Below are 57,671 nucleotides of genomic sequence, written 5' to 3'. Positions count from 1 at the left end.
GCCGCGCGCGTCGGTGATGCCCACCTGGGCGGCCACCGCTTCCGCGGTCTTGCGGTTGTCGCCGGTAAGCATCACCGGCTCTACGCCCAACTGCTTGAGCGCCGCTACCGCACGCTTGCTGCTGTCCCGGACCGTGTCGGCAACTGCCAGGACACCCAGTGCCTGCTTATCGGTGGCAAGCACCACTGCTGTCTTGGCCTGCGCTTCCAGGCTCTCCAGCAGCTTGCGGACCTGCTCGCTGGCCACGCCAAGCTCATTTGCCAGGCGGTGGTTGCCGACGTAGTAGGTCTGGCCGTCGATGTCGCCCTTGACGCCACGGCCAGCCAGAGCCTCGAAGCGTTGCACTGAGGCGTGCGGCTTGTCGCCGTAGGCGTTGACGATAGCTGTGGCCACTGGATGTTCGGACAACGCATCCAGGCTGGCGGCAATGCGCAGCACTTCCGTCTCCGAGAGCGCGCCCGTCGGTACCGTATCGGTCAGCGCCGGGCGGCCGTGCGTAAGGGTGCCAGTCTTGTCCAGTGCCACCGCGCGCAGCAGACGCCCTTGCTCCAGGTACAGGCCACCCTTGACGAGGATGCCACGCCGCGCGGCCGCAGCCAGGCCGCTGACGACCGTCACCGGTGTCGAGATCACCAGGGCGCAGGGACAAGCAATCACCAGCATCACCAGCGCCTTGTAGACCCATTCGAACCAAGGCGCCCCAAAGAACAGCGGCGGGATCACGGCAATGGCGATCGCCAGCGCAAAGACAGAGGGGGTATAGACGCTCGCGAAACGATCAACGAAACGCTGCGTCGGCGCGCGCTGGCCTTGGGCTTCCTGGACCGAGCGCGCGATACGGTCGAGCGTGGTCTCTCCCTTGCGCGAGTGCACTTCGAATTCCAATGTGCCGCGCTCATTGATCGTGCCCGCGAACACCGTGTCGCCGGGGTTCTTTTCCACGGGCATGCTTTCGCCGGTGATGGGCGCCTGGTTGATGGCTGATGCGCCCGACACCACGACCCCATCCAAGGCGATACGTTCGCCGGGACGAACGCGCACGACGGCTCCAAGCGGCACTGTCTCGGCCTTGACCTCTTGCCAGCGACCGTCGTCCTGGCGGACGAGTGCGGTTTCCGGCGCCAGGTCCATCAGCTTGCGAATCGCGTTGCGCGCCCGGTCCAGGCTTAGCGCTTCGATCATCTCCGCGATGGCGAACAGCCAGATCACCACGGCGGCTTCCGGCCACTGGCCGATCAAAGCGGCACCGATGACGGCAATCGTCATCAGGAGGTTCATGTTCAGTGACAGCGTGCGCAGCGCGATCCAGCCTTTCTTCAGGGTCTCGATACCGCCCAACGCAATGGCCGCCAGCGACGCGGCCACCACCGGCCATGCCGATTCACCCATCCCGGCGAATGTGAGGACTTCCGCGCCAACCGCCAGCACGCCGGCGGCCCCCATGCGCAGCCACTCCGCCTTCGAAATGCCGGTGCCAAAGTCCCTCGTGACTGCGGGGGCAGGCCGACTATGGTCGCGCAGCACCGGCTGCATGCCAAGTCGCTCAATGGCCGCTGTGATTGGCACCTCGTCCTTCAGCGAATGGCTGACGGTCAGGGTCCGGCTCATCAGGTTGAACTGCAGGCTGCTGACACCCGGCATGCCTTCCAACGCCTTGCGCAGCAGCGCCTCTTCGGTCGGGCAGTCCATCTTTTCGATCAAGTAGGTGGCTCGTCCCTTGGAACTTGCCCCTGCCTCGCGCTCGACCGTGGCATGCATGCCGATCTCGCGCAGTGCGCCGAGGACCGGTGCCGGATCGGGCAGGCGGTGTTGCACCTCCAGTCGGCGATTCATCAGGTCGAAGTCGAGGCGTTCGATGCCCTCCACCTTGCCTAGGCGCTTGCGGATCAAAGCTTCCTCGGTGGGGCAGTCCATGTTTGTGATCAGGAACTGCGTGGTATTGCCCGTGGCTGCAGGGACGAAGGAGACGGGGGGCGTGCCGCAGGGACCGCAGGCAGTCTCCGTTGTCGCTGCGCAATTCGCGCCCGGAGGAGTTGTGTCTTCGCCCAGCCTTGCCTGCATGCCGATCGATTGCAACGCCGTCAGCAGGGGTTCCACCGAGGACAAGGTGTGGACGACAGACAGCTGGCGTGCGGGTAGGTCGAACTCGAGCGACCGGACGCCGGCCAACGGCTCCAGCCGCGCGCGGATCGCCGCCTCTTCGGAGCGGCAATCCATGTTTGGAATCGTGAATGTGTCTTTTGACTCTTCTAACGCAGCGCTCTGGCTGCCGGCGCAGGATCCAGCGCACGCGGATCCGCAAGCGGCGTTGCCCGCGGCTTCGCCGTCGTCCTCCATCGATGCTTGCATGCCGATCTCATGGAGGGCCTCCAGCAACGGCCCCGGGTTCGGTAGCCCATGCCGGACGGTGAGGCGGCGCTGGGGAAGGTCGAACGAAAGGGACTCTACCGCTGGCAATTTGGCAAGCCGTGCACGGATTGCCGCTTCTTCGTTGCGGCAATCCATGTTGGGAATGCGGAAGACGGATGTCGCGCCGTTCAGGTCCTCCGCCTTCTTCCTTTCTTGAGTTGATCTCGCATCACTTTCGGCATGGGCTTGGTCGAGTTTCATCATTCGCCTCTTTCTGTATATGTCAGAATTTCACACCCTAAAGTAGATACAGAGTCAAGGGCTCTGCCTCCTGGTCGGAGGTTAAGTTGCCTCGGAACGGGCCTTTTCCTCATGTTCTGTCGCGTCAACCAGGATTTCACGACCTCCGTTAGCGGCGATCGCAGATACCACCAGACCCAGAACCAGGTCTGGCAGGTTGGAGCCCGACCACATCACGAGCGCTCCGGACAACACAATGGCCAGATTCACAATCGAGTCGTTGCTGGTGAATATGGCGGAAGCCTTGAAGTTGACGTCTTCCCCGCGGTGGCGTTTCAGTAAGCGCAAGCAAATAATGTTCAGCGCCGCATTGATCGCTGCCATGACCATCATCGCCGGCCCCAATGGCGCCTCGCCGCCAAAGAACCGGCGCAGGACTTCCACGCATAGCATCAGGGCCAGCCCAATCAAAAGCCACCCCGATAGCCGCGCTGCCCGCACCTTGATGGCTCGCGATCGGCCGACGGCGTACAGGCTGACGCCATACACCAACGCGTCGGCAAGGTTGTCCAGAGCCGCACCAAGCACCGCCGTGGACGCCGCCCAAAGGCCCACGCCCATACCTGCCAGACATTGGCTGACATTAATCAGTAGTACCAGCCACAGAATCCGGCGGTCGGCCGCCTGACTCGCGTCGAGGTCAAGGCGTTCTTTGTCGGGGAAGTGGTCGTTCATGCAACTCCTTTGTTAACCCGCCTGTTTCCACAGAAGATCTGAGTAATTTCACACCCCGTACCTGCTATAGAGTCAAGACGTCGCCCGCACACAGCATGTTTATTCAAGCTAGCTGTCTGTCGCTTGGAGAAACTGGAGGAAATTGAACTCTGGAGTCGCAATGACAGCGCGTTCTGTGGTGCGGTACGGCGCCTATCCGACCATCATGGCCCTGGTAATCACAGGGGTTTCGGTCGCCCCATCCCACGGCACGCCGCTGGCTTGGCTGGCGTTGTGGGCCGCCGCCGGGCTATTTCTTGTTGCTTGGCTGGAGCGCATTGTCCCGTTCGATGCACGGTGGCAAAAGCGGGATCTCGACTTTCCGGCGGATGTCGCCCATGCCGTTGTGAATTTGGCCGTGATGCACGGTGCCGTGCTGGGGTTCGTGGTGCTGCGGGAAGGAACGGGTTGGCCCAAGCTATGGTGGCCTGCGGAATGGCCATACTTGTTGCAGGTATTACTCGCAGGGGCGCCACTGGACCTGTCGCTGTATGCCGTCCATCGGCTCAGCCACCACTACGGCTTTCTGTGGCGGCTGCACAGCATTCATCATTCGTCGCGGCGGCTCTACTGGCTAAACGGGGAACGCCGCCACCCGCTGCATGCAGCCCTGATGGCGGGTCCGGGCTTACTGGTCCTGGGCATACTAGGCGCGCCGGCCGAGGTAGTGGCCGGCTGGTTCGCAATCCTGGCGGTCCATCTGGCATTCCAGCATGCCAACCTGGACTATAGCCTGGGGCCGGTGCGGTATATGTTAGGCGTGGCAGAACTCCATCGCTGGCACCATCGGGAGCGCTTCGCGGACGCGCAGGTCAATTTCGGGGAGTTCTGGCTGGTATGGGACCACCTCTTCGGTACCTTCTATCAACCGCAGGCGCCACTGGGCGCAATCGGCATCGAAGGCGACCCGGTGCCGCACCGCTACGGCGAGCAACTGATTTATCCGTTTGAACGACCGGATCCGCAAGTTCGTCTGGCCACCGAAGACGTCTCGCAGGGCCGCGATGCTGATGTCTAAAGCCGCTCTCGTTGGTGAAACCGGCTCGCAAGCTGCATCCAGCATGAATGCTCAGGTGGGATCTGACAGGACTATTTGCGCCGTCTTGAAGTTATGCGACGTCGCGTGGACGAACCTGATCTGTCATTCTCGAGGCCGCGCTTGATGCGCATCTGGCGACGAAAATGCCAGGCAAGCGAACCTGTAGCACACACCGTGAACGCCACGGCAAACACGATGACAACGATGACTTCACGTGGCAGGTCGAAGGGTGGGCGGCTCACTGTGGCCGAACGTTCATGGAAAGCGGTTTCGATCCCGACGACGCCATTCGGAGGTCTACCGAAGCGGCGTGACGGAGGATTTTGGCCATGGCAGGCGGCACACTGCCCCGATGCGAGCGGTGGTGCCGCCTGAGTTTTACTTGCGCTGCATGTCCACGACTGTCGGCTTGCCGTCGACCGTGTCGAATACGGCGGTAACCGCATCACCTTCCTTGAAGTCCTTCAACGAAGCGCGATCCTTGACCGGGAACGCCATGGTCATGGCGGACATGCCGAGATTTTCGATCGGGCCGTGCTTGAGGGTAACTTTCCCTGCCTTCGCATCGATCTTCTTTACCTCTGCCGCAACCGGGTGGGGGGCCTGCTTCGTTTCGGCTGACGGCTTCATGTCCATGCCCTTCATATCCATGCCGTCCATCGACCCTGCCGCGAACGCAGCCGGTGTGGCAGCGAGAGCAGCCATGATGGCAAGAGTTTTGACGTATTTCATTGTGATTCCTCCGGGAGTGAGGGGTGGGTGGAAAGTGAGACAGATTCGGCCTGCCGTCTGCGTATCAGCAAGTACACCGCCGGCACAACAAACAGGGAAAGCAATGGCGCGGTGACCATGCCGCCAACCATCGGAGCCGCAATGCGCTGCATGACCTCCGAGCCGGTGCCATGCGACCACATGATGGGAATCAGGCCGGCAAGAATGACAGCGACGGTCATGGCCTTGGGGCGGACCCGCAGCACTGCCCCTTCCTGAATGGCGTCCAGCAATGCGGACACGCTGGTTTCGCCTCGGCCCTCGCGTTCGCTCCAGGCTTGCTTCAGGTAGAGCAGCATGATGACGCCGAACTCGGCTGCCACGCCGGCAAGGGCGATAAAGCCGACAACCCCCGCTACCGAAAGGTTGTAGCCCAGCAAGTAAAGCAGCCAGAATCCGCCGATGAGCGCCAGCGGCAGCGTGCCCATGATCAGTAGCGCTTCATCGAGACGGCCGAACACCAGGTACAGCAACACGAAGATGATCAGCAGCGTGAACGGCACCACCACCTTCAGCTTCGCGGTGGCCCGCTCCAGATACTCGAACTGACCCGACCAACTGAGGGAATAGCCCGCTGGCATCGGGACCGCCTTGGCCACGGCGGCCTGCATGTCCTGGACGGCCGAACGCAGGTCACGTCCGCGAATATCGACGTACACCCAGCCCGACAGGCGGGCGTTTTCGCTGCGCAGCATCGGCGGTCCTTGCACCATCTGGAGGCGCGCCACGTCGGACAGCGTGATATGCTGGCCACGGTCGGTGACAATGGGCAGGCTGCGCAGTTGTTCCACCGAGTCGCGGTAGTCCCGTGGATAACGCACATTGATCGGAAAGCGCGCCAGCCCGTCGACCACTTCCCCGACGTTGTCGCCACCGATGGCCGAGGACACGATGCTCTGGACATCCTCGATGTTGAGCCCATATCGCCCGGCGGCCATCCGGTCTATGTCGACATCGACGTAGCGCCCGCCGGACAGGCGTTCGGCGAGTGCAGAGGTGACGCCCGGCACCGCCTTGACAGCATCCTCGATCCTCGTGGCCAGTCGGTCAATTTCCTTCAGGTCGGTGCCCGCCACCTTAATGCCGACCGGGCTCTTGATGCCGGTGGCGAGCATGTCGATGCGGTTGCGGATCGGCGGCACCCAGATATTGGACAGGCCGGGCACCTTCACCACGCGGTCGAGCTCCTCCACCAGCTTGTCCGTCGTCATGCCGGAACGCCACTGGTCGCGCGGCTTGAACTGGATGGTGGTTTCGAACATCTCGATGGGCGCCGGGTCGGTCGCCGTGTCGGCGCGGCCGGCCTTGCCAAACACGGTGGCTACCTCGGGAACGGTCTTGATTAGGCGGTCGGTCTGCTGCAGCAACTGCGCTGCCTTGCCGGTGGACAGCCCCGGGAGCGCCGACGGCATGTAGAGTAGGTCACCCTCATCGAGAGGCGGCATGAACTCGCCGCCAATTCGCATGATCGGCCAGGCGGTCGCGACGAGCAGAATTGCCGCGATCGCTACAGTGGTCTTCGGGTAGGTGAGCACCTTGGCCAACACTGGCTGATAGGCGCGAATCAGCCACCGACTGAGGGGATTGGACTGCTCCGTGGGGATCCTGCCACGGATCATGTAGCCCATCAGGACCGGCACCAGGGTGACGGAGAGGCCCGCCGCCGCGGCCATGGAGTAGGTCTTGGTAAAGGCCAGCGGCGAAAACAGTCGGCCCTCCTGCGCCTCCAGCGTGAACACCGGAATGAATGACAGCGTGATGATCAGCAGCGAGAAGAACAGCGCCGGTCCAACCTCAGCCGCCGACTCGCCGATCACGCTCCAGCGTTCATGGCCGGTGAGATCCAGGCCGGGCTTATCCGCATGCCAATGCTCGAGATGCTTGTGCGCGTTCTCGATCATGACGACCGCGGCATCGACCATGGCGCCGATGGCAATGGCGATGCCGCCCAGCGACATGATGTTGGCATTGACACCCTGGTATCGCATGACCAGAAACGCGGCCAGCACACCCAGCGGCAATGAAACGATGGCAACCAGCGCGGAGCGCAGGTGGAACAGGAAAACCAGGCAGACCACCGCGACGACGATAAACTCTTCGATCAGCTTGTGGGTCAGGTTTTCCACCGCCCGGTTGATCAGGGCGGAGCGATCGTACGTGGTGACGATCTGGACGCCTGCCGGCAGGCTCTTCTGCAGCGTGGCGAGTTTGGCTTTGACCGCTTCGATGGTTTCCAGCGCGTTCTTGCCCGAGCGCATCACGATGACACCGCCGGCGACCTCTCCCTGGCCGTCGAGCTCGGCGATGCCGCGCCGCATCTCGGGACCAAGCTGGACGGTGGCGACATCGCCCAGCCGCACCGGGATGCCGGCGTCGCTGGTCACCAGCGGGATCTGCCGGAAATCATCGAGCGTCTTCAGGTAGCCGCTGGCCCGGACCATGTACTCCGCCTCGCCCAATTCCAGCACCGAGCCGCCGGTTTCCTGGTTGGCGCCCTTGAGCGCCGTAAGCACCTTGCCCTGCGACAGGTTGTAGGCGCGTAGCCGGTCCGGCATCAGGACGACCTGGAACTGCTTCACCATGCCGCCGAGGGACGCGACCTCGGCAACATTGGGCAGCGATTTCAGCTCGAAGCGCAAGAACCAGTCCTGGAGCGCACGCAGTTGACTGAGGTCGTGCTGGCCGGTCTTGTCCACCAGCGTGTACTCGTAGATCCAGCCGACGCCGGTGGCGTCCGGCCCCAGCGCCGGCTTGGCGGCGCCGGGCAGGCGGGATTGCACCTGGTTCAGATATTCCAGCACGCGGGAGCGCGCCCAATACAGGTCGGTGCCGTCCTCGAATAGCACATAGACAAACGAGTCACCGAAGAACGAGTAGCCGCGTACGGTCTTGGCGCCCGGGACCGACAGCATGGTCGTGGTCAGTGGATAGGTGACCTGGTTCTCGACAATCTGTGGCGCCTGGCCGGGAAACGGCGTGCGGATGATCACTTGCACATCGGACAAGTCCGGCAACGCGTCGAGCGGCGTGCTGCGCACGGCCCACAGTCCCCAGGCGGTCAGCATGACCGTGACCAGCAGGACCAGGAAACGGTTGCGGATGGAAGCAAGAATGAGCCGGGCGATCATGGCTTGGCCCCCTGGGTGGTGCCGGCCGGCTCGACTGCGGACAGGATCGCCAGGCCATCCTTGTCCAGGTGGAAGCGGAACCGGATGCGGTCGCCGGTCTTGAGCCCCTTCGGCAGGCCGGCAGGCGGCGCGGCGAAATCCATGGTCATCGCGCCCCACTGTGCCGAGGGAATCGGCCCGTGCGAGATGGTCAGGCCTTCGCGCGTCACGGCCTCGATGGGCCCGACGCCCTCGTGCTCGGGCGCAGCCGCAGCCGGCGCGGAAGCCGCTGTCGTGGCGCTCATGCGTTCGGCCGTGCCACGCAAGCTGGCTTCCGAATCGATGAGGAACTGCCCGGAGGTGACCACTTTCTGCCCCGCTTTCAGCCCGTCCAGCACCTCGACCATGCCGGCGGCCTCGCGCCCGGTCTTGACTTCGGTTGCCACAAAGCCGGCCTTGCCCGCATCGACCATGACGATGCTGCGCTGGCCGGTGCGGATGACGGACTCCAGCGGAATCATCAGCAATTCCTTCTGATCACCGCTGTCAAACCGGACCGTCACGAACATCCCCGGCAACAGGTGCCTGCCCTTGTTGGGCAGGACAATGCGCACCTTGATGGTTCGCGTGGCCGGATTGACATCGGGCAGGACGGTATCGACCTTGCCAACGATTGACTCGGTTGCGCCGGTCGGCGACACCTTGACCGCCCGGCCCGGAGCGATGGCGTGGGCTTGTCCCTCCGGTACCTCGGCAATCACCCAGACCTGGCTCAGGTCGGCCAGGCGAAACAGGGTCATGCCAGGAGACACAGTCATGCCCTCCCGGACCGCAACCTCTGTCACAAGGCCGTCGACGGGGCTCACAATGCCAAGAGTAGGCTGGAGCTTGCCGGATGATTCGACGGTGCTGACCTGGCCGGGGGTCATGCCAGCCTGCAGCATGCGGGCCTTGGCCGCGCTGCGCAGGTCGGATTGGCCACCCGCGGCCATGCGGGACACGGCAAGATATTCCTCTTGCGCGGCCACCCAATCGGGCGAGTACAGCGTCACCAGTGCTTGGCCGCGCCGGACCGGGTCGAGGGTCGCTTTGACCGCTACGTGCTGGACGAAGGCATTCGTCCGCGCCTGGATCACCTGGACACTGCGCTCGTCAATGGCGACATTGCCAGGTGCCTCGAGCACGGCGCTCATCCGGCTCGCCTTGACCTCAGTCGTGCGGATGCCCAAATTCTGCGCGACACGGCTGTCGACCGTGACGCCGCTGCCTCCGCTGCCTCCGGCATCCCCATCCGCATAAACGGGCACGAGCTGCATGTCCATGAAAGGGGACTTGCCTGGCTTGTCGAAACGCTGGCCGGGTACCATCGGATCGTGCCAGTACAGGATCTTCTTGCCAGTGTTCGGATCGGTGTCGCCTGCTTTGAGCGCAGACGCCGCGCCTGGCGCGGCCGTCTGCGCAGATTGTGTGCCGCGCATGACGCCGAGGTGGTAGGCGCCATAGAGGGCGGCACCGATGACAACGACGCCGGCGACCGCGGCAATGACTGGTTTCTTCATTTGCGTTCCTTGGTGGCTGGCTCGGTCTGCGCGGTAGGCAGCGGGATCAGGAAGGTCAAGTCGGCCCACAGCTTTGCCGTCCTGGCCTCCAGCGTCAGCCGCTCCACCGCTGTGTCGATGGCGCGATGGTTGGCCTCGGCGACGGCAAGCAGCGATCCGGTATTGGCCCGGTATGCCGTGAGCGCTGCCTCCGCCTGCTGATTGGCGAGCGGTAAGGTCTTCTCGTCGTAGCGTTGGAGCCGCTCAAGGTTGCGCTGCAGCTCGGCAAGTTTGGCGCCTACCATGGCCTGGGTATTGCGCCGGATGATTTCGGACTTGGCACGCGCTTCATTGGCCTGTGCCAGCCGGGCAGCGACGTCGCGGTCTTGGCGATTGCCCCGGTCCCAGGGCACCGGGAAGCTGACGTTGATCGACCCCATGTTGGAGAAGGCTGGGCCGCGCTGGCTGTACATCAGCTCGACCGTCACATCTGGTGTCCTGGCCTCCGTTGCCACCTGGATCTCCGACTCGGCCAGGGCCACGTCGCGCCGTGCCGCCGCGATCTCGGGAACCGCGTCGAATTCGTCTTTCGCCAGTTGCTGAATGCTCTGGGGTACGTCGAGCGGCGGGCGCTGCGACAGTGTGCGGTTAGCCGCAGGCCCGACCCAGCGCTGCAGATTAAGCATGGCGGTGGCTACGGCGGCCCGGTTTTCGTCGAGGCGGTCATGCAGCTTCTGGACTTCCAGCTCCATCGCCAAGACATCCGCACGCGTGCCACGCCCGCTGCGATAGGCGGCGGTCGCCGCCTGGAGCGCCAGGTCCAGGGGATGGCCGTGATGGCCTAGCAGGACACCGGTCTGCTCGGCATACCACCGATCGAGCCAGGCACCGACGGCATTCCGTTGCACGTTGGCCAGTCCGACCGCGCGCTGCGCCTCGGCGGCAGTCGCCTCGGCTTCAAAGCGCGCCGCCTTGGCGCGGCGCTTGTCCGAGCGCGTGAATTCCTGCATCACGCTGATGGACCGCATGGTCATGAAATCCCGCGTGAGCGAGAACTGGTCCGGCCCGGTCACGGGGACGTTGTTGAGTCCAAGTTTGAGCACCGGGTCCGGCAATTGGCCGGCGGAAACCGCCATTTGCACGGCTGCCTCGACGGCGCCTCGCGAGGATTCGGCATCGCCGGCGTGAGTGGTCGCGAGCGCGACGGTCTCCTCGAGGGAAAGAGAAGGGGCAGATTGCGCAGCCGCGGCATGCGACACCGCCATGCTGAAGGCAGGCGCGCAAAGCAGCGCCAGCGTCAGGCGACGAGGAAAAAGCATAAAGCCTCCGTGAACGACGACAGCTACCCGAGTCTAGCTGGGCAGCACCGAATGGGCGTCGATCTGGAGGCTACGTTTGAAAACTGCAGTGAAGGATGTTCAGGGGCGGCGGGCCGCGCGCCTCGACCTCGGCGCGCAGCGCGATGCGAACCTCGGCCGTGACCACGCGCGTGGGTTCCACGACGCTCTTCAGCACTGGCAGGAAGGCCGGAAGCTGCGGTGAAACATGGTCCGCGCTCTTGGAATCTGCCTGGCAGTGCGCCAGGCAGAGCGCACTCTGGTCAGTGCCTTGGTCGCTACCGCCAGCCGCCATATCGGCACAGGATTCGGTCATTGCCGCCGTCGTGCCGCTGCCTTCCACCTGATAGCGGCTACCGGTACAGGCGTACGCGGCCGCTGCCAGTTGGACTGTCAGAAACACAACGAGAAGGAGGCCGGCGAACCAGGGATGCCGGCGGACCGAGTGACGCAAGAGTTCTTTGCGGTGGGCGTGATAGTCGCAAGGATACTGTCTTTTGCGGGTAATGCAACCGGACCTTTCGCCCCGGGTCTTCTCGCAACGTGGCCCAAGTTTCCGAAGGATCGTGTCCTTGACCTTCCCACCGGGGCAAGGTCTATCGTTGAGTCATCGAACCCTGGATGCCATCCACCCCGCAGCTTGCTCAAGTTGCGTGTCCGAGACAACAGGGATTGAAGGTAAGGAGCACATCATGAATATTGGACAAGCCGCCGGCGCATCCGGCGTCTCGGCCAAGATGATCCGCTACTACGAAAGCGTTGGTCTTGTGACTTCAGCCGCACGCAGCGCGGGGAACTACCGGGTGTATGGTCAAGCTGACATTCATACCCTGCGCTTCATTGGGCGAGCGCGGGCGATGGGCTTCTCGATGGCCCAGATCCGCGAGTTGCTCGGGTTGTGGCAAAACAAACGGCGCGCGAGTGCAACGGTAAAGGCGATTGCGGAACAGCGAATCCAGGAGCTGGACGCCCGCATTGCCTCACTGTCCAGCATGCGTGACACGCTCCTGTACTTGTCGCGACATTGCGAAGGCGATGACCGCCCCGAATGCCCGATCCTGGATGAGTTCAGCGGCGAACCGCCGAAACATCGAGCGGCAGTACGTGCAACCAGGCAGTGAGCGCGATGACCACGAGCGATCGACAACGGCAATCTCTCGACCCTGCCTCACATCACGCGATGGCAGCAGCGCGAGACGATGAGCACGTAGGGCACGGCAGCGGAAATGCGCCGAATCGACGAGACCATGATTCCACCAGTCACGGCGCTGCCGTCTGTGGGGCCAGTGCACGCGATCCTGTGTGTGGAATGACGGTCATGCGGGATGTGCCATACCAGGCAAGCTATGCCGGGGCACAATACTTCTTCTGCAGTGCCGGCTGCCAGAAGCGGTTCGAGGCCGAGCCGACGCGCTATGTCGAGACACCAAGCGTTTCGGCGCCCGATGAAGGCGAGACGGCGCCGGGCACGACCTATACGTGCCCGATGCACCCCGAAATCCGCGAGGACCATCCCGGGACGTGCCCAAAGTGCGGCATGGCACTCGAGCCGCTCATGCCAAGCCTCGACGACGACCAGAATCCCGAACTCGCGGCGTTTCGCCATCGCTTCTGGTGGACCTTGCCGCTGACGATCGCCGTCGTGTCGCTGGTGATGCTTGGGGACCGCCTCGGGGTGCTGGAGCCCGCGACGCAAAGCTGGGTGGAACTCGTCTTGTCCGCACCGGTGGTCCTCTGGGCAGGCTGGCCCATCTACGTCCGCTGCCTCCAGTCGTTCCGAAACCGCAGCCCGAACATGTGGACGCTGATCGGTCTGGGTACGGGTACGGCGTTCGTCTACAGCGTCGCCGCCACCGTTGCCCCAGAGCTGTTTCCCCGCGCCTTTCTCATGCACGGCCGGATCGCGGTCTACTTCGAAGCCGCGGCCGTCATCATTTCGCTGACGTTGCTCGGCCAGATCTTCGAGTTGCGGGCGCGCTCGCAGACCTCGGCAGCCATCAAGTCGCTGCTCGGCCTGGCCCCCAAGACGGCACGCCGCCTCAATCCGGACGGCAGCGAGGCCGATATTCCGCTCACGCACGTGCATGTCGGCGATCTCCTGAGGGTCCGGCCCGACGAAAAGGTGCCCACGGATGGCGTCGTGAACGAAGGGGCCAGCGCCATCGACGAATCGATGATCACCGGTGAGCCTCTGCCCGTCTCCAAGCGCGTCGGCGACCACGTGATCGGCGCCACCATCAACACCTCGGGCAGCCTGGTGATGCGCTCAGAAAAGGTCGGCGCCCAGACGGTGCTGTCGCAGATCGTGCAGATGGTGGCCCAGGCACAGCGCTCCAAGGCGCCGATGCAGCGGATGGCGGACCGGGTCGCCGGCGTGTTCGTGGTGGTGGTCGTAACCATCGCCTTGCTCACGTTCTTCGCCTGGGGCGTCTTCGGCCCCGAGCCGAGCTGGGTCTTTGGCCTGGTCAATGCGGTGGCTGTACTGATCATTGCCTGTCCCTGCGCGCTGGGATTGGCCACCCCATCCATCATGGTGGCCAGCGGGAATGGCGCGACCAAGGGCATTCTGTTCCGGGACGCGGCGGCCATCGAGCAATTCCGCAAGGTCGACACCCTGATCGTGGACAAGACCGGCACGCTGACAGAAGGCCGTCCGAGTTTTGAACGGGCCTATCGTGTCGATCCGTTCACGGAAACCGAGGTGCTTCGTTTGGCCGCGAGCCTCGACCAGGGCAGCGAACATCCGCTAGCCGCGACCCTCGTCACCGCCGCGCGTGAGCGCGGCCTGGCCCTGGCGAAGGCGGAGGATTTCGCCTCGGACACGGGCATGGGGGTACGCGGCCGCGTCGGTGGCCACCAGCTCGTGCTGGGCAACACCGCCCTGATGCAGCAGGAACAGGTCGACGTTGCACCACTGGCGTCTCAGGCGGATACCCTGCGGCAGCAAGGCGCCAGTGTCATGTATCTGGCGGCAGATCGAACATTGGCCGGTCTGCTTGCCGTCTCCGACCCCGTCAAGGCCAGCACGCCCGAGGCTCTGATGACGCTCAGGCAAGCCGGGGTCCGCGTGGTGATGGCGACAGGTGACGGCGCTGTCACGGCGAAGGCGGTAGCCGGTCGCCTGGGCATCGACGAGTTTCATGGCGAAGTGAAGCCGGCCGACAAGCTGGCGCTCGTCGAGAAGCTGCAAGGGGAAGGCCGCGTGGTTGCGATGGCGGGCGACGGCATCAACGACGCGCCGGCATTGGCAAAGGCCGATGTGGGCGTTGCGATGGGAACCGGCACAGATGTGGCGATGCACAGCGCCCAGATGACCCTCGTCAAGGGCGATCTGCGCGGTATCGCCCGAGCACGCGAACTCTCCGAGGCCACTATCGCCAACATGCGGCAGAACCTGGGCTTCGCCTTTATCTATAACGCGCTGGGTATCCCGCTGGCGGCGGGGTTGCTGTACCCGTTCACCGGCTGGTTGCTGTCGCCGATGATCGCGGCATTGGCCATGAGCCTGAGTTCCGTTTCAGTGATCTCCAATGCGCTACGACTCAGACGCCGCGTGGCGTAGCTATTGTCATGTGTGAATTCGACTCTACCAACCCGTGTCTCCTTGCCTTGCTGCCCAGATCGGGGGGCTAGACTAGGACAAATGCTGGCGTGATTCATGAAGCATAGCCGCAGCCCCTTCACTCGCTTGCTTGCGCTGCTGTTGTTGGCCTTGTGCGCTGACCATCAACAGGACGGTCGGCACTGGGCCGACAGCAACGGTCACGGGCCCGATCTCGGTGTCTTGCCGACTATGGCTGGGCTTGAACACGTTCTGCCGCCCACGCCATACACCTTCCGCATCTTCCACACGGCTGACAGCGCGAACAACTCGCCTGGTCCGGTCTATCTCGCAACGGCCCGCTTGCGCATCTGATCTATCCCTACGCGTGGCCCACTTCGGCCACGTGCTTGACTTTGGTGGCTCTACCCGAGCGTGGGTGCTCTGACCCGTTGCGGTTGAGCCAGACAAAACCGAATACTGGGGAAGATCATCATGCATTCCACTCTCAAGACTCTCGTTCTCATTTCACTCGCCGTCGCGACCGCGCAGGCGCTCGCGGGTCCCGACTGGGACGTCATCAATCGCGCGCGCACTGCAGCGCAACACCCTGCGGCGACCTCCAGTACATCAGCCTCTCAGGCATCGATGTTGGCGCGCTGCAATGCAATGATGAAACAAATGGATTCCCAGTCGACCGGCGGCGGCAGCCCGATGGGGCCTTCCGAGTCCAAGTGACTGAGGGTGCTTCGGCCGACCAGGCAAAGCATGCATCCGTGCAATCCGGCCTCTGGCATCCGCCCTGAGGGAGCCGGACTGACTGTCTGCCCGCCCACTTGTCTGGTACTGGATTGGCGCGTGGTCATTGAATCGCGATCGATAAGGAGATCGCCATGAATACGAAATCACTAGTAGCCGCAACCCTAGCCGTGGTGATGCTTGGCGCCAGCGGCTGGTCCGCAGCGGCCGGTGCAACCCGTGGCGCCGAAAGCGCCAAGACGGGTGCACAGGACAAGGGGCACGACATGATGATGGACCACATGATGGGCGGCGGCATGATGGGAAGCTGCCCGATGATGGGCCTGCCACCTGGCAACGAGAAGCTTTCGATGCAGATGCATGCGGACATGATGCAGGCGATGGGCGAGATCATGCGCAAGTACGCGGACAAGATCCAGACGCCACCGACGAAGTAAGGACGCTGTCCAGATCCGAACCATTTGAAAAGGAGTACCACCACCATGAAATGCAATCCGAAAGCAATGATCACCGCAGGCATCGCTCTGGCGGCAATGCTGGCAGCCGCCTATGCCCTATTGCCGCCGGTCCGAGCGCTTGTCCTGGGTATTGGGCCGTATCTCCTGCTCTTGATCTGCCCATTGTCGATGTGGCTGATGATGAAGAGCATGAGCGCGCAGGACGATCAAGTGGGCGGAATGACCGAGCAAGCGCCAAAGCAGAAGCCCCATCCATTTCGAATCAAGGAGTGACAGGACGGCAGAGCAATTGGCACGCATGGCGGACGCGTACCCGGGCCGCCAACGAAGAGAGAGGTAACACGTGAACAAATCGTTGATATGGAGAGTCCTCTTGATCGTGTTCGCCATCATCGGCGTGCTGCATCCTTTGGCGCGGTAGGCATGCTCGTGATGCATCAACGCATGATGGGCGGGTTCAGTCTTTGCTAGCCCGGGTGCAAGCTGGGGAGCAGCGCCTGAAGTAGACGGGCAAGTGCGTGCCCTCCTGCCATGGCGAAGCAAGGGGACTCGGCAACCTTGTGGGAAATTGATGCTTGCAAGGCAGGAAGAGCAAGACCTGGCCCACCGCTTCGCGGCGGACTATGAGGCGTATCGCAAGCGGGTGCCCGTGTTCTTGCCGGGCCGCTGCCAATGGGCGCAGCTATTGGGCAAGCTCTGGGAGTGAGCGGTTGGGCAGCCAGTCACGTTGCTGGCCACATGCCCCCCCGGGATTGGAGTAAATCGCCATGAACAATCCGACGGCAGACACACAGAGCGCACGCCAGCGCCGATTGCTTCTGCTGGCCACCGGCGCCATGGGAGGCGTAGGCCTGGTCGGCGCCATGGTGCCATTCGTGGCCAGCATGGCGCCAAGCGACGCCGCAAGGTCGCGGGGCGCGCCCGTCGATGTGAGGCTCGGCGCCGTGGAGCCAGGGGGACTCGTCACCGTCGCCTGGCGCGGCAAGCCCGTCTGGATACTGCACCGGACCCGCGACATGCTGGCGCGTCTGGGCAGGCACGATCGCCTGTTGAGCGATCCCCTGTCCCAGAAGGACCAGCAGCCCGCGTATGCGAGTAATGCGACACGCTCGCTCCGCCCGGACTTCTTTGTGGCGGTAGGCATCTGTACCCATCTGGGATGCGTACCGACCTATCGCCCGGACGTCGGCGCGGCGGACTTGGGGGATGACTGGCCTGGTGGCTTTTTTTGCCCTTGCCATGGTTCCAAGTTTGACCTGGCCGGCCGCGTGTTCCGCAACGTCCCAGCGCCGCTCAATCTGGAGATCCCACCGCACGCGTATCAAGGCGAAACCCGTCTGGTGATCGGCCAGGATCGCAATGGAACCGGATGATGACTTACCCCGACAGTGCACTGCTGATCGTCCAACCCTGCGTTGTCAAGGAGGCGCCCATGAGTACCATATGTGTTATTGCCATCGTGCCCTCTGAGCTTTTGGAGAAGCTGGAGAAGCGCCTCGCAACCGTCCACGCGCCCGGATTGACCGCAACGAAAGTCAAGGGGTACGGCGAGTATCGGAATTTCTTCTCGAGCGATCTGACCACCCGTGCACACCAAGATCGAGATCTTCGCGGAGGAAAGCGACGTCGAGGCCATCACCAAAGCGATCATCGAGGTAGGACAATCCACCGTGCCAGGCGCCGGGATTGTGGCGGTAATCGCCGTCGAGAGGTTCTTGCATCTACACGTTCCCCCGGGAGCGTCAGTGGATACAGCCGAATGACCCGAATCGGCTGGTGCGTTGGGTGCCGGCGGGGATGAGCGCCCATGAATGCGGCGAGGCACAGATCGGCCGCAGGGCCAGATAACGATGCCCGTTGAACGGAGTTGCGGCGGCACGTGGCACCGGTCGGAATGCAAGTGGCACGAGCCGCGGCATTGCGTGGCCGGTAATTCAGTTCCAGAGGTGGGCTATGCAAACTGGCATGGCAGTGGCGCGTACGGGCGACACCGGGCGAGTATGGCGCTTGGCTCCGGGGCAATTCCTCCTGGGGCTGCTCCTCGTCACGTGGCTCTGTATCGCGGGCGCCGCTGGCGTTTCCCGCGCCGTGGGCGAGGAAGATCTTCTGCCGCCTGAGCGGGCCTTGCGCTTTGCGGCCCGGCAACTCGACGAACACGCCATCGAGGTGCACTTCGACATCGCGGACGGCTATCACCTCTACCGTGAGCGATTCGCCTTTGCTGCCCGGCCGGCAGGGGTGAAGCTCGGTACACCTGTGCTTCCACCAGGGCAGGTTAAGTACGACGAGGCGTTTGGCAAGGAGATGGAGATCTACCATGGTGGCGTCAAGATTCGCGTGCCAGTGGAGGTCACTCCTGCGGATGGCGAATGGACGCTGGTCGTGACATCGCAAGGCTGCGCCGACAAGGGAATCTGTTATCCACCGATGGAGAGCGTATACAAGGTGGGCGGCAGCCCGCTCGGCGGGCCTATTTGATAAGCGCGAGGGTGGCACGCCAATGGCGATGCTTGTGCCACCGACTGCAGTAACCTCTCCCGGAGCGGGCGAATACCAGGGCGGGCATGCGATACCGGAGATCGTGCCACATGGCGATGACGGCGACCGCATCATTCGCGCGCTGACCAGCCACCAGCTTGGGGCAATCGCGCTGCTCTTCCTCGGCTTCGGCCTGCTGCTGACGGTCACGTCGAGCGTGCTGCCGATGGTGCCGATCCTTTGGTCCATCGTCGTGGGCGAGCACGTGACACGCAGCCGTGCGCTGATCATCTCGCTAGACTACGTGCTCGGCTCGGCGGTAGCCTATGCCGGCGTCGGCATGGCCACCGGGTGGCTCGGTGAGAGGGTCTTGACAGGGCTGCTGACGCCCTGGGCGCTCGGGGCCTTCGCCACGTTGCTCGTGGCCCTGGCGCTATCGATGTTCGGGCTCCGCGCGCTGCTGCGGCAGCCCCGATCGACGACATCCGCACAGCAGCTGGATCGTCGGGCTGCCGCAGCACTGGGGGCGATGTCCGCGTTGGCCGTCGCGCGCATCATGCCGGCGCCGCTATCGAGCACGCTCGCCTATCTCGCACGAACCGGTGATGCCATGACCGGAGGCGGTGCGTTATTCGCATTGGCGATCGGCATGGGGTTGTCGCTGGTGCTGGCCGGCGTCGCCGCCGGCAATCTCCCGCCGCGCGCCGGGCACTGGCTGGAGGTGACCAAGCGTTGCCTTGGCTTTCTGCTGCTGGGCGAGGCGAACTTGGGTGATCACCCCGCTATTGCCACCCTGGGCCGTGATGGCAACGTGGGCCGCTCTGCTGCTGATCGCCGCAGTTTTCCTGGGCGCCTTCGATTCGCTTGGCCCCAAACCGCATGGCGTGGCCCGGCTGGGCAAGGGCCTGGGCCTGATCGCCGCGCTGGCGGGAACCATCCTGTTGGTCGGGCTGGCGTCGGGCGGGCGGGATCTGCTGCAGCCTCTGTCGCACCTGCGCACTCGCCAGTCGTCGCCAGCCACCGCCGCCGACCACGCGGTGGTGCACTTCGCGCGGATCCGCTCGGTGGCCGAGCTCGACGCACGTCTGGCGCAGGCCGTTGCGGCCCGCAAGCCGGTACTGCTCGATTTCTATGCCGACTGGTGTGTCAGCTGTAAGGAGATGGAGACGACTTTCAGCGATCCCGGAGTTCAGACGCAGTTGGCCGGGGTTGTCGTACTTCGAGCTGATGTGACACAAAACAACGCCGACGACAAGGCGTTGCTAAAGCGCTTCGGCCTATTCGGGCCGCCCGGCATCATCTTGTTCGGCGCCGATGGGCGAGAGAGCCCGGTGCGGGTCATCGGCTATCAATCCGCATCGCGTTTCCTTGATAGCCTCGAGCGCGCCTTCGGTAAGGAAGGCAGGCCCTAAGGATGACATCACCGACTCCAACCCGCGAGGATAACGGCACAATCCGAAAAAAAATGGGCTATGCAGTGCGCCACTGCGATGGTGAGTCCGGCGTGCTCGTCGCACTCGGCAGCAGCCGATGGGCGTAACGTGCAATCGGAAAATCGAAAGTACCACGCAAATTGATGCCTTCCAGACGAGTCGGCGCAATCTGGCGCAAATCCTCGGCACGCATGGATTCGCCGCCGATGGCCTCAATCGCGTCCAGCGCGCGCTGCATGTGCAGCGTGTTCCAGGCCATCACGGCATTGGACAACAAGGTCAGAGCCGACGACACCGCCGCCAGCGACGCATCGTGCCGGGTCAATTCCAACGGAATCTTGCCATAGTGGATGGCCCGCTGCACCGTGTGGACCGCCTCGCCGCGGTTCAAGGCATGCTGCATCTCATGGCGGAACGCGGGATTGGTGAAATAGTCGATGAGGAAGATCGTGCGAAACAGCCGCCCGAGATGCACGCCAGCCTCATAGATGGGTTGACCTTTCGCCGCTGCACCGAAACGCATCAGGGCCTGCACTGCCGTACATTGCCCCGCTTTGCACCGATGCCGCGATCCGGACCAGTTCGTCCCAGGCACGTTCGATCAAGACCAGCCGGACATCCGCGTCCGCCACCGCAGCCAATTCCGCCGGTATCTCGTGATCCCTGGGCACATGCAGGCGGCGATCGCGCAGGTGGGCAAGCCGCGGGCAGAGATCGAAGCCAAGTAGCCGGGACAGGCTCATGGCGAAATCGGTGTAGCCATGGGTATCGACCGCTAGTTGTGCCACGTCTTCCGATCCGCTCTGGCGGATGACGCCCTCAATGGCGACACCGGCCTGCCGCTCGTTCAGTAGGATCGGCTGGTCATAGAAGATGCCCCAGCGGTCCCGGACATGCGTGTACATACCGATCGATGCCGTGCGCCGGCGCGGATCAGCCCGTGCCCGCCAGACTGTGCGCGTGGTCTCCAGCGACATCATGTCCGACGACGCCAGATCGGCGCGCCCCCAGTGCTGGGCGATCGGGTGCTGATGCATGAAGATCAGGACGGCATCGGCGGCCTGGCGCAGTTTGCGCTCGTCCGCGATGCGATGCATCATTTGCCGGATCGCGCTGGGCGACAACTCCGGCACCATCCGTGCGAGGTCCGCCGCCGACATTGAGGTGCCGTGCGCCAGCACTGCAGCGTAGATCATCAGCAGCTCGCTGCGCGAATGCGGTTCCCGACCCAGCAGGAGCCAGCTGAAGTGGGTGCTGCTGTCAATCTCCAGCAGGATTTCGGGCAATTGTCCACCGGGGTGCCGCTCGAACAGCGCGCGTCGCAGCGCCTCCACAGAGGCTTCCGGTTTCTTTGCCGTGAGCGGATCGATATGGATGGCGCTATCAATGTTCAGCTCCCCACGCTGGACTGCATCGCGCAACCTGGCGAGCCCCGCGTCCAGGTGCGCCACCACAGGATCGAGGAACGCCTTGGCGTCCTGCGGCAGCTTGAGATGACCGTAGAAATGGTTACGCCGGGCTTGCCAATCCTCTTTGGAGATGAGTAGGGCCGCCTGACTGCGGAAGGCGAAGCTGTGGTCCAGGAAGACCGAGCCATTGCGCAGCGCCACCCGCAGGGCAAACAGCGTCCCCCACTCGAAGGCGGCCAGGGCCCGCTTGCGATCCAAGCCCTCTAGTGCTGGCTGCCAGGCGCGTCCCAATCGAACCATCACCCGATCAGGGAGCCAGTCGGCCCTGCGCGCATAGAGCTTGCGCAGTACCTCCATTGCCTCGATCACCGGGTGGGCCGACTGTGCCGCAAATGGCAGATGAACCAGTCTGCCCAGCAAGGCACGGGATAGCCTGTGTCGCGACAGGAGTTGCGCGCGGATGAGGCTGGCACGGCTCGCTAGATGCTGACCAGCTGCCTCGTCAGCCAGATTGCTCAGTTGCTGACAGAGGGCATCCCTTGTCTGCGTCTCGTCTGCGACCAGCGCTTTGACGGCGGCAGCGAATTCCCCCAACTTGGTACCTGGGTCCGGTCGGCCCGCGTCAATTAGGCGTCCGGCATCGTTGACGCATTTGCGAATCCAGTGCCGCAGCATGGACGACAATTGATCCGTGGCCGCGCATAAGGCATAGCGTAAAAAGCAAGCCGATTCCAGGCGGCGGGACTGTTGCGCGACCCGCTTGCTGACCGACGCCGGGCGGTTGGCACAGCGCCGCGCATAGTGCCGCACCACCGCCTCATTGCAGGCTGCCGGCCAACCGCTGTGGATGCCCAGCTTGTACAGGCGGTCGATCTTGTCGAACAACTCGCCCATCTGATGGGTCGAATTGCGTAGCGGGACAGCCCACAGCCATTGTTGTAGGCTCGGCCGGTCGTTTTCTGGCCGCGGTAGCAGGGCACCCCACGCATCGAGGGAAACCTCGCCGTAGGCCTGCACCAGCGCGTCAGCCAGGGCCGACTCGAATGCCTCTCCGGCCTGGCTGATCAGCCGCTTCAGCGCTCGGTCATGCGGAATCAGGATGCGATGCTCGTAGAGCCAGCGCTTCAACTCGTGCAGCAGGTCACTGCGGCTCGGTTGCCCTGCCAGCCGCTCCTTGAGCCAGCGCGTCACGTAACGTCGCTGATGCTCTGCCATCGGGCTGAACCCCAGGGCTTGGTAGGCCAGCATCTGATGGTCCACCAAGGTATCGGTGCGCCCGTCATACAGCGCGCTCAGCGTGCCCATGTCCGGCGGCGTGATGCCGAGTTGCGCGCCCACAAAGGCCCAGAGGAATTTTGGCACCTGCTTGTAGGCATCGAGGGTGCGCCCCGTCATGCGGACAAAGCCAATGTGAACGGCACAGGCCAAGCGGTACAAATGGCTGCGCCGCGCATGGATCAGGGCCCGCTCTTTGGCGGAGAAGGTGAAGAACGTGGTAAGCTCAAACTCGCTGAGTTCGCGCGGAATCTGCCGCATGCCCAGATACGCCAGTTGCCAGTGATCCATCGCGCTCTCCCAAGCGTAAGACGGACCGCTGAGGTTATCGGCAATGAGACCGGGACGCAACGTTTCGACACAATAAGTGCGCTATGAGGCAATCGCGCCCAACTGGCGACAGTAGACAGCAACTTATTGATTTACTGGGGTATTTTCCCGGACGCCGCCCGGAAACCCGCGTGAATGCTAAGGGTGGCTACCCCGGTAAATTGCACCGAAATCAAGGGGACGCCGATCACCGCCGTCATGCCGAGCAGGACCATCCCCACGGCGCGGGTCGCTAGTCCCAGCAACAGCAGAGCTGGGGCGGTCAGCTCGATTGACACCGCCAGGTAGGCCGCAGACTTCGAGGGCACCAGCGGCACCCGGTAGTCCCCGCGGAACAGTTCGAGGGCGGTATTCCAGTTGGCCAGCTTGGCCATCGCCGAGTTCCAGACGGTTGGCTTTTTCTCAACCCGCACAGCAAGACAGTTGCGTGACGTCCTTGGCAAAGGTCTGCGCCGCGAGCTTCAGCCCCTCGACCATCGTCAGGTATGGGAACAAGTGGTCGGCCAGCTCTTGCACGGTCATCCGCGCCCGGATCGCCAGCGCCGCCGTCTGGATCAGCTCACCCGCTTCAGGCGCCACCGCCTGCACGCCGATCAGGCGGTCCGATCCTGCCTCGGCAACCAGCTTGATGAAGCCGCGCGTGTCGAAGTTGGCCAACGCGCGCGGCACATTGTCGAGCGTGAGCAGGCGGCTATCGGTCTCGATGCCGTCGTGGTGCGCTTCCGCCTCGCTGTAGCCCACGGTGGCGACCTGCGGGTCGGTGAACACGACCGCCGGCACGGCGCTCAGATCAAGCGCGGCATCGCCTCCGGTCATATTAATCGCCGCGCGGGTGCCGGCCGCCGCGGCCACGTAAACGAACTGCGGCTGGTCGGTGCAGTCGCCGGCGGCGTAGATGTGTTGCGCGGTGGTTCGCATGCCGTTGTCGATGACGATGGCGCCCTGCGCGTTGACCGTCACCCCCGCCGCCTCCAGTGCCAGCTCACGCGTGTTCGGCGCGCGGCCGGTGGCGATCAGCAACTGGTCGGCGCGGATTTCGCCGTGCCCGGTAGTGAGCACGAATTCGCCGTTCGCGTAGGCCACTTGGCTGGCCTGCGTGTGTTCCAGCACCGTGATGTCCTCGACACGGAAGGCGGCCGTGACGGCCTCGCCGATGGCCGGATCCTCGCGGAAGAACAGCGTGCTGCGGGCCAGGATCGTGACCTGACTGCCGAGCCGGGCGAAGGCCTGCGCCAGCTCCACGGCCACCACCGACGAGCCGATCACGGCCAGCCGCTTAGGAAGGATGTTGCTGGCCAGCGCCTCGTTCGAGGTCCAGTACGGGGTGTCCTTCAGACCGGGGATCGGCGGCACAGCCGGACTGGCACCAGTAGCGATCAGGCAGCGGTCAAACGCCACCTCGCGCTCGCCGCCTTCGGCCAGGCGCACGCTCAAGGTGTGTCCGTTCTGGAAGCAGGCCTCGCCGCGCAGCACCGTGATGGCCGGCGTGCTCGCGAGGATGCCCTCGTACTTGGCGTGGCGCAGCTCATCGACACGCCCCTGCTGCTGGGCGAGCAGGCGCTCGCGCAGGATCGCCGGTGGCGTGGCCTGGATGCCCCCGTCGAACGGGCTTGCGCGGCGTAGATGGGCAATGTGGGCCGCGCGGATCATGATCTTGGACGGCACACAGCCAACGTTGACGCAGGTGCCGCCGATGGTGCCGCGCTCGATCAGGGTCACCTCGGCGCCTTGCTCGACGGCCTTGAGGGCCGCCGCCATCGCGGCGCCGCCGCTGCCGATGACGGCGATGCGAAGCCCGCAGCCTTCGCCTGCGGATTTCTCACCGCGGCCCAGCCAGCCGAACGCCTTGTCGAGCAGGCTGCCGCGCTTTTCCGCCGGCGGGGCCTCGGCGAGCATGGCCCGGTAGCCGAGTCCGGCCACGGCGCCAGTCAGCGCATCTGGCGACGTGCCGGGTTCGGCGGCGATTTGCGCCGTCCCCTTCGGGTAGGACACGACCGCAGACCGCACGCCCGGCACCTTCTCCAAGGCATCCTTGACGTGGACGGCGCACGAGTCGCAGGTCATTCCAGTAATCTTCAAGTGGGTCATACCACAGTTCCAATGTTCACTTCGGCAGCGGCCAATGCGGTCAGCCGCGCTTGACCGGGGGTTCACAGGCGTTCGGTGCCCCGCAGCGCTTTGCCGGCGAGATGAAGTCCCAGATCGATACGCCGACCATGAAACTCAGGCCGACATAGAGCAGCGCCTCGCTGCGCCGGCCAACCGTCAAATACACCGCCGTCAGTACCAGGAGTGGGCCGATCACGCCGAGTGCGGTCCGTTGCCACTGCCGATGGCTAAACCAGGCAGTCGCATTGGCGAGTAGCGCGATACCAGCGAACACCCGCAGCAGAACGCTAATGAACAGCCCTTCGTACTGGCTCAGGAAGCCTAGGCCAATAGCCGCGCCCAAGCCGGCGATGGCGGGAAAGCAACTCGCGCAACCCATCGCCGAGACGATACCGCCGAGCGCCCCTGCCTTGTTGGTCACGCGCGTGATCCGTCCCATGCGGTCACTCCCATGTTCGATCCGGGGCTTACCGCTTGACGCTGGACGGATAGCCCGCGTCCTCGGTCGCCTTGGTCAGTTTCTGCACGCTGGTCTTGGCATCGTCGAAGGTGACGACGGCCTGGCGCTTCTCGAAGCTCACTTCGGTCTTGGTCACGCCGTCGACCTTGGAGAGCGCCTTTTTGACCGTGATCGGGCAGGTTTCGCAAGTCATGCCCGGCACGGACAGCGTGACGGCTTGCATGGCGGCCCACGCCGGAGCAACGGCGGCGAGAGCGAGGGCGGCAAACAGCTTCTTCATGGCGAACTCCTGATCAGTAGAACCATGGCATCACGTAGGGAAAGCCGAGCGCAACCAGAACCAGCAGGGCGACGACCCAGAAAATGAGCTTGTAGGTGGCGCGTACCCGCGGGATAGCGCAGGCCTCGCCCGGCTTGCAGACTTGCGCCGGGCGTAAAACGCGCCGCCAGGCGACGAACAGAGCCAGCACTGCGGTGCCGAGAAACAGCGGCCGATATGGCTCCAGCGCCGTTAAATTCCCGATCCAGGCCCCGCTGAAACCGAGCGCGATCAGGAGCAGCGGCCCCAAGCAGCAGGTGGAGGCGAGGATTGCGGCGATGCCACCGGCAAAGAGCGCACGGCGCCCGGCTTGCAGTCGTGACATGCGTTTTTCCTTTCTTAGTAGGTAGGGATAGCGTAACCTTACTTCCGTACTTATGTACGGAGTCAAGCGATATGCGGAGCGGATTGGAGAGCCTGACCATCGGCGCCTTCGCCAAGGCGGCTGGTGTCAACGTGGAAACGATCCGGTTCTACCAGCGCAAGGGGCTGCTGCCAGAGCCAGATAAGCCCGCCGGCGGGATTCGTCGCTATGGCGAAACGGATGTGGTCCGGGTGCGCTTCATGAAATCGGCGCAGCGGCTGGGATTCAGTCTGGAAGAAATCGGTGAACTGCTTCGCCTGGAGGACGGCACCCATTGCGAGGAAGCGAGCAGCCTAGCCGAGCGCAAGCTCAATGACGTGCGCGCAAAGCTGGCCGACCTGAGACGCATGGAGGCCGTGCTGTCCGAACTGGTGGGCGCCTGTCATGCCAGCCAGGGTAACGTATCCTGCCCGCTGATCGCAGCGCTGCAAGCGGGATAAGTGCGCCAAAGGACGTAGTGGACGCGGGCTACGCTGCCCCAGTTCGTTCCGGCTTCTTTTGTACGGCTTCGGCGCAGCCAGCCTCATATGCCCCGTATCGAGGGGCAAGCGACCTAGTCGAGTCAGACATCGTCGGGGGGACAAAGCGGCACCAGCGGGCGCAGCGCTTGCAAGGCGCGCTTGTGCTGTAAGATCCAGTCGTACATTCCTCTACGACGCCCTCGGCTTGGCCAACGAGGGGCGGCCCAGTGGTTGGATACGACAATGTGGCGCCGTGTAAGTGCCATGCCGGTGTTGGCCCTGCCCGAGAACGGTCGTGAAGTCGTAACGCCGGTGAATTGCGGGTTCAGGCAGCGCTAGGCCAACGCACCTCCGGAAGCGATCGCAGCGGGCGGAATTTTCCATCTTGGAGCTTTTGGCTCTGACGCCACACGTAGTCGCCGGTCAGGTTGATGTGTTCCCAGCCGAGCGGCGACAGGTACGAAAACAGGGACGGATCGATGGGCATGCCGCGCTCCACCAGCGCCTGCACGGCACGTTCAAGGTAGACCGTGTTCCACAGGACGATGGCCGCGGTGACCAGGTTCAGTCCGCTGGCACGGTAGCGCTGCTGTTCGAAGTTGCGATCGCGGATCTCGCCAAGCCGGTAGAAGAACACGGACCGTGCCAAGGCGTTGCGCGCTTCCCCCTTGTTGAGCCCCGCATGGGAGCGCCGACGCAGTTCCAGGTCCTGCAGCCAGTCCAAGGTGAATATCGTCCGCTCGATGCGGCCGAGCTCGCGGAGGGCGACCGCCAGTCCGTTCTGTCGCGGGTAGCTGCCGAGCTTGCGCAGCATCAGCGAGGCGGTGACCGTGCCCTGCCGGATCGACGTCGCGAGGCGCAGCACCTCGTCCCAGTGCGTGCGAATCAGTCTCTCTTTGTACGCGCCGCCGATCATAGGGGCCAATGCCGGATAGTCGTCAGGATTGCCGGGGATGTACAGCCTTGAGTCCGCGAGGTCGCGAATGCGCGGGGAGAACCGGAACCCGAGCAGATGCATCAGGGCGAAGACGTGGTCCGTGAAGCCGTTGGTGTCCGTGTAGTGCTCCTGGACCCGCAGGTCCGACTCGTGGTACAGCAGGCCGTCGAGCACATAGGTGGAGTCACGGACGCCGACGTTCACCAGCTTGGAGTGATACGGCGCGTACTGATCCGAGATGTGCGTGTAGATCATCCGGCCGGGCTCCGAGCCATACTTTGGGTTGACGTGGCCGGTGCTTTCGGCACGGCCGCCCGCCTTGAATCGCTGGCCATCCGACGATGAGGTGCTGCCATCGCCCCAATGGGCAGCGAACGCATGGGCGGACTGCGCGTTGACCAGATCCGCCAGGCCCTGAGCATAGGTCTCGTCCCGAATATGCCAGGCCTGCAGCCAGGAGAGCTTGGCGTAACTGGTGCCCGGGCAGGATTCCGCCATCTTCGTTAGCCCGAGGTTAATGGCGTCGGCAAGAATGGTCGTGAGCAGCAGCGTCTTGTCGGCGGCAGGCTCACTGGTCTTCAGGTGCGTGAAATGCCGGGTAAAGCCGGTCCAGCCGTCGACTTCCATCAGCAGTTCCGTAATCTTGACGCGCGGCAGCATGAGCGCGGTCTGATCGATCAGGGTCTGCGCTTCCATCGGGACGGCCGCATCGAGCGGCGAGATCTTCAGGCCCGACTGAGTGATGATCGCGTCCGGCAGCTTGTTGGCGGCGGCCAACCGGTTGGCGGTGGCCAGCTTCAGTTCAAGCAGCCCGCGCCGCTCGCTCAAGTAGCGCTCGCAATCGGTGGCGATGGGCAGGGGCAGCAAGCGGCTCTGTCTGAGTGCGACGAATTTCTCGGCGGGCAGCAGGTACTCATCGAAATCCTTGAACTGGCGCGAGCCCTGGACCCAGATGTCGCCGGAGCGCAGGCGGTTTCTGAGTTCGGACAGCGCGCACAGCTCATAGTAGCGACGATCGATGCCGTTCTTGGTGCGTACCAGTGGGGGTCGTCTCAGAAAACGGAAAAAATCGTACGCTAAGCACCGCAAAGAAACTCGTGATGGACAGGCACGCTACGGTCGCGGGTCGTGCCTGCCCATTGCTCAGTTGCCCTTGACGCGCAACAGTGTCAGCGTACCGGCAGCCATCAACACGGCCGCCAGCCCGAAACCGACCACAGGCGAGACCGCCGTCCACACCACGCCGACCGAGGCGCTGGAAATGAACTTGGCAGCGCCATTGACGGTGCCCAGCGCGCCATAGCTCATCGCCAGCGTGTCCGGCTGCACCATCTCGGCCGTCACGGTGGACTCCAGCGCTTCCTGGACCGCCACGTACAGACCGGCAATGAAGAACACCCCGGCCAGCAGCGGCACGCTGGCTATGCCCAGCCAGAATGCGAGCGCCGTCAGCACCGCCGTCAGTGTGCCCAGCACATAACCGGCAATCAGCACCGGCAAGTGGCCGACACGATCCGCCAGCACGCCCACTGGGTAGGAAACAGCGACCTGCACGAGGTTGCGCCACACATAGAGAAGGCCAGCCACCTGTGCCGCCTGGATAACGCCCAGCGAGGGGGTCAGCAAGGTCGTGGCCGCCAGGATCAACAGGCTGTGCGAGAAATCACCGATGCCAAAGATGCCGACCGCGCCGAGATAGCGTTTGAACCGGGCGGGCAGGCCACGCAGCGAGCTGAAGAACTTCAGGGCCGGGTTGGGCGAATGCTCCGGGTCTTTGACCAGCGTGAGAAACGCCAGCACGGCTAAGACACCCGGAATCACCGACAGCCATAATACGAGCCGGAAGGGTCCAGCCGCGTCGCTCCAATGAATGCCTTGCGCCCAACCCAGCAGCGCGACGCCCAGCAAGGGGCCGATCACCGCACCCACGGTGTCGGCAGCCCGGTGAAAGCCGAAGGCGCGGCCACGCGTTTCCGGCGACACGGCCTGGATAACGATGGCATCACGCAGCGGGCCGCGCAGCCCTTTGCCGAACCAGGACACGATGCGCCCCAGCAGCAGGAGGGGCCAGCCAGCCGCCAGCGCGATCAGCACCTGCCCCAACGGGGTCAGTCCGTAGCCGACCATCACAAAGAGCTTGCGGTGTCCCAGCTTGTCGGCGATGTAGCCAGACACCATCTTGGTGAATGCGGCGATGGCGTCGGCAATGCCTTCGATGAGGCCAAGCACGGCGGCGGGAATGCCGAGTACGGCCAGAAAGCCAGGCAGGATGACCGTGGTGGTTTCGTAGCAGAAATCCCCCAATGAGCTCGTGATCCCCGCACCTGCGACGGTGCGGTTGAGCCAGCGTTTCGGCGGATCATCCGTTGACGTCGTCATTGTGGTTGTCCTTTTCTGCATGTTGCCAGAAGGTCCAACTCTGGCGTGTAGGCAGCGGTTTTCACGTCGAACATCCCGAGCAAGGTGTGAAACAGGTGATCGTGACTTACCGGTGCCCGAGAGGCATGAGTTTGCATACAGGCTTGGTCGGCATAAACCTGACTCGACTGCCACCAGATCATCGGCACCTTGATCTGCTCATCCGGCGCGATGACGTAAGGTATGCCATGGAGATACAGGCCTTTCTCGCCGAGCGATTCCCCATGATCGGAAACGTACAGCAGCGCCGTGTCGTGTGAGCGGATGCCGGACAGCAGGTCAATGGTACGGGCAAGCACATGATCGGTGTAAAGCACGGCGTTGTCGTAGGTGTTCACCAAGGCTTCATGCGAACAGCTGGCCAGATCGGTGGTGTCGCAGGTTGGCGACCAGCGTCGGTAGCTTGCGGGATAGCGCTGGAAATACGCTGGGCCGTGATTGCCCAGCATATGCAGAACGATCAGCATATCGCTGCGGCTTGTTGTTATCTTCTCGGCCAACCCTTCGAGCAGAATTTCATCCAGGCAGCGCTCGCCATGGCACAGTGTGGGATGGCCTGCCGAAGACAGGTTTTCAAAGGGCAGTCCATCACAGACGCCTTTACAGCCCGACTGGTTATCGCGCCAGAGAATGTTGACGTCACTACGGTTTAAAACGTGCAGCACGGACTCGCGCCGACGAATCTGGCGTTCGTCGTAGTCGCGCCGACCATTGAGGGAAAACATGCAGGGAAGGGATGTAGCCGTATCCGTCCCGCAACTGGTGACATCGGAAAAATTGATCACGTCGCGTGCGGCCAACTCAGGGGTGGTTTGTCGTTCATAGCCGCTCAACCCCCAATTAGCCGCCCTGACGGTTTCCCCGACAACCAGTACGAGAGCACGAGGACGGCGGCCTTGTTCTTGAGGCCCTCGATGCGCATCGGCTGCAACGACTTCCCTTGCTTCGTCTGCTGACGATGACGCCTGTTCAGTCAAAACCCGAATGCCCGAGATGACGTAGTTTGCAGGAGTGATCAAATAGCGAAGCGGCTTGTTTTCACGAAGCGTGGGTATCAGCACATCCATGACTGGCCACAGACCCATGGAAATCATGGCGAGAGCGCCAGCCAGACAAGCGCTGCGCATCATTACCGCTTGTTTCCAGCCCGTTCGTAAAACCCTGACTCTCGCAATCCACCACACGGATACGGCTGCAACCAACAAGTAGGGCAGCATTCTCCATTGCAACAGCTCACTGGCTTCCCTGACGTCCGTCTCCATCAGATTCCGCAGCATGGCCTTGTCGAGATAAACCCCGTAGTTGCGCATGAAATAAACGGCGGCGGGCGTCATGACAGCAAGCAGAATCAGTAGTGGCTTGACACTCCAGCGCGTGGCCACCAGAAGGAGCAACAACCATTGCAGCCCGGTGATCAGCAACCCAGTGCAAAGGAGCATTAGCCATGTTCCAGAAGTTAGGGAGTCGCGTCCAGCAAGAAGGGCATTCCAAAACACGCCATTGCACAGCAGGGTGAACACAAGGCTGATGAACAGAGTCAAAAATTCAGTGCGCACTTGCGGGCGCATTTTCAAGAAAGTGATAAATGCAGACAACCGCATGAAATATGTCCTCTTCTTTCAACGGTTTTCATCGTGAGCGTCGAACACCCGTTGCGCGTAGGCGTCCAGCAAGGCTTCGCAGCCTTTGAGCCGTTCGGCTGCCTCTGCGGCCAGCGTGGCACCGTAGAAGTCGAGCTTGGCGATTTTTTCCAGCCAGGACTGGAGCTTCTTCAGATCGACATCGTTTTCTTCCAACTCGGCGTAGGTGAAGTGCTGAACTTCGGTTTCGTGGGCGATCTCGGCCTCGAAGTCGGCGCACTTGCCAAGGAGTTCTTTGTATTCCTCGTCGCGGTCTGCCTTGAAGCGGGCAATGACTTTGTCTTCCTGAGCACGATCAAGCGCAACCGTTTCCAGCAGGACGGAATCGCCCGCCATTTCGTTGATCTCGTTCTCGATGATCTTGAGTCGCCGGGTGTGATCGTCGGTCTTGGGCAGCAAGCAGACGCCGTTTTGTAGATAGACAGCGCCCATGCCTTTGAGCTTGCGCCACAGCGCGATGCGCTTCTTGGCCGGTTCGGGTGGCACCTTGTAGGTGAGCAATAACCAGTTTTGTGCGTTCATTCAAACATCTTCATGCATTAGATGTGAACAACTATAACGTAACGGCCGTTTCATTTCAATAGAAACATAAAGCAAAGCACCCTACGCGCTGGCCAATGCCGTCCGGTTGAGGCATACCCTAACTTGGCGTCAACCCATCCAAGCCATAAGCGTCAGAATAGAGTCGCCTTGCCAATTGTTTGACATAAGCCGGCAAAGGTCATAGAGTTATTCCTGACACATCCAATCAGGAAAACACCTTGCACGGTCAACGCATCGGTTACATCCGCGTCAGCAGCTTCGATCAGAACCCGGAACGGCAGCTTGAACACGTCCAGGTGGACAAGGTGTTCACCGACAAGGCGTCAGGCAAGGACACCCAACGTCCCGAGCTGGACCGTCTGCTCGCCTTCGTGCGTGAGGGCGACACCGTAGTGGTGCACAGCATGGATCGTCTTGCACGCAACCTGGACGATCTGCGCCGCTTGGTGCAGGGCCTCACCCAGCGCGGCGTGCGCATCGCGTTCGCGAAGGAACACTTGACCTTCACCGGGGAAGACTCGCCGATGGCAAACCTTATGCTGTCAGTGATGGGTGCATTCGCCGAGTTCGAACGCGCCTTGATCCGTGAGCGTCAGCGTGAAGGCATCGCGCTCGCCAAGAAACGCGGAGCGTACCGAGGCCGCAAAAAGGCGCTTTCGCCGGATAGGGTGGCCGAGTTGCGGCAGCGTGCAGCCGCTGGCGAGAAAAAGGCCCACCTCGCCCGCGAGTTCGGCATCAGCCGCGAGACCTTGTACCAATACTTAAGAACGGACGACTGACCATGCCCCGCCGCTCCATCCTGTCCGTCGCTGAGCGGGCCAGCCTGTTGGCCTTACCCGATACCGAAGATGAGTTGATCCGGCTCTACACCTTCAGCGAGGCCGACCTGTCGTTGATTCGCCAGCGGCGCGGCGACGCGAACCGGCTCGGTGTAGGGGTGCAGTTGTGCTTGCTGCGCTTTCCTGGTCAGGGACTGCTTCCCGATGCCACAGTGCCTGTGTCCTTGCTGCAATGGATCGGACGGCAACTGCGCACTGATCCCGCATGCTGGCCGCTGTACGCCGAGCGCGATGAAACCCGGCGCGAACACCTGCTCGAACTGCGGGCATACCTGGGCATGGTGCCGTTCGGTTTGGCCCATTACCGCCAGGCCGTCAAAGCAACGACCGAGCTGGCCTTGCAGACGGATAAGGGCATCGTGTTGGCTGCCAGCGTCCTTGACGCGCTGCGCCACCGGCACATCATCTTGCCGACGCTGGATGTCGTCGAGCGCGTCTGCGCCGAGGCCATCACCCGCGCCAACCGGCGCATCTATGAAGCCCTGTCCGAGCTGCTGTCGAGCGGGCACCGGCATCGCCTCGACGATCTGCTGAAACGTCGTGACAACGGCAAGACGACTTGGCTGGCCTGGCTGCGCCAGTCGCCTGTCAAACCGAACTCCCGTCACATGCTCGAACACATTGAGCGGCTCAAGGCGTGGCAGGCGCTCGACCTGCCTTCCGGCATCGAGCGGTCAGTACACCAGAACCGCCTGCTCAAGATCGCCCGCGAGGGTGGCCAGATGACGCCCGCCGACCTGGCCAAGTTCGAGCCGCAGCGTCGTTACGCGACCCTGGTGGCGCTCGCCATCGAGGGCATGGCCACCGTCACCGACGAGATCATTGACCTGCACGACCGCATCCTGGGCAAGCTGTTCAACGCCGCCAAGAACAAGCATCAGCAGCAGTTCCAAGCGTCCGGCAAGGCGATCAATGCCAAGGTGCGATTGTTCGGCCGCATCGGTCAGGCGCTGATCGAGGCCAAGCAAGCTGGCCGCGATCCGTTCGCCGCCATCGAGGCCGTCATGTCCTGGGACGCCTTCGCCGAGAGCGTCACCGAAGCTCAGAAGCTCGCGCAGCCCGAGGACTTCGATTTCCTGCACCGCATCGGCGAGAGCTACGCCACGTTGCGCCGCTACGCGCCAGAATTCCTTGCCGTGCTCAAGCTGCGGGCCGCGCCCGCCGCCAAGGACGTGCTCGATGCCATCGACGTGCTGCGCGGCATGAACAGCGATAACGCTCGCAAGGTGCCCGCTGATGCGCCGACCGGCTTCATCAAGCCGCGCTGGCAGAAGTTGGTGATGGCCGACGCCAGTATCGACCGGCGCTACTACGAGCTGTGCGCACTGTCAGAACTCAAGAACTCGCTGCGCTCGGGCGACATCTGGGTACAGGGGTCGCGCCAGTTCAAGGACTTCGAGGACTACCTAGTGCCGCCCGCGAAGTTCGCCAGCCTCAAGCTGGCCAGCGAATTGCCGCTGGCCGTGGCTACCGATTGCGACCAGTACCTGAATGAGCGGCTGACGTTACTGGAAACACAGCTTGCCACGGTCAACCGCATGGCGGCAGCCAACGACCTGCCGGATGCCATCATCACCGAGTCGGGCCTGAAGATCACGCCGCTGGATGCGGCAGTGCCCGACACCGCGCAGGCACTGATTGACCAGACAGCGATGATCCTGCCGCACGTCAAGATCACCGAACTGCTGCTTGAAGTCGATGAATGGACGGGCTTCACCCGGCACTTCACGCACCTGAAATCCGGCGACTTGGCCAAGGACAAGAATCTGCTGTTGACCACCATCCTTGCCGATGCAATCAACCTTGGCCTGACCAAGATGGCCGAGTCCTGTCCCGGCACGACCTACGCCAAGCTGGCGTGGCTGCAAGCCTGGCATACCCGCGACGAAACCTACTCGACGGCGCTGGCTGAACTGGTCAACGCCCAATTACGGCATCCCTTCGCTGGGCATTGGGGTGACGGCACTACATCATCATCGGACGGCCAGAACTTCCGAACCGGGAGCAAGGCCGAGAGCACCGGGCATATCAACCCGAAGTACGGCAGCAGCCCTGGGCGGACTTTCTACACCCACATCTCCGACCAGTACGCGCCGTTTCACACCAAGGTGGTCAACGTCGGCGTGCGCGACTCGACCTATGTGCTCGACGGCCTGCTGTACCACGAATCCGACCTGCGTATCGAGGAACACTACACCGATACGGCGGGCTTCACCGATCACGTCTTCGCCCTGATGCACCTCTTGGGCTTCCGCTTCGCGCCGCGCATCCGCGACCTGGGCGACACCAAGCTCTACATTCCGAAGGGCGAAGCCGCCTATGACGCGCTGAAGCCGATGATCGGCGGCACGCTCAACATCAAGCACGTCCGCGCCCATTGGGAAGAAATCCTGCGGCTGGCTACCTCGATCAAGCAGGGCACGGTGACGGCCTCGCTGATGTTGCGCAAGCTCGGCAGCTATCCGCGCCAGAACGGCTTGGCCGTCGCCTTGCGCGAGCTGGGACGCATCGAGCGCACGCTGTTCATTCTGGACTGGCTACAAAGCGTGGAACTGCGTCGCCGCGTGCATGCCGGGTTGAACAAGGGCGAAGCCCGCAACGCGCTGGCCCGTGCCGTGTTCTTCAACCGCCTGGGCGAAATCCGCGACCGCAGTTTCGAGCAGCAGCGCTACCGGGCCAGCGGCCTCAACCTAGTAACGGCGGCCATCGTATTGTGGAACACGGTCTATCTGGAGCGGGCGGCGAACGCCCTGCGCGGCCACGGTCAAGCCGTCGATGACGGCCTGTTGCAGTACCTGTCGCCACTCGGCTGGGAACACATCAACCTGACCGGCGATTACCTCTGGCGTAGCAGCGCCAAGATCGGCGCGGGGAAGTTCAGGCCGCTACGTCCGCTCTCCGGGTCTTAGCGTACGATTTTTTCCGTTTTCTGAGACGACCCCATAATGATCGCTTGCCAGGCATCGCAGTTCCGGGTCAGAGGCGTCACCGACATTTCGCGCATGCTGGCAGCGTGAGTAAAGGCGCGCCCCGACGCCGGCCTGCGGCCGCATCGCTTCGCCCGGGCCATCCAGTGCGTGCAAAATTGCTGCCCGCAGTTGCCTTGGTGTCACTGCCTCCTCCTCGGCAAGCACTAACGACAACTTGCAAGGCAACTGGCCGCGCGCTGCGACAGCGTGCGCGACCGCCGCTGCCGCGTCATCGACGTGCAGGAACACATGGGCGGTGTCCGGATGTGCGTCGGCCCGGGCGACAAGGCTGGACTCGTAGCTTGCCGCGATCTGCTGCACCAGGAAAGCGTTATGACCGAGATCGTCGTAGAGCGGCGCGAGCCGCAGCATCAACCGCGGTACGGCGCCGAGTTCGTGCTGGAGCAGGTGCTCCGCCCTGATCATCATCGCCCGCAATGGCGATTTGGGATCGATGGGCGAGGCTTCATTGATCGGATTGCCGGGTTGCGACGGGGCATGGACTAGCAAGGTGCCGGCCAGCACGAATTGACCCACCGCGCACCGCAGCAATTCAACAATGATGCGTTGCAGGTTGCCGACAAGGTCGAGTTCCGCCGCGATCCGCTGCACGCTGCCGTCCGCATTGGGCGCGTCTTCCATCTCGCTGACCACATAGACGACCGACGTTATAAGCTCGCCGTGACCGGCTATCACCGCATCGAATGCCTGCGCCATATCTTTTTCACGTGTCGCGTCGATGCGAAGCGCTAGCGCACTGGGGAACGCTGCGGCAAGGTCTTCGCCATCGAGCGCGACCACACGGTATTGCTGCAACAGGCGCGCCACTACGGCGCGGCCGAGCAGCGATCCTGCCCCCACTACCAAAATCGTGTCCGTGCTATGTGCCAACGCCGACTCCTTGCCGGGGTGTTATCTGACTATCATGAAGAGACCGAGCAGGCCAGCCACGGCGGCCACACCGATCGCTGCGGACACTTGCCAGCGATGCACGCAGATCCACCACTGCGCACTGGTTGACTTCGCTTGATTGTCAAAGCGGCCATGTGCTGCAAACAAGCCCACGACCGGTACAAACAGGTTATCGGCCCGATCGGGGTGGGCGGGTTCCTGGGTCTGCTGTGCCTCATAGGCCTGTCTGGCCGCCACACGATCACCCAGGCCTGGGAAAAATCGACTGGACAGAATGGTTTTGGCGGCTGGCCAGCCCACCCATACCTCGCGAGGGCCGTGCGTGGCTGCCCAGACAATGGCCTCGCCGGCGATTTCCGGCTGGAATATTGGCGGCACTGGTTGGGCACGGCGTGGCAACTTGCTGCGGCACCAATCGAATTGCGGCGTATTGAACGCCGATAAATGCACCATCGTCAGTCTCACCGACGAATGATCGTGAACGAGTTCCGAACGCAGGGAATCGGTAAAGCCACGGATCGCCGCCTTCGCCCCACAGTATGCTGACTGTAGCGGGATGGACCGATAGGCCAGCGCCGAGCCGGTCTGCACAATACAGCCATGATTGCGCGCCGACATGCGTTTCAGCGCGGCCAACGTGCCATGCACCGCGCCCAGATAGACCACTTCCGTGACGCGGCGATACTCGGCCGCCGTTGTTTCGGCGACCGGCGCAAACACGGTCGTCGAGACATTGTTCACCCAAATCGTGATCAGTCCCAGTTCGAGCTCAATGCGCGACGCTGCTGCCTCCACCTGCTGGGCATCGGCGACATCGACGGGGATGCCCAGCGCCAGGATCCCCAGGTCGCGCAATTCGCTACAGACCCGGGCCAGGCGATCCGGCTCTCTTGCCAGGATTGCGATCCAGTCCCCGCGCTGCGCAAAGGCCCGCACGGCAGCGAGCCCCACGCCTGCGGTGCCACCGGTGACGACAACAACGTTGGGCGGATGCATTCAGGCCTCCCCGCGTTGCTGCGCTTGCTGAATGTCCAGCGCAGCCTGGATCAGTGCCAGATGGGTATAGCCTTGCGGATAGTTGCCCAGCAGCGCCTTGCTATCCGGGTCGATCTCTTCCGCGAATAAGCCGAGATCGCTGGCAAACGAGCAGATGTGCCGAAAGAGTTTGATCGCCTCCTTGGCCCGGCCTTGTCGGGCCAGGACTTGTACCAGCCAGAAGCTGCAGATGGCGAGGGTCGCCTCTTCTCCTGGCACGCCATCGTGGATGCGGTACCGATAGACCAGCGAATCCTTGGTGAGATCCCGCTGAATGCGGGCCACGGTTGCTTTCACGCGCGCGTCAGTTGGGGGGAGAAAGCCGGTCAGCGGGATCAGTAGCGCGCTCGCATCCAAAGCTGGCGATCCGAAACTTTGCGTGAACGCGCCAGTCCCGTGGTGAAACCCCTGCCCCTCGATGACGCGACGCAGCGCGTCCCGTTCGAGCTTCCAGACAGCAACGTTTCCGTCGAGTTGCCCAGCCTGTGCCAGCGCAATGGCACGGTCCAACGCGACCCAGCACATCAGCTTGGATGATACGAAATGCTGGGGCACCCCGCGCGTTTCCCAGAATCCTTGGTCCGGCTCACGCCAGCGCGCCGCGGCGGCGTCGGCTAGCCGGGCGAGCACGCGCCGCATTGGGGCGGACAGTGTCATTGGCATGCCCTGTTGGCACACCCAGGCCGCGTCGAGGACATGCCCATAGACATCCAGTTGCACCTGTTCCGCCGCCGCATTGCCGATACGCACCGGACGGGACGCACGGTACCCGTCAAGATGGCGAAGCTCCTGCTCAGGCAGGTTCGGGCTGCCATCGATCCGGTACATGATCTGCAGTCGTTTGAGATCGCAAAATCGCTCGATCCAACGAAAGAAGTCCATTGCGGCCTCGTGATGGCCCAGCGCCATCAACGCGCGCAGCACCATGGCCGAGTCGCGCAGCCAACAAAACCGATAGTCCCAATTGCGGCTGCTACCGATCCACTCCGGCAGCGAGGTGGTTGGCGCCGCCACCAGTGCTCCGGTCGGGCCAAACGTCAGCAACTTGAGAACACAGGCGCTGGTGCGCACTTCTCGTTCGAAGGGACCGCGATAGGTGCATTGCTGCTGCCACTCGCCCCAATGTCGTAGGGTCTCATCAAGGACCGCCTGGGGGTCGTGCACAGGCCGGTCCGGCCCGTCTTGTTGGAAGGACGCAATCGCCCACAGCGGCGCGCCGGGCCGCACGATGGCCACGCCTTTGGCGCGGTGCGCTTCGGTCGCCAGCGGCAGCGGCGGCGAACATACCAGGCTGAGACGTTGGTGTTCGCATACAGCGGTCACGCCATGCGAACCGACTTCCCATTGGTGGGGCTTGCGCGCATAGTCAAAGCTCGGACTGAACACTAGTTCCACCCTCACCTCGCCAACGGTCGCCTCAATGCGCCGCAACAGCCGATGGCACTCGGGTGAGTCATGGTCCAGCCGACTGCGTGCGAGACGCTCGCTATGCATGAAGTCGGTCAGGCGAAGGATCCCGCCGCTGGCTTCAAACATGGTTTCCAGTACGCCCCCTGGGACCCGGTAATAGCGCGAACTGATCGCACGACCCGTCGGCCGGATTTGAAAGTAGCCTCCTCGGTTAGCATCGAGCAATCTGCAAAATACGGCGCCGGCGTCAAAGTGCGGCATACAGCACCAGTCGATGGATCCCGACGTGCTCACCAACGCCACGCTATGCGTGTTGCCAATGACGGCATAGTCGGCAATGGGCGGATACCTGGGGTTGGTGAACACTCCGTCTCCTTGACCCTCGCCACGCTGGCAACACGCGTTGCCGAGGTCGGGATCCTGGCTTACATCTGGCGCTAGCGCGGGAAAGAACTACAACGCGCTATGCCTGCCGTTACACGGCTCAAGTTCGCGGCGTGCCATGGCTTCACCACCCGAGCCGCGCGTTGCCGTCCAAGATCGAGTCGTTGGGCTACCTGGATCTACGCCATGGCGCGACAGACCTGCGCGCACTCCTGACAGGCACGTGCGCACTCTTGGCAATGCTGCGCTTCGTGCTTGGCGCACTCCGTCCCACACTCTTCACAGACCTTCGCGCACAGCGCGCATATCGCGCGCGCGTACTGGCTGTCGCGCGCCATCATCGCCGCGGCATAGGCACATGTTTCGGCACAGTCCAGGTCGAGTGCGATGCAGCGTTTCATGGCCTCAACCTCTGGCTCACGCAGACAAGACGCAGCACAGTGATGACAGGCGACTGTGCAGGCGTGACAGGCTTCAATACAAGATAGATAGTTTTCATGTGGCATGGCAAAGCTCCTAAAGAAATTCGACCAGCGTTGCGAGACGCCGCCAAATTGAGAGCAATTCGCGCGCCACAGGAAGCAGACGACAGCATGGGAGCGACTGCCTTACAGGAGCATTACGCGACGATGACGAAACCGGTGACAGCACATGTTTTGGCCAGGCTGATGACGCTAAAGGAGCTTTTGCTTCGACGTGGCGCGCACTATGCTAAGTGGACGTTTCACCATTGCGCGAGGAGACAACGTGTTCGAACGCCCTAGCGATGCCATGCTTCGCCCCGTCTCACTGAGCCGCCGCCGACTGCTGGGAAGTCTGATCGCCGGAGGCGGCTTGGCGAGCCTGGGCGCGTATCCACGCGCCGTTTGGGCCTTGAAGAGCCAAGGCTATCCGGTCGTGCTGACAGGGACCACGTTTGACCTGGCCATTGGCGCGACGCCCATGTCGTTTACCGGCCGTATCCGGCCTACCACCAGTGTGAACGGCTCCATCCCCGCGCCGATTCTGCATTGGAAGCAAGGCACCGAGGTCACGCTGCGCGTGACCAACTTGCTCGATACCCAAACATCGATTCACTGGCACGGCATCTTGCTGCCGTTTCAGATGGACGGCGTGCCCGGTATCTCCTTTCCCGGCATCGGGCCGGGCGAGACGTTCGTGTATCGCTTTCAAGTGCGGCAAGCCGGCACCTATTGGTACCACGCGCATACCCGTTTTCAGGAGCAGACCGGCTTGTACGGACCGCTGGTCATCGAGCCAATGCATCCAGACCCGATCAAGGTCGATCGCGACTATGTCGTGATGCTCAGCGAATGGACGGATGAAAACCCGGAAATGGTGTTCGCGAAGCTCAAGAAGATGAGCGACGTCTATAACTTTCAGATGCCGACGGTGGGCGACTTTGCCCGAGATGTGTCCGAAATGGGGCTGTCCGAGGCCTTGGCTAAGCGCGCGATGTGGAACCAGATGCGAATGAATCCGACCGATTTGGCCGATGTTTCGGGAGCCACTTTTACCTACCTGATCAACGGCACGCCCGCAGATAAAAATTGGACAGCGATCGCTAAAGCCGGGGAGCGCGTGCGGTTGCGCTTTATCAACGGCTCGGCGACCAGCAACTTTGACGTCCGAATTCCCGGCGTGAAGATGACGGTGGTATCGGCTGATGGGCAGGATGTCGAACCGGTACCGGTGGATGAAATCCGCATTGCCGTCGCCGAGACTTACGACGTAGTGGTGCAGATGCCGGACGATAAGGCGCACACCATCTTTGCTCAGTCGATCGATCGCAGCGGCTACGCCAGGGCGACACTTGCACCGGAAGTCGGGATGGAAGCCGACGTGCCCAAGCTCGATCCGAAGACCTGGCTCACCATGGCCGATATGGGCATGGGCGACATGGCGGACATGGATATGGGCAGCATGGAAATGGGGGCCATGAAGATGGATCAGAAACCATCCATGGCCATGGATCGCATGGGGATGGAGTCCATGGGTGGCGCACCCACGATGCAACCAATGACGCCGGAGGCGGGCATGGGCGCCATGGGGGGCATGGGGGGGCATGACATGTCGACCATGTCCGGGCCAGCGAAGGACGCCCATGCCGGAATGGCCGGCATGGACCACGGCAAGTCCGACGCGAAGCCGGGGATGCAGAAAACCGGTGGCGAGATGGGGCATGACATGGGCAAGATGGGCAATATGCCTGGCATGGGGCCACAGGTCGACATGCGCTCGATGAACCCTTCCCGCTCGCTGTCGGATCCGGGGCCAAGACTGCGCAACAACGGCAGGCGAGTGTTGACCTACGCGGACCTTAAAACGCTCGGCCCGGTGATCGACAAGCGCCCGCCCAGCCGGGAGTTGGAACTGCACTTGACCGGCAATATGCGCCGTTTCATCTGGGGCCTCGACGGCAAGAAGTTTTCCCAAGCCGAACCGATCCGGCTCTACTACGGGGAGCGCCTGCGCATCACGCTGATCAACGACACCATGATGAACCACCCGATGCACCTGCACGGGATGTTCAGCGAGCTGGAAAATCACGAAGGCCAGGCGCTGGTCAGAAAGCACACGATCAACGTCCAGCCGTCCAAACAAGTCAGCTTCCTGGTGACGGCCGATGCGCCGGGACAATGGGCCTTTCATTGTCACTTGCTTTACCACATGGAAGCCGGCATGTTCCGCAAGGTCGTGGTCGCATGAGCGGGTTGAACCTCGCCAACGCCAGGGAGATTGACGTGCCCAACCACCGTCTCATCCTTCTCGCAAGCCTGGCTCTCTTGGCCAGCGTGCAGTGCCACAGCGTGGCGGCGCAGACGATGGCGCCGATGCCAAGTATGACACACGATACGCCGATGCCAGGCATGGCGCACGATGCCCCGATGCCACCAAAGACCGCAGCTCCAGCCGGGAAGCCAGCGCCAAGCCATCCCGCAGTCAGTCCGACAGAATCTGCCTCAGTGCCCGGCGGCGCGAATGCGATCATCCAGGTGAATGAGGCCCCGGTGCCGATGGCAGATCCGAACCGAGGCATTCCCATGCCTGGGGATACGATGGCCGATAACGATATCTACTATCAGGTGCTATTCGATCGCCTCGAGTACGTCAAGGCACCCGGCGGCTCTGGACTGGCCTGGGACATGCTCGCCTGGGTAGGACGGGATCTGAACCGGTTATGGGTCAAGTCGGAAGGCACGCGTCTGTATGGCAACACAGAGGATGCCAGAGCTGAGGCACTGTGGGGACACGCCTTTGCGCCGTTCTGGGATTGGCAACTGGGCGTGCGCCAGGATTTCGGCAATGGGCCGCCGCGGACCTGGGGCGCCTTTGGCGTGCAAGGCCTGGCGCCTTATTGGTTTGATATCGAAGCCACGGCTTATCTGGGGTCGTCGGGACGCGCTGCCGCCCGAGTGCGGGCTACCTACGATATTCGCTTCACCCAACGTCTGCTGTTGACGCCGGAGTTCGAGGCGAACGCCTATAGCAAGGCAGATGAGGCGCGAGGCATTGGCAGCGGCGTGTCCGAGTTCAAGCTTGGCTTGCGACTGCGATACGAGATCCGTCGCCAGTTCGCCCCCTACCTAGGCGTGGTGTGGGGCAAGAAGCTGGGCAATACCGCGGATTTTGCGCGTGCTGCCGGAGAGCGGACCACCGACAAGCAAATCGTTGCCGGCGTGCGAATCTGGTTCTGAACCCATTTGAGACGCCGGCCAGGTTCAAGCCCGCTGCTGGTTAACCGCCAACTTACTGTGCGATTACATTTCGTATCACGCCTGCGAAGGCCGCGCGCGGGAAAATAGAATGGTCATTATGACGCACGTGCAAGCAGCCATAGGGGGGCCCCGTTTGATGGGGCATTAGTCTGCGTCCTCTCCGCGTGCCATGCTGGCGCGCGTGGCACACGTCGCCGGCCAACTCAGGAAAGGACCCATGAAAGCCGGAAAGCTGCTGGTCCTGCTCGGTGGCGCGGCAATGGGCATCGCGCCCGGTGCGATTGGCGCCATTCAAATCGGCTGGGAGCCCAGGCAAGAGCTCAGCAGTAACTGGTGGCTGCAGTGCGGTGGCGTGCCGGCTCCTGCCGCGCCCGCGATGTGGCCTGCCGTGGACCATGAATGGGAAAGCAGGTCGCTGGACTGTACAGCGCAGCGGGACAAGGAAACCCCGCAGTATGCGCTTGCCGTGAACCCCCGGCACCGCTTATTCAAGCACGGCAACGGCGCCGCGGCGCCATCGAATACTGCCAAATCTAAGCCGTCGCGAGAGGCGAAGCGACAAAACCGTGACTGCGGCCAGCCCCGACCGGCGCCACCGCAATAGTCTAGACGTTCCCCCTTTTTCGGTACGCGCTTTCCGCGTGTGCCAACGCAGTCTCAACCTGTGCCACCGAGCCAAAGGAGATCTCGAAGATGAAAAGCAAACTTGTCGTTGCAAGCCTGATTGCCGCGGTATCGCTTACTGCCGCCGCGACCGATTTGAGCACGGTCGTGAAAACCTATGAGCTCAAAGACGGATCAAAAGTCCACGTTTTCAAAGACGGCAAGATGGGCATGGAGAACAAGTACGGCAAGTCCGTCAGCATGCCAGAAGGCAAGGTCATGGAGACCAAAGACGGTAGCAAGATCCTGATGAAGGGCAATGAGGTGTTCCGTCTGGACGACGCCCTCATCAAAGGTCACCGCGAAGGCGGCTAAGCGGGCGACCTGACACGGGCTCTGAGCAAGCGGGCGCCGTGCAGTGCCCTTGCTCGGAGCCCGTCCGGGCCGCTTGCCATGCTCAGCGTCACCCACGCGGCCCGAGCGATGAGCGAGCGCTGCATTATTTCTCAGCGTACACGGACACGCTAAGCGACCGAGAGGCCTGCAGTGTCAGGGCATGGCGACCATGAGCAGGGATGCGCAGCGATACCGGGCGCGTTCCGGGCATCGCGTGTCCGGCGTCATCCTGGGAAATCACTACGGTGACCTCGGCTGGCTCGTTGCGGGGATTGTCCAAAACCAGCACACACCCCTCCCCCGCACCAAGTGTTCGGCGCCAGGTCGCGTTGACCCGCGCCCCGACGTCGATCAGCCACTCCGTAGGGCGCGGCTCGGCCAGGCCACCGGGCACGAAAGCGGCAGGACCCCGATCAAGATCCAAAATGGGGGCGTGCGCCAACGCAGAAGCGCTAAGACTAACAAGCAACGCCGATAAGCCGGTTCGGATCAGATTCAATCGAAGTCTCCCTAAAAAAGAACTGGACGCAGGCTGTCTTCGTGGGATCTGACGGCCAGCATCATGACGCGGCATGCCACCTGGCACCTGGAAAGAACGGGGCGCTCCTGTTGACCCAAGGCGGCAACGCGATTGATTCTAGGGCGGCCGGTCTGTCACAGAGATTACGAGAACATGACAAGACATCATCCCGCCATCGCGCACTCTCCTGTCGTCTACTTCCCATTAGCCCAGCGCGAGCGCATGCCTGCTAACTCCGTGGGAATGGGCGACCGCTGCGCGCTGCACAAGTTGCATCCGCCCCAACAATGTAACCGGCTTGCAATGTCGCAGTAAGCTTGGTCTCACTAGACTTCAGTGCCTATCGAATACCAATAACGTGGCGAACTGGAGACGCTATGAAAAGAAGAAAGATGACCGCCGCTGGCATGCTGCTGGGGTCGCTGTCATTGGGGGCTTATGCGCAGACGAGTGTCACGCTATACGGCGTCGCCGATGTCGGCATCGAATATTTATCGAATGTGCCATCGTCGAGCGGCGGCACCAACCAGGTGCGCATGTCGGCCGGCAATATGTCGACCTCGCGTTGGGGCTTGCGGGGTACGGAAGATCTCGGCGGTGGCCTCAAAGCGGTGTTCGAACTGGAGAGCGGCTTCGCCCTTGATACCGCGCAGTCGAGTAGCGCCGGCCGGTTATTTGACCGGGGCGCACTGGTCGGGCTGTCCAGCCCATATGGTCAGCTGACCCTTGGTCGCCAGACCACGGTGCTATACGACACCGCCATTCAGTTTGATCCGATGGGTTTCGCGCCGCGATACTCGCTTTTCAAGAGCGACGATACCATTGCCGGTCGCGCGGACAATTCCGTCAAGTACAAGGGCACGTTTGGCGGCGTGACCGCCATGGCACTGTACAGCTTCGGCCGCACTGGCGGCGGCGAAGTCCCCGGCGAGCTGAAGGTGGACCGGGAGATGAGTGCGGGTCTGGTGTATTCGACTGGACCGCTTTCCCTGGGCGCCCTGTACGACGAGTACCAGGGGTCAACCGTTGCATCGCAGGGGCAAAAGGACCGGCGCGCGTTAGTGGGGATCAGCTATGGGATCGGACCAGCAAAGCTGTATGCCGGATATCGTTGGCTCAACGGAAATATCTCGAGCGCGGTAAGCGCAATGCGCTCCAACTTGTATTGGGCAGGCCTGCGTTATCAGCTGACCTCGGCGCTGTCGCTCACCGGCGCAGCGTACTATACCGATGTGCGGGGTTCCGGCGCCGATCCGCTGATGTTCGTGGCCTCGACCGATTACGCGTTTTCCAAACGCACCGACATGTACTTCAATGTCGGCTATGTCCGTAACAAAGGTGGCTCACAGTTGGGCTTGAACGGCTTTAACGCCAGCAGTGGCGCGCCGGTCAATGTCGTGCCGGGCGACAACCAGACCGGTGTCGTGCTGGGTCTACGCCATAAGTTTTAAGCAAAGCCGCCTGAATACCTGTTGATCCGGCACACAAATAGGGGACGTTCTCGAGAGGGTTAGTCAGATGATGCATGACAAAATCGACTCGAGGACGCTGTCGGTCGACGCGTTGAACGAGCGGCGACGGCGAGCGGTGAGAATGCGGCTTCAAGGCGTGAGCGTGAACGAGGCGGCGGCGCAGTGCGAGCTGACGCGCGCGACGGTGAGTGCGGCATTCAAGGCGTATGAAGCGGGCGGCTGGAAGGCGGTGGACACTACGCGGCCGGGACGACCCCGCGGCATTGGACGCACGCTGACGGCCGAGCAGGAGAGTGAAGTGCTGCGCCTGATTCGCGACCGTACGCCCGATCAGATGAAGATGGGGTACCCGCTGTGGCAGCGCCAGGCGGTGGCAAAACTGATCCGCGATCGCTACGGCATCGAACTCGCTGCACGCACCCTAGGTCTTTACCACGAACGCTGGGGCTTCACGCCGCAGAGGCCGATCCAGAAGGCCTACGAGCCGCCAGCGGCAGTGAAGAAGTGGCTCGATGAGGAGTATCCGGTCATTTTAGCGAGCGCCAAGGCAGAAGGCGCCGAGATCCATTGGGGCGATGAGACCGGCTTGCGCAGCAACGACGTACGCATGCGCGGCCATGCTGCGCAAGGCCAGGCGGCGGTGGTACGGGCGAACAACGAGTGCCATGGCTTGTCGGTCATCTCCAGCGTTACCAACCAGGGAACGATGCGCTGGAAGATATTCGACGGCGCGCTCAATTCCGACATCCTGATCAAGTTCGTGAAACGGCTGGTCAAGGGTATTAAGCGCAAGGTCTACCTGATCCTGGACAATCTGCGCGTGCATCACAGCAAGCCCGTAAAGGCGTGGTTGGCCGAGCACAAGCACGAAATCGAAGTCTTCTACCGGCCAAGCTACAGACCCGAACTCAACCCCGGACGAGAGGGCCTTCGCCGACCTCAAGCCGGCCGTCACAACGCTGGCGCCGGCGCGCACCAAGCTGCAACTGGTCAAGGCGACGTCCATGTACCTGTGAAGGTGTCAACGACAGCCCGAGCGGACCAAAAGCGAGTTTCGAGCCCAAACCGCTTCGTGATGCCGCATGAGATTCTAGATACAATGCCGGATCAATAGGTTGAACGGTCCTTTTACCGAAGGACCACTAGCCACGGCGCCGCAACGCCGTGGCTATTTTTATGCGGCGACGCGCTGGAGGCCAACCGTCTAGCTCCGGGCGGCGTTTCGCTGGCGGGGAAACGTCAAAATGAAGCGCGTAGTGCCTTCCGACGATTCCGCCGAAATCTGGCCCCCGTGCGCAAACATGATGGCTTGCGTGATGGAGAGACCCAGTCCCACGCTTTCGGACTCCGCACGGGTCCTTGATTTGTCGGCACGGAAAAAGCGGTCGAATAGCGATGGCAGCAACTCGGGACTGATTTCCTCGCCCTCATTCTCGACTACGATCGACGTGCTGCCGCCCTGCTCGCGCGTCTCGACCCGGATCTCTTTGCCGGACGGCGTATAGCGTAGAGCGTTCGAGAGCAGATTGCTGAGCGCTCGGCGTAACATCAGACGGTCGCCGGTAATTTTCGCCTGCCCATCAAGCCGTAGATTGACGCCCTTGTCCTCTGCCAGCGCGTCGTAGAATTCGAACAGCGCCTGTACTTCATCAGCCACGTTGATCGCTTCCTCATTCGGCAGTGTGATGCCGTGCTCCATCTTGGCCAAGTACAGCATATCGGACACCATGCGCCCAAGCCGCTGCAATTCCTCGGCATTCGAGGCCAGGACCTCTCGATATTTGGCGGCATCTCGCGGCTGCGATAGCACGACATGCGTCTGCGTCATCAGGTTGGTGATGGGCGTGCGCAGCTCATGCGCCAAATCGGAGGAGAATTCCGAGAGCCGCCGAAAATCATCCTGCAGTCGCTCCAGCATCGCGTTTAACGTGATCGCCAGATCTGCCATCTCGACCGGCACGGCTTCGACCGGCATGCGCGCATCCAGTTTGTTCGCGGTGACGCCCTTGGCGCGTGAGGCCATCATGCGCAGGGGTGCGAGCCCGCGTCGCGCCGCCCACCAACCAAAGAGACCGCTGGCGAGCACCGCCAATGTGGTATAGAAGGCCAGCGAACGACGAAATGCATGCATGAAGTGCGCGTGGATTTCCGTGTCCATGCCGACCACGACGCGCAAAGGTGCAATGCGCGGGTCAGCCGCACCAACCTGCGCGCGCATGCCGCGATACTCCTGCTCGCCTTGCTGCCAGACGAAGGTATTGTCACGCGCCAATTCGCGCGGAATCGCCTCGAAAGCAATCGCAAAATCGAAGTCCTTGGTCGCATACAGCTTGTGGCCTTGTGCGGTCTGCACCTGCGCGACGAAGCCAGGATGGTGATCGACCATTTCCCGAAGCCGCTGGGGCAAGCGCTCGGCCGGCGTTTCCTGCGCGATCTTTTCGATCAGGCGAATATTGTCGCCGAGCACCACATAATCCTCGGTGGCGAAGTGGCGGTCCATCGCCAGCCAGATGAGAACGCCCAAGCCCAGCAGCACCACGGCAGAGCAGAGCGAAAACAGGATGGTCAGACGCATCGTCAGGGACAGGCGATGCGTCATGCCTGCTCCTCCGGCGCTTCCAGCACGTAGCCCATGCCGCGCACGGTCTGAATCAGCTTAATATCAAAGTCATCGTCGATCTTCGCCCGCAAGCGGCGAATGGCCACATCGATCACGTTGCTATCGCTGTCAAAGTTCATGTCCCAGACCTGGGAGGCAATCAACGAGCGTGGCAGCACCTCGCCGCGCCGGCGAGCGAGCAACTCCAGCAGCGCAAACTCCTTGCTGGTCAGCGTGATGCGGCGCCCGGCCCGCGACGCCCGGCGCCTGCCCAAATCCAGCACCAGATCGCCCACCTGAATGCGGTCCATCGCTAGCTGTACAGTACCGCGCCGCAATAGCGTACGTACGCGCGCCAGTAGTTCCGAGAACGCGAATGGCTTGACCAGATAGTCGTCAGCGCCCAACTCCAACCCCCTGACCCGATCGGCCACGCTGTCGCGGGCGGTCAGAAATAACACCGGAACCGGGTTGTCCGCGGCGCGGATCGTCTGCAAAATACGCCAGCCATCGAGATCGGGTAGCATGACGTCGAGGATAATCAGGTCGTACGCTTCGTTAAGCGCCAAGTGCTGTCCGTCCAGCCCGTTGGCGACCAAGTCGACCACGAATCCTGCCTCGGTCAGCCCCTGGCGCAGGTACTCGCCGGTCTTGGATTCATCTTCTACCACCAGCAGCTTCATCTTCGTGCCCTCCCCCTCGTCTTTCGGATTATGTGCCCGCCTGTTGGACCGGCTCTAATACGGGGTAGTCTACCGAGACGCTCTGTGGGTAACCCAGACCTTACCGGAATGTAATGTTTGGGTAAGTTGACGGTAGCCTCGCTGTCGTTACTCTCTTGCTGCCGCCTTCCGACGCGGCCATTCAAGCAAAAAGGACTATTTCATGCGACGTGATCGACCGTCTGGCCTTGTGCTGCCTAATCTGCCGCGCCGCCGTTTTGTACAGGGTCTGGCCGCCGGTGGCGTGATGGCGGGGCTGTCTGGCTTGGGCGGTGCGGCCTGGGCTCAGCCGTCAGGCCGACCGGCAGATGTCTTATCCGGCACAGCACCAGTGCTGCGCGGGACCGACTTCGACCTCGTGATCGGCGAGTCGGTGGTCAACTTCACCGGGACGCCACGCGTCGCGACCACCATCAATGGCATGTTGCCGGGGCCGACGCTGCGCTGGCGTCAAGGCGAAACGGTGACGATTCGGGTCACGAACCGGTTGCGCGAGCACACGTCGATTCATTGGCACGGGATCATTCTGCCGTTCGAGATGGACGGCGTGCCGGGGATCAGCTTTGCGGGCATTGCGCCGGGCGAGACCTTCACCTACCGCTTCAAGGTCGACCAGATTGGTAGCTATTGGTATCACTCGCATTCGGGCTTCCAGGAGATGACCGGCGTGTATGGCGGCATTGTCATCGATCCAGCCACCGGCGTGGATGGCGTGCGAGCCGATCGCGATTATACCGTGCTGCTCTCGGATTGGACCGACGAAGATCCGATGCGCGTGCTCTCGAAACTGAAGGTTCAGAGCGACTACTACAACTATAACCAGCCGACGGTTATCGATTTTTTCCGCGACGTCTCCAGTGAAGGGATGAAGAGCGCGCTCGCTAAGCGCAAGATGTGGAACGAGATGCGGATGAGCCCGACCGATCTGGCGGATCTCTCGGGCGCCACGCTGACTTACTTGATGAACGGCGTCACACCGGCCGGCAACTGGACCGGCGTGTTTAAGCCGGGCGAGAAGGTTCGTCTGCGGTTTATCAACGGCGCAGGCAACACGTTCTACGATGTGCGCATTCCCGGCCTCAAGCTTAAGGTCATCCAAGTCGATGGACAGAACATCGAACCGGTAACCGTCGATGAGTTCCGCTTCGGCCCGGGCGAGACCTGTGACGTGCTGGTCGAGCCGCGCGACGAGGCCTATACCATTTTCTCGCAGTCGATGGATCGCACCGGCTATGCCCGCGGCACCCTGGCAACTCGAGCCGGGCTGGCGGCACCGGTGCCCGCCGTGGATAAGCCGCAGTGGCTCACCATGGCCGACATGATGGGCAGTATGGGAGGCATGGGCGGCATGGATCACAGCGCCATGGGCGGAATGAGCCATGGCGGCATGGCCATGCAAGGCATGGACCACGGCTCGATGGGCATGCAAGGCATGAACCATGGCGCTATGGCCATGGATCACAGCCAGCATGCCATGGGTAGCATGTCGGGGGGCATGGCGACCGATGCGTCGCTGAAGGTGCCCAGCACCAAGGCGCGCCACGCCAAGACCGAGTATGGCGCCACCACCGATATGCGCGTTGACATGGCGCGCACCAACTTGGACGACCCGGGCATCGGTTTGCGCGACACCGGGCGCCGCGTCCTGACACTGGCCGATCAGCACACCATTGGCGGTCCGTTGGACAAACGCGGTCCCGGGCGCGAAGTGGAACTGCACTTGACCGGTAATATGGAGCGTTACTCGTGGTCCATCGACGGGGTGGAGTTCGGAAATTCGACGCCGGTGCACTTTAAGTATGGCGAGCGGCTGCGCGTCATTTTGCACAACGACACCATGATGACGCACCCAATGCACATGCATGGCATGTGGAGCGAACTCGAATCGCCGGATGGCGCCTTCCTCGCGCGTCGACACACGATCGCGGTGCAACCGGCGCAACGCATCAGCTTCCTCGTCACCGCCGACGCCTTGGGCCGGTGGGCCTGGCATTGCCACCTGATGTTGCACATGGACGCCGGGATGTTCCGCGAAGTGGTGGTGGCCTGACCCTAACCGATATGCACATGGAAAAACCAACAAGAACAGTACTTGCCGCCGTGCTTGCTTCCGCTGGCATGAGCGCAGCTTGGGCCCAGCACGCCCACACCGAAGCGGTTCCAACGCAAACTTCGTCGCCCGCCGTCGCGGAAAAGGCGAAGTCCATTCCGAAAGCAAAGTCTTCGGGCAAGGTTGGCGGCACCGCTGCCACCGACGGCCAGATGCAAGGCATGGACTCGATGCAGGGCATGGACCACAGCCAGATGCAAGGCATGGACTCGATGCAGGGCATGGACCACAGCCAGATGCAAGGCATGGACTCGATGCAGGGCATGGACCACAGCCAGATGCAAGGCATGGACTCGATGCAGGGCATGGACCACAGCCAGATGCAGGGCATGGACTCGATGCAGGGCATGGACCACAGCCAGATGCAGGGCATGGGTTCGATGCAGGGCATGGACCACAGCCAGATGCAGGGCATGGGTTCGATGCAGGGCATGGACCACAGCCAGATGCAGGGCATGGGTTCGATGCAGGGCATGGACCACAGCCAGATGCAAGGCACGGGTTCGATGCAAGGCATGGATCATGGCGACATGCAGATGCAAGGGGGGAGCGCGCCCGCGGATGCGCGCGACCCGCACGGTTACTCAGGGGGCTATCAGCTCGGCGTGGGTCAATACGCCATTGGTCCGCACCGTTCGCTGCACATGGCAGACGAACACCTATTTGCCTCGGTACTCGTTGACCGGCTGGAATGGGTCAAGGGAAATGAGAGCAATGCCGCTGCCTATGAGGCGCAAGCGTGGATTGGCAGCAGCTTTAACCGCCTCGTGATCAAGGCCGAAGGCGAATCCGAGAGGCGCAAGATCCACGAGGCGCGGACCGAATTGCTGTGGGGTCATGCCATTGCCACCTATTGGGACACGCAGCTGGGTATCCGCAACGATGCCGGCTATGGCCGGCCAACCCGAAACTGGCTGGCCTTCGGTATCCAGGGCCTGGCGCCATACTGGTTCGAGGTCGACGCTACTGGCTATATCGGCACCGAAGGTCGCACTGCGCTGCGCCTGTCAGCCGAGTATGAATTGCTAATTACCCAGCGCCTGATCCTGCAACCCCGAATCGAGGCCAATCTTTATGGCAAGAACGATCCCGAGGTCGGCGTGGGCAGCGGGCTTTCCAGCGGTGCCGTGGGTCTGCGCCTGCGCTATGAGTTCAGCCGTCAGTTCGCTCCCTATATCGGCATTGAACGGTACCAAACCTTTGGCAATACCGCCGACATGGTTCGCACCGCCGGCGGCCGAAGTGGCGAAACCCGTTTTGTAGCGGGTGTTCGCATGTGGTTCTAACCACGTATTTCAATCCACACTCATATTTGGAGTTCACCATGCAAGCGCCCCGCTTCACCATTCGTGCCGCTCTGGCAGCCGCCGCTGTGCTGGCTAGTACTGCAGCCTTCGCCCATCCAAAGCTGGTATCGTCCATGCCCGCCGACAAGGCCGAGGTGGCGGCGCCGCAGAAGATCGAGCTGAAGTTTTCAGAGAACCTCGCGACCCAATTCTCCGGGGCCAGCCTCGTCATGACCAGCATGCCCGGCATGGCCAACCATGCGCCGATGAAAATTGCCGCCAAGGTTGCCGGCAGCGACGACCCCAAGACCATGGTGATCACCCCGGCCCAGACGCTGGCGCCTGGCAGCTACCGCGTCGATTGGCGTGCAGTGTCGTCCGACACGCACCCGATTAATGGCAACATCGCGTTCACCGTGAAGTGATCCGCCGATGGACTGGGCAACTGTTGCAGTGCGTTTCGCACTCTATTTCGACCTGACTGCACTGTTTGGTCTGCCGCTGTTTGGCTTGTACGCACTGCGCCGTGAGGAAATGGCGTCGCCAACGGGTGCGCGCTTTTTGACGCTTGGCGCGGCGGTCGCGGCCCTGGGCATCGTCCTGTCGCTGGCCAATATCACCATCATGGCCAAGGGCATGACCGGTGCCGCATCCTACGCCGAACTGCAAGGCCATGTCTTCGAAATGATTGTGACAGGCACCGCGTTTGGCGCGGCCTGGGTCGTGCGACTCGTTGCCCTGGTCCTCTGCGTGCTGGTCGCGTTGTTTGTCCGCAAACGGCCAGAACTTCAATTCTGGGTTCTGGCTGCAGCGGGCGGCGTCGCGCTGTCCACGCTTGCCTGGGGCGGCCATGGCGCCATGGATGATGGCATTCGACGCTACATTCACCTTGCCTCGGATATCGCGCATCTAATGGCCGCCGGCGCATGGGTCGGCGCTCTGCTCGCGTTCGTGTTGTTGTCGCATCCCTCTGCCACACCTGCCAAGGTTGCCCTACTGAGCCGCACCTCAAACGGCTTCGCTCAGGTGGGTATGATCGTTGTCGCAACCTTGGTCATTACCGGCGCAGTGAACTATTGGTTGATTGTCGGTCCGGTCTTGCCAGAACTGTCGCTGAACTCATACGGTGGACTGCTGGCGTCCAAGCTGGCGCTGTTCGGTACCATGCTCGCCCTTGCCGCGGCTAACCGTTTTCATCTGAGCCCGCGCCTGGAGCATGCCCTACGGACGGGCGACCATGCCGTCGCCGTTCGTACCTTGCGGCGCAGCCTGATGTTCGAGACCAGTGCGGCAACGCTCATTCTAGCTCTTGTCGCCTCGCTCGGCATCCTATCCCCCGCGGGCATGTAGCCACGTTTTCACGAACCGCGCAGCAAGGCTGCGCTTGTCTTGCTCTCAAACAACCGCCAAGGAGATGCCATGAAGACGCTCAAGTCGTTGCTGCTGGTGTTGGGGCTGTCGCCGATGCTGGTGTGGGCTGCCGGCAGCATGGAGGGCCATGCGAGCCCAGCTAGCGCCAGTAAGTCCGCTGCCGGTCAGCCGGGCAAGCCGGCCAAGGTCTCACGCACGGTTAACGTGACCATGAGCGACACGATGCGGTTCGCGCCCGACTCGATTCAGGTCAAGCGCGGTGAAACCGTGCGTTTTGTCGTGCGGAATGTCGGCAAAGTGGAGCACGAAATGGTGATCGGTACCGCCGCTGAGTTGAAAGAGCACGCGCAGATGATGCGCAGCATGCCTGATGCTAAGCACTCTATCCCGAACCAGATTATGCTCGCACCTGGCAAACAAGGCACACTGGTGTGGCAGTTCGACGGTCCTGGGACCGTCGACTTCGCTTGTCTGGTGCCGGGCCATTTCGAAGCCGGCATGGTCGGCAAGGTGGCCGTCAAGTAAAAAGCGCGACGACGGGTGCGTCCGGCGGCGAACAAAACGGCGCACCGATGCTGAGGGTTCGACAGCGTAGGTTGGGTCATGGTGCCGCCGTGGCGGACCCGTTTTCTTGCGCGTGATCCTCCCCACTTGGAAGCGTTGACTTGTGGGGCATGACGTGGACCACATTGTTACCTGTCCAGAATGTAACGTTTGGGCAACGTTATCGTTGGAATGCCCTGATTAGACTAGATCGTGCGGCAACTCGCGTTTGGGTGCCGGTAGCCTTGCCAGTTGCCCACAGATCAGCGCAGCACCAAGCTGCGTGCGTCCTTGGCGCGGGTGGAAGTCGGGTTGTCGCAAAGGCGGGTCCGTTAGACCTTGCCGCACATCGACAGGGAGTCTCATTATGACTACCACGCAGGCTTTACGGATCGCACTGGCACTCTCTGCCTTCGGCATGGCGTCGGCGTGTGCGCCTTTGCCACCTGCTAGGGCCGATTTGTATGGTACCGTCGCTGCCGTCGAGACGGCGACTCGGTCGATCACGCTGCGGCCAGGTGCGCGATACGTTAATGTCACCTCTGGAGAAACCGTTGCTTTCCGGGGCGCCAACCGCACGGTGGCTTGGACCTTTATGACCACAAGTAGTGGACGATCGGCAGTTGCGCTGAACTTCCTTTTGCCGGATCTGCCGGAAGCCAAAGGCATCACGGCCATCATCGCGCCAAGCCCGCTCTATCGGGGCAGCTCATGACGTATTGGTTGCTTACTGGACGCTGTGCCAGACGACCACTTCGACAGCCCTCCCCCACGCCGCATCCGGACCAGTAGGCGGTGGAACGTCCGCCTTGGTCCGCTGACTTGGCGCTTGCAGACCCGAGGGGCACCGCCGGGTCTAGCCATATCGCGGCATACTGCGCAACGCGCAACGCATAGCCTTCAGTGCGCAAGTGCGTTTGCAGACCAGCCTAATGCAATTTAGCGAGAGCATGCAAAAAGTCACTGCCCCGCGGCGTGATGTGCAGACGATCGCCGTAAGCCAATTTTTCCAGATGCACCAGCTGCCGCTCAATCAATGCCTCGATCGACGCGTGATCGAGGTCGGCGAGATTGGGGGCTGCGTCGTCGATCAGCATAAGGGTGGCCACTTCATGTGGTGTCAGCATCGTAGTCTCCAGGACCCCTAGAAGTGAATCGGCGGATGGTTCCGCTCTCGTGGCGACGCGTTTCAGCATTCATTCAATGACCGCCGTGCAGACACGTCAAGGTAAATCACCGGCGCTGGGTCTACCATATGGCAATGCTCGACTTTCCATAACGGCTATGAGACTCGTCTTTCACCGGCGAGGCCATCCAGACCAGCCCCTGCATGGCATGCGCTACTACTCGATCATTGGGGCGGCGCTGGTCGTGCTTGGGCTTTTGTATCTCTTCTGGACGACGTAAGGGGATTAGTGCGGCGCAGCGTTCGCCGATCTTCGCCCACGACGAGTCATCGGCGTAGCGGCACGCGTGTTCGAGCCGTTTCGACGGCGCGCGACCGCTGCTCGCATACAGCTGTGTGCCACGCGCGAGCGGGCAGGCAGGCAAGAGACAGAAATTACCAGGCGCGATCCAAGCGCCTGAATACCAGCAAGCCGGCCGCTCAACGCGACATGTTCGTCAGCTGTGGCGTACACACCGCGACAGCTCGTGCAGGGTCACTGCAGCAGCCCAGGCTAGGCTCGAAACGGACGTAGGCGCCATCGCTGACCGGAGCGCCTGCTTGCGGTGTTTGCTTGGGTCGCTACTTCGGGCTCGCATACTGCGCGGTCGCTTCGCGCTGCGCTACTGCCATTTTCTCAGGCCAAGTGCTCTTGATGTACGCGAGCACGGCAATGATGTCGTCATCCGACATCGACTGGCCGAAGGCTGGCATGTCACTGACATAGCCTCTCGGCGCGGTCACGCCGGCAACGAGCCCGTTCTTGGTGATGGCAAACAGCACCGCGTCCGCATGGTGCCAGGTATGACCCGATGCATCATGCGGGGGCGCCGGCATCCGGCCATTTGCGAGCCGCTCGCGCCAGTTAGGCTGGCCTTCGAGCTTGACGCCATGGCACGACGCGCAGGCCTGTGCGTACAGCTGCCTGCCGCGACCGAGCTGCGCGGCATCCGTGGCATCGATGCGCAGTTGGCGCCCTTCCCTGAGCGTCTGCGGTCCACCGGAGGGTGGCTCCAGATAGCGTTTCGCCTTGAGCGCGACCCCGGTGGCCGCCGCGGCGGCCACCACCAACACGCAGGCCACGATCCAGCGCGACTGAGTTGACTCTTCCATGTCCTTTGTCTGGCAGTTCTGAAGTTCTGGCAACGCTTACCCGCGCAGCCCCGCTGCAGTCCTAGTCTTTCGAGAATGGCTTGCCGCTAAAATCCACTGTCACAAGCTTTCCGTCCATCTGCCCCATGCCTGGCGAGTTTGCCGGCATGCCGGGCACTGCGACCCCTTTCAAGGTCGGCTTCGCAGCGAGCTTGCGCACCGCTGCTGCCGGCACGTGCCCCTCCACCACCTGCGCGCTGCCATCGATCACCGCGGTATGGCAGGAGCCGAACTGGGTCGGGACGCCGAGCCTGGCTTTGACCGCCGTCATGTCGGACGAATCAATGACCTTGGTCTGGATGCCGGCCTGGTTCACGTGTTTGACCCATTCTGCACAGCAGCCACAACTGGGATCCTTGTACACCGTTAGCGTCG

General features: G+C 62.5%; 46 protein-coding genes and 5 pseudogenes (2 of these 51 only partly in view). 24 read left to right on the top strand and 27 right to left on the bottom strand.

The features are described from left to right. Together KZ686_RS24970 and KZ686_RS24965 are read right to left on the bottom strand one after the other, a co-directional pair. Positions 1 to 2,613: the 5' portion of a heavy metal translocating P-type ATPase gene (locus tag KZ686_RS24970; RefSeq protein ID WP_170265910.1), read on the bottom strand. Its footprint begins 423 nt before the window's first position; only the first 2,613 of its 3,036 coding nucleotides appear in the window; its start codon is at positions 2,611 to 2,613; the stop codon falls past the left edge of the window. A 78-nt stretch (positions 2,614 to 2,691) separates the two neighbouring features. After that, a complete protein-coding gene (locus tag KZ686_RS24965) occupies positions 2,692 to 3,324 on the bottom strand; it encodes a cation transporter (RefSeq protein ID WP_053821792.1) in 633 nt (210 codons plus the stop codon). Positions 3,325 to 3,484: 160 nt separating this feature from the next. Here KZ686_RS24965 and KZ686_RS24960 point away from each other — a divergent pair, with 160 nt between their 5' ends. Beyond that, a complete protein-coding gene (locus KZ686_RS24960; protein ID WP_082371464.1) occupies positions 3,485 to 4,381 on the top strand; it encodes a sterol desaturase family protein in 897 nt (298 codons plus the stop codon). A 399-nt stretch (positions 4,382 to 4,780) separates the two neighbouring features. Here the strand turns inward: KZ686_RS24960 and KZ686_RS24955 are convergent, their stop codons facing one another. The 5 genes from KZ686_RS24955 to KZ686_RS24935 form a co-directional block, all read right to left on the bottom strand. Next, positions 4,781 to 5,134 (bottom strand): copper-binding protein, encoded by a 354-nt coding sequence (locus tag KZ686_RS24955; RefSeq protein ID WP_053821791.1) that lies wholly within the window; start codon positions 5,132 to 5,134, stop codon positions 4,781 to 4,783. After that, positions 5,131 to 8,301: an efflux RND transporter permease subunit gene (locus KZ686_RS24950; RefSeq protein WP_252253950.1), complete on the bottom strand. Its 3,171-nt coding sequence runs from the start codon at positions 8,299 to 8,301 to the stop codon at positions 5,131 to 5,133. Before KZ686_RS24950 ends, KZ686_RS24955 begins: the two co-directional genes overlap by 4 nt. After that, positions 8,298 to 9,839 carry an efflux RND transporter periplasmic adaptor subunit gene (locus tag KZ686_RS24945; RefSeq protein WP_265633966.1) on the bottom strand — a complete coding sequence of 514 codons (1,542 nt, stop codon included), beginning with the start codon at positions 9,837 to 9,839 and terminating at the stop codon, positions 8,298 to 8,300. The genes KZ686_RS24950 and KZ686_RS24945 overlap by 4 nt, the downstream gene beginning before the upstream one ends. Beyond that, the gene (locus KZ686_RS24940; RefSeq protein ID WP_062799363.1) at positions 9,836 to 11,137 is read right to left on the bottom strand and encodes a TolC family protein; all 1,302 of its coding nucleotides are present in this window, start codon (positions 11,135 to 11,137) and stop codon (positions 9,836 to 9,838) included. The genes KZ686_RS24945 and KZ686_RS24940 overlap by 4 nt, the downstream gene beginning before the upstream one ends. Positions 11,138 to 11,207: 70 nt before the next feature. Further along, positions 11,208 to 11,609: a hypothetical protein gene (locus KZ686_RS24935; RefSeq protein ID WP_062799365.1), complete on the bottom strand. Its 402-nt coding sequence runs from the start codon at positions 11,607 to 11,609 to the stop codon at positions 11,208 to 11,210. 238 nt (positions 11,610 to 11,847) lie between these two features. Here KZ686_RS24935 and cueR point away from each other — a divergent pair, with 238 nt between their 5' ends. From cueR to petA, 7 genes are all read left to right on the top strand, one after another. After that, positions 11,848 to 12,276 carry a Cu(I)-responsive transcriptional regulator gene (gene cueR, locus KZ686_RS24930; protein ID WP_062799367.1) on the top strand — a complete coding sequence of 143 codons (429 nt, stop codon included), beginning with the start codon at positions 11,848 to 11,850 and terminating at the stop codon, positions 12,274 to 12,276. A 197-nt stretch (positions 12,277 to 12,473) separates the two neighbouring features. Beyond that, entirely contained in the window at positions 12,474 to 14,717 is a 2,244-nt protein-coding gene (locus tag KZ686_RS24925; protein WP_407648578.1) for a heavy metal translocating P-type ATPase, read from the top strand. A gap of 96 nt (positions 14,718 to 14,813) precedes the next feature. Further along, complete coding sequence (locus KZ686_RS24920) at positions 14,814 to 15,071, top strand: hypothetical protein (protein WP_062799371.1); 258 nt, start codon at positions 14,814 to 14,816, stop codon at positions 15,069 to 15,071. A 120-nt stretch (positions 15,072 to 15,191) separates the two neighbouring features. Then, positions 15,192 to 15,434: a hypothetical protein gene (locus tag KZ686_RS24915; RefSeq protein ID WP_116359830.1), complete on the top strand. Its 243-nt coding sequence runs from the start codon at positions 15,192 to 15,194 to the stop codon at positions 15,432 to 15,434. A gap of 155 nt (positions 15,435 to 15,589) precedes the next feature. After that, a complete protein-coding gene (locus KZ686_RS24910; RefSeq protein WP_062799373.1) occupies positions 15,590 to 15,892 on the top strand; it encodes a hypothetical protein in 303 nt (100 codons plus the stop codon). Between the two features lie 45 nt (positions 15,893 to 15,937). Further along, on the top strand, positions 15,938 to 16,186 hold the full coding sequence (locus KZ686_RS24905; protein ID WP_062799375.1) for a DUF2933 domain-containing protein: 249 nt from the start codon (positions 15,938 to 15,940) through the stop codon (positions 16,184 to 16,186). A gap of 494 nt (positions 16,187 to 16,680) precedes the next feature. Beyond that, positions 16,681 to 17,286: a ubiquinol-cytochrome c reductase iron-sulfur subunit gene (petA, locus tag KZ686_RS24900; protein WP_062799377.1), complete on the top strand. Its 606-nt coding sequence runs from the start codon at positions 16,681 to 16,683 to the stop codon at positions 17,284 to 17,286. A gap of 162 nt (positions 17,287 to 17,448) precedes the next feature. Here petA and KZ686_RS24895 read toward each other — a convergent pair whose 3' ends face one another. Then, complete coding sequence (locus tag KZ686_RS24895; RefSeq protein ID WP_170265909.1) at positions 17,449 to 17,634, bottom strand: hypothetical protein; 186 nt, start codon at positions 17,632 to 17,634, stop codon at positions 17,449 to 17,451. 232 nt (positions 17,635 to 17,866) lie between these two features. On the opposite strand from KZ686_RS24895, the pseudogene dsbD reads away from it, so the two are divergent. After that, a pseudogene (gene dsbD / locus KZ686_RS24890) lies at positions 17,867 to 19,803 on the top strand (protein-disulfide reductase DsbD). Between the two features lie 58 nt (positions 19,804 to 19,861). Here dsbD and KZ686_RS24885 read toward each other — a convergent pair. The 6 genes and pseudogenes from KZ686_RS24885 to merT form a co-directional block, all read right to left on the bottom strand. Beyond that, positions 19,862 to 22,799: pseudogene (locus KZ686_RS24885) on the bottom strand (Tn3 family transposase). Positions 22,800 to 23,017: 218 nt separating this feature from the next. Further along, positions 23,018 to 23,281: pseudogene (locus KZ686_RS24880) on the bottom strand (DoxX family membrane protein); the annotation flags it as partial. After that, positions 23,241 to 24,926, bottom strand: coding sequence for a mercury(II) reductase (gene merA / locus KZ686_RS24875; protein ID WP_062799379.1), 1,686 nt, complete (start codon positions 24,924 to 24,926; stop codon positions 23,241 to 23,243). The pseudogene KZ686_RS24880 and the gene merA, both read right to left, overlap by 41 nt. Positions 24,927 to 24,966: 40 nt before the next feature. Then, positions 24,967 to 25,386 (bottom strand): organomercurial transporter MerC, encoded by a 420-nt coding sequence (gene merC / locus KZ686_RS24870; protein ID WP_062799381.1) that lies wholly within the window; start codon positions 25,384 to 25,386, stop codon positions 24,967 to 24,969. Between the two features lie 28 nt (positions 25,387 to 25,414). Further along, positions 25,415 to 25,687, bottom strand: a complete 273-nt coding sequence (gene merP, locus KZ686_RS24865; RefSeq protein WP_062799383.1) for a mercury resistance system periplasmic binding protein MerP — start codon at positions 25,685 to 25,687, stop codon at positions 25,415 to 25,417. Between the two features lie 13 nt (positions 25,688 to 25,700). After that, positions 25,701 to 26,051 carry a mercuric ion transporter MerT gene (gene merT / locus KZ686_RS24860; RefSeq protein ID WP_062799386.1) on the bottom strand — a complete coding sequence of 117 codons (351 nt, stop codon included), beginning with the start codon at positions 26,049 to 26,051 and terminating at the stop codon, positions 25,701 to 25,703. Positions 26,052 to 26,122: 71 nt separating this feature from the next. On the opposite strand from merT, the gene merR reads away from it, so the two are divergent. Next, positions 26,123 to 26,530, top strand: coding sequence for an Hg(II)-responsive transcriptional regulator (merR, locus tag KZ686_RS24855; protein ID WP_062799388.1), 408 nt, complete (start codon positions 26,123 to 26,125; stop codon positions 26,528 to 26,530). Between the two features lie 346 nt (positions 26,531 to 26,876). Here the strand turns inward: merR and KZ686_RS24850 are convergent. From KZ686_RS24850 to KZ686_RS24835, 4 genes and pseudogenes are all read right to left on the bottom strand, one after another. Then, positions 26,877 to 28,529: pseudogene (locus KZ686_RS24850) on the bottom strand (Tn3 family transposase); the annotation flags it as partial. A 102-nt stretch (positions 28,530 to 28,631) separates the two neighbouring features. Further along, positions 28,632 to 29,867, bottom strand: coding sequence for an MFS transporter (locus KZ686_RS24845; protein WP_170265907.1), 1,236 nt, complete (start codon positions 29,865 to 29,867; stop codon positions 28,632 to 28,634). Next, a complete protein-coding gene (locus KZ686_RS24840; RefSeq protein ID WP_053821788.1) occupies positions 29,864 to 31,507 on the bottom strand; it encodes a phosphoethanolamine--lipid A transferase MCR-5.1 in 1,644 nt (547 codons plus the stop codon). Before KZ686_RS24840 ends, KZ686_RS24845 begins: the two co-directional genes overlap by 4 nt. 18 nt (positions 31,508 to 31,525) lie before the next feature. After that, positions 31,526 to 32,068 (bottom strand): Chromate resistance protein ChrB, encoded by a 543-nt coding sequence (locus tag KZ686_RS24835; protein WP_053821787.1) that lies wholly within the window; start codon positions 32,066 to 32,068, stop codon positions 31,526 to 31,528. A gap of 239 nt (positions 32,069 to 32,307) precedes the next feature. Between KZ686_RS24835 and KZ686_RS24830 the strand changes: the two genes are divergently transcribed. Together KZ686_RS24830 and KZ686_RS24825 are read left to right on the top strand one after the other, a co-directional pair. Continuing rightward, a complete protein-coding gene (locus tag KZ686_RS24830; RefSeq protein WP_053821786.1) occupies positions 32,308 to 32,868 on the top strand; it encodes a recombinase family protein in 561 nt (186 codons plus the stop codon). Between the two features lie 2 nt (positions 32,869 to 32,870). Further along, the gene (locus KZ686_RS24825; RefSeq protein WP_053821785.1) at positions 32,871 to 35,837 is read left to right on the top strand and encodes a Tn3 family transposase; all 2,967 of its coding nucleotides are present in this window, start codon (positions 32,871 to 32,873) and stop codon (positions 35,835 to 35,837) included. Here KZ686_RS24825 and KZ686_RS24820 read toward each other — a convergent pair. The 4 genes from KZ686_RS24820 to KZ686_RS24805 all read right to left on the bottom strand — a co-directional run bounded on the left by KZ686_RS24820 (position 35,814) and on the right by KZ686_RS24805 (position 40,144). Next, complete coding sequence (locus tag KZ686_RS24820; protein WP_144425791.1) at positions 35,814 to 36,788, bottom strand: NAD-dependent epimerase/dehydratase family protein; 975 nt, start codon at positions 36,786 to 36,788, stop codon at positions 35,814 to 35,816. The genes KZ686_RS24825 and KZ686_RS24820 overlap by 24 nt on opposite strands. Positions 36,789 to 36,809: 21 nt before the next feature. Beyond that, positions 36,810 to 37,805 (bottom strand): SDR family oxidoreductase, encoded by a 996-nt coding sequence (locus KZ686_RS24815; protein ID WP_053821783.1) that lies wholly within the window; start codon positions 37,803 to 37,805, stop codon positions 36,810 to 36,812. After that, entirely contained in the window at positions 37,806 to 39,620 is a 1,815-nt protein-coding gene (locus KZ686_RS24810) for a glycoside hydrolase family 15 protein (protein WP_053821782.1), read from the bottom strand. Between the two features lie 197 nt (positions 39,621 to 39,817). Next, positions 39,818 to 40,144 carry a four-helix bundle copper-binding protein gene (locus KZ686_RS24805; protein WP_062799392.1) on the bottom strand — a complete coding sequence of 109 codons (327 nt, stop codon included), beginning with the start codon at positions 40,142 to 40,144 and terminating at the stop codon, positions 39,818 to 39,820. Positions 40,145 to 40,409: 265 nt separating this feature from the next. Here KZ686_RS24805 and KZ686_RS24800 point away from each other — a divergent pair, with 265 nt between their 5' ends. The 6 genes and pseudogenes from KZ686_RS24800 (at position 40,410) to KZ686_RS24775 (ending at position 47,434) form a co-directional block, all read left to right on the top strand. Beyond that, the gene (locus tag KZ686_RS24800; RefSeq protein ID WP_053821781.1) at positions 40,410 to 42,347 is read left to right on the top strand and encodes a copper resistance system multicopper oxidase; all 1,938 of its coding nucleotides are present in this window, start codon (positions 40,410 to 40,412) and stop codon (positions 42,345 to 42,347) included. Then, a complete protein-coding gene (locus KZ686_RS24795) occupies positions 42,344 to 43,336 on the top strand; it encodes a copper resistance protein B (RefSeq protein WP_223819835.1) in 993 nt (330 codons plus the stop codon). Before KZ686_RS24800 ends, KZ686_RS24795 begins: the two co-directional genes overlap by 4 nt. A gap of 238 nt (positions 43,337 to 43,574) precedes the next feature. Continuing rightward, on the top strand, positions 43,575 to 43,961 hold the full coding sequence (locus KZ686_RS24790) for a hypothetical protein (RefSeq protein WP_144200242.1): 387 nt from the start codon (positions 43,575 to 43,577) through the stop codon (positions 43,959 to 43,961). An 89-nt stretch (positions 43,962 to 44,050) separates the two neighbouring features. Then, positions 44,051 to 44,335 (top strand): periplasmic Cu(I)/Cu(II)-binding protein CopK, encoded by a 285-nt coding sequence (gene copK, locus KZ686_RS24785; RefSeq protein ID WP_053821780.1) that lies wholly within the window; start codon positions 44,051 to 44,053, stop codon positions 44,333 to 44,335. A 918-nt stretch (positions 44,336 to 45,253) separates the two neighbouring features. Beyond that, on the top strand, positions 45,254 to 46,327 hold the full coding sequence (locus KZ686_RS24780; protein WP_053821779.1) for a porin: 1,074 nt from the start codon (positions 45,254 to 45,256) through the stop codon (positions 46,325 to 46,327). Between the two features lie 70 nt (positions 46,328 to 46,397). Then, positions 46,398 to 47,434 (top strand): annotated as a pseudogene (locus tag KZ686_RS24775) (IS630 family transposase). A 118-nt stretch (positions 47,435 to 47,552) separates the two neighbouring features. Here the strand turns inward: KZ686_RS24775 and KZ686_RS24770 are convergent. After that, positions 47,553 to 48,947, bottom strand: coding sequence for a heavy metal sensor histidine kinase (locus tag KZ686_RS24770; RefSeq protein WP_053821778.1), 1,395 nt, complete (start codon positions 48,945 to 48,947; stop codon positions 47,553 to 47,555). Further along, positions 48,944 to 49,630, bottom strand: coding sequence for a heavy metal response regulator transcription factor (locus KZ686_RS24765; protein WP_053821777.1), 687 nt, complete (start codon positions 49,628 to 49,630; stop codon positions 48,944 to 48,946). The genes KZ686_RS24770 and KZ686_RS24765 overlap by 4 nt, the downstream gene beginning before the upstream one ends. 202 nt (positions 49,631 to 49,832) lie before the next feature. On the opposite strand from KZ686_RS24765, the gene KZ686_RS24760 reads away from it, so the two are divergent. The 6 genes from KZ686_RS24760 (at position 49,833) to KZ686_RS24735 (ending at position 55,694) form a co-directional block, all read left to right on the top strand. Then, positions 49,833 to 51,719: a copper resistance system multicopper oxidase gene (locus KZ686_RS24760; protein ID WP_053821776.1), complete on the top strand. Its 1,887-nt coding sequence runs from the start codon at positions 49,833 to 49,835 to the stop codon at positions 51,717 to 51,719. 17 nt (positions 51,720 to 51,736) lie between these two features. Next, complete coding sequence (locus KZ686_RS24755; RefSeq protein WP_455550984.1) at positions 51,737 to 53,065, top strand: copper resistance protein B; 1,329 nt, start codon at positions 51,737 to 51,739, stop codon at positions 53,063 to 53,065. A 38-nt stretch (positions 53,066 to 53,103) separates the two neighbouring features. Beyond that, entirely contained in the window at positions 53,104 to 53,490 is a 387-nt protein-coding gene (copC, locus tag KZ686_RS24750) for a copper homeostasis periplasmic binding protein CopC (RefSeq protein ID WP_053823086.1), read from the top strand. Positions 53,491 to 53,497: 7 nt separating this feature from the next. Continuing rightward, entirely contained in the window at positions 53,498 to 54,415 is a 918-nt protein-coding gene (gene copD / locus KZ686_RS24745) for a copper homeostasis membrane protein CopD (protein ID WP_053821775.1), read from the top strand. 69 nt (positions 54,416 to 54,484) lie between these two features. Beyond that, on the top strand, positions 54,485 to 54,961 hold the full coding sequence (locus tag KZ686_RS24740; RefSeq protein ID WP_053821774.1) for a cupredoxin domain-containing protein: 477 nt from the start codon (positions 54,485 to 54,487) through the stop codon (positions 54,959 to 54,961). Between the two features lie 385 nt (positions 54,962 to 55,346). Then, positions 55,347 to 55,694 (top strand): CzcE family metal-binding protein, encoded by a 348-nt coding sequence (locus KZ686_RS24735; RefSeq protein WP_082371461.1) that lies wholly within the window; start codon positions 55,347 to 55,349, stop codon positions 55,692 to 55,694. Positions 55,695 to 55,908: 214 nt separating this feature from the next. Here KZ686_RS24735 and KZ686_RS24730 read toward each other — a convergent pair whose 3' ends face one another. The 3 genes from KZ686_RS24730 to KZ686_RS24720 all read right to left on the bottom strand — a co-directional run. Continuing rightward, positions 55,909 to 56,106 (bottom strand): hypothetical protein, encoded by a 198-nt coding sequence (locus KZ686_RS24730; protein ID WP_082371627.1) that lies wholly within the window; start codon positions 56,104 to 56,106, stop codon positions 55,909 to 55,911. A gap of 620 nt (positions 56,107 to 56,726) precedes the next feature. Next, entirely contained in the window at positions 56,727 to 57,290 is a 564-nt protein-coding gene (locus tag KZ686_RS24725; RefSeq protein WP_395896956.1) for a c-type cytochrome, read from the bottom strand. Positions 57,291 to 57,318: 28 nt separating this feature from the next. Continuing rightward, positions 57,319 to 57,671: the 3' portion of a DUF411 domain-containing protein gene (locus tag KZ686_RS24720; protein ID WP_053823085.1), read on the bottom strand. 64 nt of this gene lie beyond the right edge of the window; only the last 353 of its 417 coding nucleotides appear in the window; its start codon lies beyond the right edge, outside the window; its stop codon occupies positions 57,319 to 57,321.

It is taken from the genome of Cupriavidus cauae (assembly GCF_026210475.1).
Classification (GTDB): Bacteria; Pseudomonadota; Gammaproteobacteria; order Burkholderiales; family Burkholderiaceae; genus Cupriavidus; species Cupriavidus cauae.
The sequence above is the reverse complement of the archived record's forward strand: the minus strand, read 5'-3'. Positions and strand labels throughout refer to the sequence as shown.

What these genes read in the sequence shown, in the direction of transcription:
- KZ686_RS24965 (WP_053821792.1), bottom strand. Translation starts at nt 3,324, where the DNA reads ATGAACGACCACTTCCCCGACAAAGAACGCCTTGACCTCGACGCGAGT.
- KZ686_RS24960 (WP_082371464.1), top strand. Translation starts at nt 3,485, where the DNA reads ATGACAGCGCGTTCTGTGGTGCGGTACGGCGCCTATCCGACCATCATG.
- KZ686_RS24955 (WP_053821791.1), bottom strand. Translation starts at nt 5,134, where the DNA reads ATGAAATACGTCAAAACTCTTGCCATCATGGCTGCTCTCGCTGCCACA.
- KZ686_RS24950 (WP_252253950.1), bottom strand. Translation starts at nt 8,301, where the DNA reads ATGATCGCCCGGCTCATTCTTGCTTCCATCCGCAACCGTTTCCTGGTC.
- KZ686_RS24945 (WP_265633966.1), bottom strand. Translation starts at nt 9,839, where the DNA reads ATGAAGAAACCAGTCATTGCCGCGGTCGCCGGCGTCGTTGTCATCGGT.
- KZ686_RS24940 (WP_062799363.1), bottom strand. Translation starts at nt 11,137, where the DNA reads ATGCTTTTTCCTCGTCGCCTGACGCTGGCGCTGCTTTGCGCGCCTGCC.
- cueR (WP_062799367.1), top strand. Translation starts at nt 11,848, where the DNA reads ATGAATATTGGACAAGCCGCCGGCGCATCCGGCGTCTCGGCCAAGATG.
- KZ686_RS24925 (WP_407648578.1), top strand. Translation starts at nt 12,474, where the DNA reads ATGCGGGATGTGCCATACCAGGCAAGCTATGCCGGGGCACAATACTTC.
- KZ686_RS24920 (WP_062799371.1), top strand. Translation starts at nt 14,814, where the DNA reads ATGAAGCATAGCCGCAGCCCCTTCACTCGCTTGCTTGCGCTGCTGTTG.
- KZ686_RS24915 (WP_116359830.1), top strand. Translation starts at nt 15,192, where the DNA reads ATGCATTCCACTCTCAAGACTCTCGTTCTCATTTCACTCGCCGTCGCG.
- KZ686_RS24910 (WP_062799373.1), top strand. Translation starts at nt 15,590, where the DNA reads ATGAATACGAAATCACTAGTAGCCGCAACCCTAGCCGTGGTGATGCTT.
- KZ686_RS24905 (WP_062799375.1), top strand. Translation starts at nt 15,938, where the DNA reads ATGAAATGCAATCCGAAAGCAATGATCACCGCAGGCATCGCTCTGGCG.
- petA (WP_062799377.1), top strand. Translation starts at nt 16,681, where the DNA reads ATGAACAATCCGACGGCAGACACACAGAGCGCACGCCAGCGCCGATTG.
- KZ686_RS24895 (WP_170265909.1), bottom strand. Translation starts at nt 17,634, where the DNA reads ATGCAAGAACCTCTCGACGGCGATTACCGCCACAATCCCGGCGCCTGG.
- merA (WP_062799379.1), bottom strand. Translation starts at nt 24,926, where the DNA reads ATGACCCACTTGAAGATTACTGGAATGACCTGCGACTCGTGCGCCGTC.
- merC (WP_062799381.1), bottom strand. Translation starts at nt 25,386, where the DNA reads ATGGGACGGATCACGCGCGTGACCAACAAGGCAGGGGCGCTCGGCGGT.
- merP (WP_062799383.1), bottom strand. Translation starts at nt 25,687, where the DNA reads ATGAAGAAGCTGTTTGCCGCCCTCGCTCTCGCCGCCGTTGCTCCGGCG.
- merT (WP_062799386.1), bottom strand. Translation starts at nt 26,051, where the DNA reads ATGTCACGACTGCAAGCCGGGCGCCGTGCGCTCTTTGCCGGTGGCATC.
- merR (WP_062799388.1), top strand. Translation starts at nt 26,123, where the DNA reads ATGCGGAGCGGATTGGAGAGCCTGACCATCGGCGCCTTCGCCAAGGCG.
- KZ686_RS24845 (WP_170265907.1), bottom strand. Translation starts at nt 29,867, where the DNA reads ATGACGACGTCAACGGATGATCCGCCGAAACGCTGGCTCAACCGCACC.
- KZ686_RS24840 (WP_053821788.1), bottom strand. Translation starts at nt 31,507, where the DNA reads ATGCGGTTGTCTGCATTTATCACTTTCTTGAAAATGCGCCCGCAAGTG.
- KZ686_RS24835 (WP_053821787.1), bottom strand. Translation starts at nt 32,068, where the DNA reads ATGAACGCACAAAACTGGTTATTGCTCACCTACAAGGTGCCACCCGAA.
- KZ686_RS24825 (WP_053821785.1), top strand. Translation starts at nt 32,871, where the DNA reads ATGCCCCGCCGCTCCATCCTGTCCGTCGCTGAGCGGGCCAGCCTGTTG.
- KZ686_RS24815 (WP_053821783.1), bottom strand. Translation starts at nt 37,805, where the DNA reads ATGCATCCGCCCAACGTTGTTGTCGTCACCGGTGGCACCGCAGGCGTG.
- KZ686_RS24805 (WP_062799392.1), bottom strand. Translation starts at nt 40,144, where the DNA reads ATGCCACATGAAAACTATCTATCTTGTATTGAAGCCTGTCACGCCTGC.
- KZ686_RS24800 (WP_053821781.1), top strand. Translation starts at nt 40,410, where the DNA reads ATGCTTCGCCCCGTCTCACTGAGCCGCCGCCGACTGCTGGGAAGTCTG.
- KZ686_RS24795 (WP_223819835.1), top strand. Translation starts at nt 42,344, where the DNA reads ATGAGCGGGTTGAACCTCGCCAACGCCAGGGAGATTGACGTGCCCAAC.
- KZ686_RS24790 (WP_144200242.1), top strand. Translation starts at nt 43,575, where the DNA reads ATGAAAGCCGGAAAGCTGCTGGTCCTGCTCGGTGGCGCGGCAATGGGC.
- copK (WP_053821780.1), top strand. Translation starts at nt 44,051, where the DNA reads ATGAAAAGCAAACTTGTCGTTGCAAGCCTGATTGCCGCGGTATCGCTT.
- KZ686_RS24780 (WP_053821779.1), top strand. Translation starts at nt 45,254, where the DNA reads ATGAAAAGAAGAAAGATGACCGCCGCTGGCATGCTGCTGGGGTCGCTG.
- KZ686_RS24770 (WP_053821778.1), bottom strand. Translation starts at nt 48,947, where the DNA reads ATGACGCATCGCCTGTCCCTGACGATGCGTCTGACCATCCTGTTTTCG.
- KZ686_RS24765 (WP_053821777.1), bottom strand. Translation starts at nt 49,630, where the DNA reads ATGAAGCTGCTGGTGGTAGAAGATGAATCCAAGACCGGCGAGTACCTG.
- KZ686_RS24760 (WP_053821776.1), top strand. Translation starts at nt 49,833, where the DNA reads ATGCGACGTGATCGACCGTCTGGCCTTGTGCTGCCTAATCTGCCGCGC.
- KZ686_RS24755 (WP_455550984.1), top strand. Translation starts at nt 51,737, where the DNA reads ATGGAAAAACCAACAAGAACAGTACTTGCCGCCGTGCTTGCTTCCGCT.
- copC (WP_053823086.1), top strand. Translation starts at nt 53,104, where the DNA reads ATGCAAGCGCCCCGCTTCACCATTCGTGCCGCTCTGGCAGCCGCCGCT.
- copD (WP_053821775.1), top strand. Translation starts at nt 53,498, where the DNA reads ATGGACTGGGCAACTGTTGCAGTGCGTTTCGCACTCTATTTCGACCTG.
- KZ686_RS24740 (WP_053821774.1), top strand. Translation starts at nt 54,485, where the DNA reads ATGAAGACGCTCAAGTCGTTGCTGCTGGTGTTGGGGCTGTCGCCGATG.
- KZ686_RS24735 (WP_082371461.1), top strand. Translation starts at nt 55,347, where the DNA reads ATGACTACCACGCAGGCTTTACGGATCGCACTGGCACTCTCTGCCTTC.
- KZ686_RS24730 (WP_082371627.1), bottom strand. Translation starts at nt 56,106, where the DNA reads ATGCTGACACCACATGAAGTGGCCACCCTTATGCTGATCGACGACGCA.